General features: G+C 37.1%; 51 protein-coding genes and 2 tRNA genes (1 of these 53 running past the window's edge). 32 read left to right on the forward strand and 21 right to left on the reverse strand.

All coding sequences use genetic code 11. The features are described from left to right. Nucleotides 1-210: 210 nt before the first annotated feature. On the forward strand, nt 211-468 hold the full coding sequence (locus ACT9TX_RS13030) for a hypothetical protein (RefSeq protein ID WP_481338777.1): 258 nt from the start codon (nt 211-213) through the stop codon (nt 466-468). A 139-nt stretch (nt 469-607) separates the two neighbouring features. Here the strand turns inward: ACT9TX_RS13030 and ACT9TX_RS13035 are convergent, their stop codons facing one another. Beyond that, nucleotides 608-1180, reverse strand: a complete 573-nt coding sequence (locus ACT9TX_RS13035; RefSeq protein ID WP_481338779.1) for a zinc-dependent metalloprotease — start codon at nt 1178-1180, stop codon at nt 608-610. 342 nt (nt 1181-1522) lie between these two features. Between ACT9TX_RS13035 and ACT9TX_RS13040 the strand changes: the two genes are divergently transcribed. Together ACT9TX_RS13040 and ACT9TX_RS13045 are read left to right on the forward strand one after the other, a co-directional pair. Further along, nucleotides 1523-2032, forward strand: a complete 510-nt coding sequence (locus ACT9TX_RS13040) for a GbsR/MarR family transcriptional regulator (protein ID WP_481338781.1) — start codon at nt 1523-1525, stop codon at nt 2030-2032. 122 nt (nt 2033-2154) lie between these two features. After that, nucleotides 2155-2949, forward strand: a complete 795-nt coding sequence (locus ACT9TX_RS13045) for a DCC1-like thiol-disulfide oxidoreductase family protein (RefSeq protein WP_481338783.1) — start codon at nt 2155-2157, stop codon at nt 2947-2949. Here ACT9TX_RS13045 and ACT9TX_RS13050 read toward each other — a convergent pair whose 3' ends face one another. The 3 genes from ACT9TX_RS13050 to ACT9TX_RS13060 all read right to left on the reverse strand — a co-directional run bounded on the left by ACT9TX_RS13050 (nt 2950) and on the right by ACT9TX_RS13060 (nt 4801). Next, the gene (locus ACT9TX_RS13050; RefSeq protein ID WP_481338785.1) at nt 2950-3192 is read right to left on the reverse strand and encodes a 4a-hydroxytetrahydrobiopterin dehydratase; all 243 of its coding nucleotides are present in this window, start codon (nt 3190-3192) and stop codon (nt 2950-2952) included. A gap of 3 nt (nt 3193-3195) precedes the next feature. Further along, the gene (locus ACT9TX_RS13055; RefSeq protein WP_481338787.1) at nt 3196-3927 is read right to left on the reverse strand and encodes an esterase family protein; all 732 of its coding nucleotides are present in this window, start codon (nt 3925-3927) and stop codon (nt 3196-3198) included. A 130-nt stretch (nt 3928-4057) separates the two neighbouring features. Then, nucleotides 4058-4801: a ParA family protein gene (locus ACT9TX_RS13060; protein WP_481338789.1), complete on the reverse strand. Its 744-nt coding sequence runs from the start codon at nt 4799-4801 to the stop codon at nt 4058-4060. A 215-nt stretch (nt 4802-5016) separates the two neighbouring features. Between ACT9TX_RS13060 and ACT9TX_RS13065 the strand changes: the two genes are divergently transcribed. The 10 genes from ACT9TX_RS13065 (at nt 5017) to ACT9TX_RS13110 (ending at nt 21904) form a co-directional block, all read left to right on the forward strand. Further along, complete coding sequence (locus ACT9TX_RS13065) at nt 5017-12537, forward strand: PKD domain-containing protein (protein ID WP_481338791.1); 7521 nt, start codon at nt 5017-5019, stop codon at nt 12535-12537. 43 nt (nt 12538-12580) lie between these two features. Next, nucleotides 12581-13615 (forward strand): PorP/SprF family type IX secretion system membrane protein, encoded by a 1035-nt coding sequence (locus ACT9TX_RS13070; RefSeq protein ID WP_481338793.1) that lies wholly within the window; start codon nt 12581-12583, stop codon nt 13613-13615. Nucleotides 13616-13691: 76 nt separating this feature from the next. Continuing rightward, nucleotides 13692-14096, forward strand: coding sequence for a lipocalin-like domain-containing protein (locus ACT9TX_RS13075; RefSeq protein ID WP_481338795.1), 405 nt, complete (start codon nt 13692-13694; stop codon nt 14094-14096). A 487-nt stretch (nt 14097-14583) separates the two neighbouring features. Continuing rightward, entirely contained in the window at nt 14584-15990 is a 1407-nt protein-coding gene (locus ACT9TX_RS13080) for a bifunctional UDP-3-O-[3-hydroxymyristoyl] N-acetylglucosamine deacetylase/3-hydroxyacyl-ACP dehydratase (RefSeq protein WP_481338797.1), read from the forward strand. A 154-nt stretch (nt 15991-16144) separates the two neighbouring features. Further along, complete coding sequence (gene lpxA / locus ACT9TX_RS13085) at nt 16145-16984, forward strand: acyl-ACP--UDP-N-acetylglucosamine O-acyltransferase (RefSeq protein WP_481338799.1); 840 nt, start codon at nt 16145-16147, stop codon at nt 16982-16984. 243 nt (nt 16985-17227) lie between these two features. Continuing rightward, nucleotides 17228-18127 carry a gliding motility-associated ABC transporter ATP-binding subunit GldA gene (gene gldA, locus ACT9TX_RS13090; protein WP_481338801.1) on the forward strand — a complete coding sequence of 300 codons (900 nt, stop codon included), beginning with the start codon at nt 17228-17230 and terminating at the stop codon, nt 18125-18127. Between the two features lie 152 nt (nt 18128-18279). Next, a complete protein-coding gene (gene eno / locus ACT9TX_RS13095) occupies nt 18280-19569 on the forward strand; it encodes a phosphopyruvate hydratase (RefSeq protein WP_481338803.1) in 1290 nt (429 codons plus the stop codon). Nucleotides 19570-19724: 155 nt separating this feature from the next. Further along, nucleotides 19725-20030 carry an FtsB family cell division protein gene (locus tag ACT9TX_RS13100; protein ID WP_481338805.1) on the forward strand — a complete coding sequence of 102 codons (306 nt, stop codon included), beginning with the start codon at nt 19725-19727 and terminating at the stop codon, nt 20028-20030. 91 nt (nt 20031-20121) lie between these two features. Next, nucleotides 20122-20352, forward strand: coding sequence for a hypothetical protein (locus tag ACT9TX_RS13105; protein ID WP_481338807.1), 231 nt, complete (start codon nt 20122-20124; stop codon nt 20350-20352). A gap of 130 nt (nt 20353-20482) precedes the next feature. Then, a complete protein-coding gene (locus ACT9TX_RS13110) occupies nt 20483-21904 on the forward strand; it encodes a tetratricopeptide repeat protein (RefSeq protein WP_481338809.1) in 1422 nt (473 codons plus the stop codon). 177 nt (nt 21905-22081) lie between these two features. Here ACT9TX_RS13110 and ACT9TX_RS13115 read toward each other — a convergent pair whose 3' ends face one another. Further along, nucleotides 22082-23707 (reverse strand): NAD(P)/FAD-dependent oxidoreductase, encoded by a 1626-nt coding sequence (locus tag ACT9TX_RS13115; protein ID WP_481338810.1) that lies wholly within the window; start codon nt 23705-23707, stop codon nt 22082-22084. A gap of 100 nt (nt 23708-23807) precedes the next feature. After that, entirely contained in the window at nt 23808-24191 is a 384-nt protein-coding gene (locus tag ACT9TX_RS13120; RefSeq protein ID WP_481338811.1) for a DUF3127 domain-containing protein, read from the reverse strand. Nucleotides 24192-24302: 111 nt separating this feature from the next. Here ACT9TX_RS13120 and ACT9TX_RS13125 point away from each other — a divergent pair, with 111 nt between their 5' ends. The 5 genes from ACT9TX_RS13125 to ACT9TX_RS13145 all read left to right on the forward strand — a co-directional run bounded on the left by ACT9TX_RS13125 (nt 24303) and on the right by ACT9TX_RS13145 (nt 27989). Then, nucleotides 24303-25040: a 5'-nucleotidase C-terminal domain-containing protein gene (locus ACT9TX_RS13125; protein WP_481338813.1), complete on the forward strand. Its 738-nt coding sequence runs from the start codon at nt 24303-24305 to the stop codon at nt 25038-25040. Then, nucleotides 25030-25971 (forward strand): bifunctional metallophosphatase/5'-nucleotidase, encoded by a 942-nt coding sequence (locus ACT9TX_RS13130; RefSeq protein ID WP_481338815.1) that lies wholly within the window; start codon nt 25030-25032, stop codon nt 25969-25971. The genes ACT9TX_RS13125 and ACT9TX_RS13130 overlap by 11 nt, the downstream gene beginning before the upstream one ends. A 137-nt stretch (nt 25972-26108) precedes the next feature. Continuing rightward, the gene (dnaA, locus tag ACT9TX_RS13135; protein ID WP_481338817.1) at nt 26109-27548 is read left to right on the forward strand and encodes a chromosomal replication initiator protein DnaA; all 1440 of its coding nucleotides are present in this window, start codon (nt 26109-26111) and stop codon (nt 27546-27548) included. A gap of 255 nt (nt 27549-27803) precedes the next feature. Continuing rightward, a tRNA-Ser gene (locus tag ACT9TX_RS13140) sits at nt 27804-27892 on the forward strand. A gap of 23 nt (nt 27893-27915) precedes the next feature. Then, nucleotides 27916-27989, forward strand: a tRNA-Pro gene (locus tag ACT9TX_RS13145). Between the two features lie 528 nt (nt 27990-28517). Here the strand turns inward: ACT9TX_RS13145 and ACT9TX_RS13150 are convergent. Continuing rightward, nucleotides 28518-30173 carry a M20/M25/M40 family metallo-hydrolase gene (locus tag ACT9TX_RS13150; protein WP_481338819.1) on the reverse strand — a complete coding sequence of 552 codons (1656 nt, stop codon included), beginning with the start codon at nt 30171-30173 and terminating at the stop codon, nt 28518-28520. A gap of 398 nt (nt 30174-30571) precedes the next feature. Between ACT9TX_RS13150 and ACT9TX_RS13155 the strand changes: the two genes are divergently transcribed. From ACT9TX_RS13155 to ACT9TX_RS13170, 4 genes are all read left to right on the forward strand, one after another. Beyond that, complete coding sequence (locus tag ACT9TX_RS13155; RefSeq protein WP_481338821.1) at nt 30572-30766, forward strand: hypothetical protein; 195 nt, start codon at nt 30572-30574, stop codon at nt 30764-30766. A 139-nt stretch (nt 30767-30905) separates the two neighbouring features. Then, entirely contained in the window at nt 30906-31265 is a 360-nt protein-coding gene (locus tag ACT9TX_RS13160; protein WP_481338823.1) for a PadR family transcriptional regulator, read from the forward strand. 20 nt (nt 31266-31285) lie between these two features. Beyond that, nucleotides 31286-33520 carry a PspC domain-containing protein gene (locus ACT9TX_RS13165; protein WP_481338825.1) on the forward strand — a complete coding sequence of 745 codons (2235 nt, stop codon included), beginning with the start codon at nt 31286-31288 and terminating at the stop codon, nt 33518-33520. 263 nt (nt 33521-33783) lie between these two features. After that, nucleotides 33784-34344, forward strand: coding sequence for a hypothetical protein (locus ACT9TX_RS13170; RefSeq protein ID WP_481338827.1), 561 nt, complete (start codon nt 33784-33786; stop codon nt 34342-34344). A 220-nt stretch (nt 34345-34564) separates the two neighbouring features. Here the strand turns inward: ACT9TX_RS13170 and ACT9TX_RS13175 are convergent, their stop codons facing one another. Beyond that, nucleotides 34565-35053 (reverse strand): hypothetical protein, encoded by a 489-nt coding sequence (locus ACT9TX_RS13175; protein ID WP_481338829.1) that lies wholly within the window; start codon nt 35051-35053, stop codon nt 34565-34567. A 100-nt stretch (nt 35054-35153) separates the two neighbouring features. Then, nucleotides 35154-37205 carry a ComEC/Rec2 family competence protein gene (locus ACT9TX_RS13180; RefSeq protein ID WP_481338831.1) on the reverse strand — a complete coding sequence of 684 codons (2052 nt, stop codon included), beginning with the start codon at nt 37203-37205 and terminating at the stop codon, nt 35154-35156. Between the two features lie 538 nt (nt 37206-37743). Between ACT9TX_RS13180 and ACT9TX_RS13185 the strand changes: the two genes are divergently transcribed. The 4 genes from ACT9TX_RS13185 to ACT9TX_RS13200 all read left to right on the forward strand — a co-directional run bounded on the left by ACT9TX_RS13185 (nt 37744) and on the right by ACT9TX_RS13200 (nt 40433). Then, nucleotides 37744-38241 carry a hypothetical protein gene (locus ACT9TX_RS13185; RefSeq protein WP_481338833.1) on the forward strand — a complete coding sequence of 166 codons (498 nt, stop codon included), beginning with the start codon at nt 37744-37746 and terminating at the stop codon, nt 38239-38241. Nucleotides 38242-38321: 80 nt separating this feature from the next. Continuing rightward, nucleotides 38322-38969 carry a hypothetical protein gene (locus tag ACT9TX_RS13190; protein ID WP_481338835.1) on the forward strand — a complete coding sequence of 216 codons (648 nt, stop codon included), beginning with the start codon at nt 38322-38324 and terminating at the stop codon, nt 38967-38969. Beyond that, nucleotides 38942-39769, forward strand: coding sequence for a sensor histidine kinase (locus ACT9TX_RS13195; RefSeq protein WP_481338837.1), 828 nt, complete (start codon nt 38942-38944; stop codon nt 39767-39769). The genes ACT9TX_RS13190 and ACT9TX_RS13195 overlap by 28 nt, the downstream gene beginning before the upstream one ends. Before the next feature lies 1 nt (nt 39770). Then, nucleotides 39771-40433 (forward strand): response regulator, encoded by a 663-nt coding sequence (locus ACT9TX_RS13200; protein ID WP_481338839.1) that lies wholly within the window; start codon nt 39771-39773, stop codon nt 40431-40433. A 42-nt stretch (nt 40434-40475) separates the two neighbouring features. On the opposite strand, the gene ACT9TX_RS13205 is transcribed toward ACT9TX_RS13200, so the two are convergent. Together ACT9TX_RS13205 and ACT9TX_RS13210 are read right to left on the reverse strand one after the other, a co-directional pair. Then, nucleotides 40476-41819, reverse strand: a complete 1344-nt coding sequence (locus ACT9TX_RS13205) for an APC family permease (protein WP_481338841.1) — start codon at nt 41817-41819, stop codon at nt 40476-40478. Nucleotides 41820-42447: 628 nt separating this feature from the next. Continuing rightward, nucleotides 42448-43008, reverse strand: a complete 561-nt coding sequence (locus ACT9TX_RS13210) for a helix-turn-helix domain-containing protein (protein WP_481338843.1) — start codon at nt 43006-43008, stop codon at nt 42448-42450. A gap of 323 nt (nt 43009-43331) precedes the next feature. On the opposite strand from ACT9TX_RS13210, the gene ACT9TX_RS13215 reads away from it, so the two are divergent. The 4 genes from ACT9TX_RS13215 to ACT9TX_RS13230 all read left to right on the forward strand — a co-directional run bounded on the left by ACT9TX_RS13215 (nt 43332) and on the right by ACT9TX_RS13230 (nt 46310). Further along, complete coding sequence (locus ACT9TX_RS13215; protein ID WP_481338845.1) at nt 43332-44282, forward strand: hypothetical protein; 951 nt, start codon at nt 43332-43334, stop codon at nt 44280-44282. A 316-nt stretch (nt 44283-44598) separates the two neighbouring features. Continuing rightward, on the forward strand, nt 44599-44964 hold the full coding sequence (locus ACT9TX_RS13220; protein WP_481338847.1) for a hypothetical protein: 366 nt from the start codon (nt 44599-44601) through the stop codon (nt 44962-44964). Between the two features lie 204 nt (nt 44965-45168). Next, the gene (locus ACT9TX_RS13225) at nt 45169-45468 is read left to right on the forward strand and encodes a hypothetical protein (RefSeq protein ID WP_481338849.1); all 300 of its coding nucleotides are present in this window, start codon (nt 45169-45171) and stop codon (nt 45466-45468) included. Beyond that, nucleotides 45465-46310, forward strand: coding sequence for a hypothetical protein (locus tag ACT9TX_RS13230; RefSeq protein WP_481338851.1), 846 nt, complete (start codon nt 45465-45467; stop codon nt 46308-46310). Before ACT9TX_RS13225 ends, ACT9TX_RS13230 begins: the two co-directional genes overlap by 4 nt. 68 nt (nt 46311-46378) lie before the next feature. On the opposite strand, the gene ACT9TX_RS13235 is transcribed toward ACT9TX_RS13230, so the two are convergent. From ACT9TX_RS13235 to ACT9TX_RS13265, 7 genes are all read right to left on the reverse strand, one after another. Further along, nucleotides 46379-48295 (reverse strand): SPFH domain-containing protein, encoded by a 1917-nt coding sequence (locus ACT9TX_RS13235; protein ID WP_481338853.1) that lies wholly within the window; start codon nt 48293-48295, stop codon nt 46379-46381. 258 nt (nt 48296-48553) lie between these two features. After that, the gene (locus ACT9TX_RS13240; protein ID WP_481338855.1) at nt 48554-49684 is read right to left on the reverse strand and encodes a glutathionylspermidine synthase family protein; all 1131 of its coding nucleotides are present in this window, start codon (nt 49682-49684) and stop codon (nt 48554-48556) included. 85 nt (nt 49685-49769) lie between these two features. Further along, complete coding sequence (locus tag ACT9TX_RS13245) at nt 49770-50114, reverse strand: hypothetical protein (protein WP_481338857.1); 345 nt, start codon at nt 50112-50114, stop codon at nt 49770-49772. A 145-nt stretch (nt 50115-50259) separates the two neighbouring features. Continuing rightward, complete coding sequence (locus ACT9TX_RS13250; RefSeq protein ID WP_481338859.1) at nt 50260-50586, reverse strand: hypothetical protein; 327 nt, start codon at nt 50584-50586, stop codon at nt 50260-50262. A gap of 648 nt (nt 50587-51234) precedes the next feature. Next, nucleotides 51235-52341: a PA0069 family radical SAM protein gene (locus tag ACT9TX_RS13255; protein WP_481338861.1), complete on the reverse strand. Its 1107-nt coding sequence runs from the start codon at nt 52339-52341 to the stop codon at nt 51235-51237. 81 nt (nt 52342-52422) lie between these two features. Beyond that, the gene (locus ACT9TX_RS13260) at nt 52423-53067 is read right to left on the reverse strand and encodes a 2'-5' RNA ligase family protein (protein WP_481338863.1); all 645 of its coding nucleotides are present in this window, start codon (nt 53065-53067) and stop codon (nt 52423-52425) included. Nucleotides 53068-53090: 23 nt separating this feature from the next. Beyond that, nucleotides 53091-53447, reverse strand: a complete 357-nt coding sequence (locus tag ACT9TX_RS13265) for a hypothetical protein (protein ID WP_481338865.1) — start codon at nt 53445-53447, stop codon at nt 53091-53093. Nucleotides 53448-53507: 60 nt separating this feature from the next. Here ACT9TX_RS13265 and ACT9TX_RS13270 point away from each other — a divergent pair, with 60 nt between their 5' ends. Together ACT9TX_RS13270 and ACT9TX_RS13275 are read left to right on the forward strand one after the other, a co-directional pair. After that, complete coding sequence (locus tag ACT9TX_RS13270) at nt 53508-54002, forward strand: LexA family protein (RefSeq protein WP_481338867.1); 495 nt, start codon at nt 53508-53510, stop codon at nt 54000-54002. A 60-nt stretch (nt 54003-54062) separates the two neighbouring features. Beyond that, the gene (locus tag ACT9TX_RS13275) at nt 54063-55343 is read left to right on the forward strand and encodes a Y-family DNA polymerase (protein ID WP_481338869.1); all 1281 of its coding nucleotides are present in this window, start codon (nt 54063-54065) and stop codon (nt 55341-55343) included. Between the two features lie 7 nt (nt 55344-55350). On the opposite strand, the gene ACT9TX_RS13280 is transcribed toward ACT9TX_RS13275, so the two are convergent. The 3 genes from ACT9TX_RS13280 to ACT9TX_RS13290 form a co-directional block, all read right to left on the reverse strand. Next, entirely contained in the window at nt 55351-56259 is a 909-nt protein-coding gene (locus tag ACT9TX_RS13280) for a DUF72 domain-containing protein (RefSeq protein ID WP_481338871.1), read from the reverse strand. Nucleotides 56260-56390: 131 nt separating this feature from the next. Beyond that, nucleotides 56391-57269 carry a hypothetical protein gene (locus ACT9TX_RS13285; RefSeq protein ID WP_481338872.1) on the reverse strand — a complete coding sequence of 293 codons (879 nt, stop codon included), beginning with the start codon at nt 57267-57269 and terminating at the stop codon, nt 56391-56393. A 60-nt stretch (nt 57270-57329) separates the two neighbouring features. After that, nucleotides 57330-57671, reverse strand: the 3' end of a protein-coding gene (locus ACT9TX_RS13290; protein ID WP_481338874.1) for a hypothetical protein. Its footprint extends 345 nt past the window's final position; only the last 342 of its 687 coding nucleotides appear in the window; the start codon falls outside the window, past its right edge — the gene reads right to left on this strand; the stop codon is at nt 57330-57332.

Here is a 57671-nt window from a genome sequence, read left to right on the forward strand (position 1 = left end):
AGTTTGATGAGTGTGGTAACTTTTAAACTCTTTTCGATGCTCACTTATTTTATAACTAGCAACTTGCGTTAATTATTGAACATCGTTGCGTTGCACTTTACGTTCACTTTGCATCTGGGCGCTTTGTAGCACGATAATAGTAACAGTAATGTAATGGTGTAAATGCCTTGTGGTATTTTATTTAACCCACCTTTATTTAAAATTATAATTATGGCAAACTACGCAGATTTACAATTGAATAGCTTCTATCTAATTGTGGAAGAAGAAGGCGACTTAATTTCTTTGGTGCAGCCTTTAATGGAAACAGATAATTGTGTTTTACTACTGCAACACGATGATGAAGACATCACTTTTTGGAAAAGAAAAGACGATACATTCTTTGAAATTGTAGACGAACTTACAGAAGAGCAAGCCGCTGAATACGAAGACTTGTTTGAAGAAGAAGACGACACATTTGAAATAGAATAATAGTTACACTAACCACAATACAAAAAAATACCCTGTGATTATTTGTTATCACAGGGTATTGACCATATTTTTCTACAATTAATAAGCTTCCCAGTCGCAACCAATTGGTGCGCCTGGTGTAATTGCTTTTCCGATGGAATCATAATATCTTAAGGTTAGTAATGCGCTCTGCTATATAACCGTAGTAAGCCTTAAGATCATGGTTTGTTTTGGCTTTTGCAATGCAATCAGCTTTTATGCTTTGCAGTTTATTATGGCAAATAGATTTTACTAAATAGTTCGCATTGTCATTAATACTTAAAGCCAATAACCAAGTAACCACTTGCTGCTGCGTTTGTAATTGTACTTGTTTTTTTAAGCCTTGTAAACTATCAGTTTTAAAAGCCGCATCGGTAATGGTATTTACCACATCATCAAAACCAATGGTGTTAAATCTGCCTTTCATTTGCACCAAACGATTAGCCCTTTCGGTGTTAAATAAAAACGCTAGTTCATAATCTGCAAGCGCTTCGGCAGCAGACAATGCATCAAAACTTAAGCCTGTTCTTTTTGCAAATAATTCACCCACATTGTAATAGAGTGGTGGCCTTGGTGGCAATAGTTTTAAAATATTTTCTGGTAGCGTTAAAATGTCTGGTGACAGGCAAGCCACTGCATCTGCTAACGCTTTTTTCTGTAGTGAATTGGCTAATGGTTCTGGTTGTTGTTGCAATTTATCGCCACACACTATAGCTATAATTCATGCCGCCAATTAGCTTTGTCACAGCTTCTATTTGGTAGCGATGGTAATTGTACACAGGCACTAGGGCATAACATACACGCATATAAAATTAGTTTGGTGAAATTGTAAGTGATGCGGTAAGATATTTTTAAAAACTGAAAACCTGTGCTTAAAAATGGTAAATAACAGTAAAAATAAATTTCATTAATTATTGAAAATTCAGAAATAATGTTTTTATATTTGCTTCGTGAAATGAGCCATAGAAAAAGTTGCTTGTAAAGGCAAATGACGAAGGTGAATTACATGTGGCAAAAGAAAAAACAAAAGATACACATGAAACTAGATGAAGCCAAATTACAGTTTATTCAAAGTTGGGGCATTTTGGCTGGTCAGTGGGGTATTAATAGAACAATGGCGCAAGTACATGCACTATTGTTGGTAGCGGCAAAGCCTTTAAGTACCGACGATATTATGGCTAGCCTAAGCATTAGCAGAGGAAATGCCAATATGAATATTCGTGAGTTGATGGATTGGAAATTGATAGATAAAAGCATTGTTGCTGGCGACAGAAAGGAATATTTTGCTGCAGAAAAAGATATCTGGAAAGTGGTGACGCATATCATGTACCAACGCAAGAAACGTGAGCTGGACCCGATGGTAAAAGTGCTGAACCAAATTAGTGAGGTAGAAGGCGACCCTAAAGATGCTGATATTATCGCTTTTACAAGCATGGTAAAAGACATTCAAAAGTTTGCTGACCAAGCCGATAAAACTCTTGATACCATTATAAAAGCAGAAGAAAATTGGTTTTGGGGCAGTTTTATGAAATTGTTTAAAGGCTAATAGTCGTTTTTCTAAAAAGAAATCAAGCTGAGCAAAATCAGCTTTTATTTGACAATAATCTTTCAATATTTTCTGAAAATATCGTAACTAAGATAATTTAACTAACAACAAAAACTAAAAACATGACGAGTAATACTAAAGTAATGGTGTACGATGATAATTGTCCACTGTGCAACGCTTATACAAGTGCATTTGTAAAAATGGGTTTGCTCGAAGCCAATGGTAGAAAGGCTTTTAGCCAAGCAACCGATAGTATCATGTGTAAACTAGATGCTCATAAAAGTAAAAATGAAATTCCTTTATTAGACACAGCTACTAACCAAACTTGGTATGGTTTAGATGCTATGCTAGAAGTGATAAGTGTAAAATTTCCTTTGGTAAAACGGGTAGCTAATATCAAGCCTATAAAATGGTTTTTACTGCGCTTATACAAGTTAATTTCTTACAACAGAAAAGTAATTGTTGCAGTACCTAAAACCAATAGTAAATATGATTGCACACCAGATTTCAATGCTAAGTATCGCTTAGCGTTCTTAATATTTGTAACGTTTTTTATTATTGCTTGTATTAAGCCTTTGTATTACTTTTTTAATGTGCAAAGCATTGCCAATACTGCATTACAGCAAGCGTATTTTATTTTTGGTGGTTTGTTTTTGGTAGCATTTGCACTGCCAAAATTGTTACACAATACTATGGCCTATCATTATTGGGGGCAAATAGCTATGGTAAGTTTATTAAGCATGCTGTTAATTCTACCATTATTTTTTGTAGGCCAAATATTGGCTTTAACAACTTTTGTGAAAGGCTTTTATTTACTCGGTTTACTGGCTTTCATGATAAAAGAAATCAGACGAAGAATTACTTATTTACATTCTGTGATTGATTGGGGTAAAAGACCATTAGCACAGTTAAAATAATTACACCAAACCATCAATGGCCAATGCTAATTTATAATCCAATTCGGTAATAGTGTCACCTGCATCATGTGTATTTAACCAAATTTCAACTCTGTTGTACACGTTGGTCCACAGAGGATGATGGTTTAATTTTTCGGCTTCAATGGCTACCCTTGTCATAAAGGCAAAGGCTTCTGAAAAATTTTTAAACTCAAATTTTTTGTACAGGGTATTATTCGTTTTTTGCCAGTCAATGGTAGCCATGTTTTAGAATTTTTGGTCAATAATCATCGGCAACATTTTACGCCAAGTAGGCCAGTCGTGATGTATATCATTGCCCCATACCGATAAATCGTGCCAAATACCTTTATCCCACAATACTTGCGAAAATTTACGGTTAGATGCAGGGTCTTCGTGGCTACCTGAACCTGTATAAATATGGATGTGATTACTCGCTTTTATTTTGTTTAAATACCACTCATCGGTAAGCTTTGGTATATAATGGTATGGGCTATTGTAGTACACTTGATCATCCCAAAAGCCTTTCGTGTATTCAGTTAAATCGTATACACCACTCATGCTTATTACGCCATTAATAATATCAGGACGTTTTAAAAATAAGTTCATCGCATGCAATGCGCCAAACGATGCACCAGATGTATAAATCATGGTGTCTTGGCTTGTATGCGTTCTGATGTAAGGTATTACTTCATTAAAAACGTATTGGTTAAACTGATTGTGCCTGATGGCTTTGTGTTCTGGCAGCATTTCAGTATTCATCCAACTTTCTTTGTTAATGCTATCAATACTAAACACCTTTAGTTTACCAGCATTAATCATTGGTGCCAATGCATCTATTAGTTGAAAGCGTTCGTATTCTAAATAGTCAGCAGCGGCAGTAGGAATTAATAACAATGCAAAACCATAATGACCATAAGTGGCAATTGGCATGTTTTTATTTAAAGAAGGGCTATGCCAAGAAGAGATGATTTTTTGCATTTATTACACGAATTTTAAAACAATTACACGAATTATACTAATTGATGTGATTACACGAGTTATACGAAATGAGGTGATTTCTCAAAAAAAAAATTCGTGTAATTCGCCTTAATTAGTGTCATTATAGTTATTACTCAAAGCTTTGGTGCTTAATTTCTTTCCATAAATCTTTATAGCATTGTGCTGCAAAGCTATTAGCAGCATATGTTTCAAGTGGCGCTTCATTTACGCCCATCTTCTCTATATCGCTTAGGTAGGGTATATAATTTTTAAAGAAAACTTTGTCTTTGTAAAATTCATTCATCACTTCATGATGTAAGTTTTTACGATGGTCTACCATGCTAAAGAAGCACTTTAATTTTTCACTATCAAAGCCATGTTCTTCAAAATAAGTAGCCACTGTGGTAAATGAACGGATAGACAATGTGGTAGGAATATTTGGCATTAACACCCAATCTGCCGCATTAAAAATATTATCGTGTAGCAAGGAAATACCTGGTGGGCAATCTAGTATTACTATGTCAAATTCTTTTTTTAAAGGTGCAATCATAGAAGCGAGTTTTTTCTTCGATTGCTTAAACTCGTTTAGTAAAATATCGGCTTGTCTTGCAGACAAATCTGATGGTATAATACTTAGGTTATCGTAAGCTGTTTCCTGCACTGCATCTAACAATGTCAGTTCGTTAGTCAGCAATTTTTTTGCTTCATTTTTTACAGCGGCTTCTACACCTAAAAAAAATGAGGAGCTGCCTTGTGGGTCTAAATCCCAAATAAGGGTTTTATAACCTTCTTTGGCCGATAAGTAGGCTAAGTTAATAGAGGCAGTGGTTTTACCAACACCGCCCTTGAGATTGTATAGTGCTAATGTTACCATGCAATAAATGTATAAAAAAATGGTGGATTGGTGAAACAAAATCACTTTTATCAATCTATTTTAAATAAATCAATAAGTGTAAAAACTGGTAATCTTAGTTTTTGAAATAGAATAAGTATTTAATTCTGTGTCTTTTAAATGTGGATATGTGTAGAAATACAATTTGACGTCTAGTTTATGTTTAGTTCTTTTACAATCATTCCTGAAAGCAACCCATGAAACCTTCAATTTTAACAATAGTATTATTGTGTGCTATATCTATTGCCCGTGGGCAAAGTGCTATCGATACGATTAGCTATTCTGGTTCAATAAAATGTTTAACCTCTACTACATTATTAACTGTTAATAATTCATCTGCTTGGGCTACTATTCAGTGGCAGCTTGATGGCAATGATATTATAGGCGCTAACGGAACAACATATATTGTAAGCAAAACTGGTAACTATAGGGTTGTTGTAAGAGCGGTAAATTCTACTGTAGATGTTTTTTACCCTAGCGTATTTATAAGTTTTAGGCCTAATGCCTCGTTTACTTTTATACAAACTAACCAGTGTAGTACTGCGCCTGTTAATTTTACCAATACATCTGTTGGTGGCGGTTTAAGTTACGCTTGGAATTTTGGAGATCCTAACTCTGGACAAAAAAATACTTCTTCTAATGCTAATGAAACGCACACTTTTACTGGCACAAGTGGTAATGCTACCGAAAATTTCAATGTAATTCTAACCATTATAGATACTGTTGGTTGTGTTGCAACGGCTATTAATACTGTTACTACCAAGCAATCGCCAAGTGCTATTTTAGGTCCTAACGCTGTAGATAATGTTTTTAAAATATGCACGGTTGCTGGTTCTGGCGAGTTGAAATTTAATAATCTATCTACCACAAAGGCATCGAATGTTGCGTATAAAATTAATTGGGGTGATAATACGACACCTTATGATGATTTAACTTTCTCAACAATTGTACCTCATACCTACAGTGCTGGTACTTACTCTTTAGTATTTTCTGTTTTAAGTGCTAATAATTGTGTTTCTACTACTAATTATACAGTTTTTATGGGGAGTAATCCTGCTGTGGGGATAAGTAATCCAGGCAATACATCTATTTGTACGAACGATTCTTTAACCTTCCCAATAACTGGCACTGCAACAAATACTAATGGCACTAGATACATTATCTCATTTAACGATGGTAGTAAAGCTGATACGTTTTTCCATCCAAACGTGCCATCTAGTATAACACACGTTTTTAAATTGAATTCATGTGGTACAAATAGTGGTACTAGTACCAATTCTTTTCAAGCTTCTATTTCTGCCTCTAACCCCTGTTTAGCATCTTATGGAAGCGTAGTGCCTATTTATGTTTCTGGAAGACCTAAAGCAGATTTACAATTGGCAAAAGATACGATTTGTGTAAATACATCTCTTAATGTATCTAATACAAGCCCTTCTAGCAACTATATTGACAATGGTGTATGTATGCAAGGCAAGTTTGTTTGGGAGATATCTCCTGCAACTGGCTGGACGATTACTTCTGGCTCTTTGGGAAGTACACAAGGAAGCAACGACCCATTGTTTTGGCAAAGCGGTAGTGGAACGCTTACTTTAAGTTTTAGCAGCGTAGGTATTTATACCATTAAAATTAAAACTGGTAATTTGAACTGTGGCTCAGACTCTACATTAAAAACAATTTGTGTAAATCCTGCACCAATTGCTGGATTTAATGTAGATCAAACAACAGGTTGTGCGCCATTAATAATACAAACAATAAATACATCTAATAAGCCAAATTGTGGAAACAATAGTTACACATGGTTAGTAAGTTATTCCGCATTAGGAAATTGCACGCCATCAGCTTCAAGTTACTCCTATATTAACGGTACTACTGCAACGTCTGAAAATCCACAATTTAAGTTCGATAATCCAGGTATTTACACAATCAGTTTGGTTACAAAGAACGCTACAGGTATTTGTATTTCGATACCATTTACCAAACAAATAATAGTAAAAACAAAGCCAGTTGTTACCTTAAATACTGCAACCAATATTTGTCCAAATGGAACTATTACACCAAGTATTACTGTTGCGAATTGTAATTCATCTATAACGCCAACTTATTTGTGGACTTTCGTGGGTGGCTTGCCCGCCACATCCACAAGTTTAAATCCTGGTACTATTACTTACAATGCACCTGGTATATACACAGTGCAGGTAGATGTTACCAACGAGTGTGGAACTACTACTAAAACACAGCAAATAACAGTTGGCGCTGCACCAAATGTAGTGTTACCAGCTAATCAAACATTTTGTAATGGGGTATCTACTGGCATTTTTACTTTTTCTAGTAGTGTAAATGGAACAACGTATACGTGGACAAATAATAATCCATCAATTGGTTTGGCTGCAAGTGGCGGTGGTAATATTCAAAGTTTTGTTGCCAGAAACACAAGTGGGGCTGCTGTTACTGCTAGTATTACAGTTATACCTTTAAATGGATGTGCAGGTGTACCGCAAACATTTAGTATTACTGTTAATCCAGGTGCCACCATCGCTAATGCTGGTGTCGATCAAAAACTTTGTAACGCACCAACTACCACGCTAACAGGAAATGCTGCGCTTGTAGGTACCGGCCTTTGGACAAAAATTGCTGGAAATTCTGGTATTATCGATAATGCATCACAACCTAATAGCACCTTAAGCGGCCTTACAGCGCCTGATAGTATTGTACTAGTATGGACCATTCAAAACACCGCCAATACTTGTAAAGGAACGAACGATACAGTTGTAATTTTAAATAGACCAACGGTAACTATTGCTAATGCTGGTAATGATACAACCGTGTGCAACTTTACCACTGCAAATGCAGCAAATAGCTTTATAAATTTAGCTGGAAATAAAGATGTGAAACGAGGTTTTGAAAAAGACACTTGGTCTATCGTATCTCAACCAATAGGCGGCAATGTAACTTTTGCAGATATAAACAACCCTACTACGTCTTTAAGTTTCTCAAAATCTGGTACCTATGTTTTTAAATGGACCATTACTAACGACGGTGGATGTGTTTCAAGTGCTAAAACTATGACACTTAAAGTTGTAGATAAAGTGGCAAAAGGTACTATCAATCCATCAGTATCAAATATTTGTATCGGTAGCAATGTCACGCTTACACTTAATGGGTACATTGGAAGTATTTTAAAATGGCAATATAATGTTAATCCAATTTTCGATAATATTTGGATTGATACTTTAGTAAACACCAATAGTTTAAGTTTTACTAATTCACAAGATACGTTTGCAGTGAGAGCTATTGTTGTAAGTACTGATGCAACATGTCAATCAAGCGATACATCGGCAGTTGCACTGATTAATGTTACGCCTTTGCCCATAGGCGGTAATACTGGGCCAGACGCTACAGTTTGTGGTACTAATAACAACGGCATTATAAATTTAACAGGTTATGTAGGTAATGTTATACGTTGGGAAAAATCTACCGATAATGGCACTACATGGTCACCAATGATAAATACAACATCGTCGCAACCCTACAGCACTATTTTACAAACTACTAAATTCAGAGCAGTAATACAAAATGGTGCTTGTGCCACGGTAACGTCGTCTATAACCACCATTTCTGTGGCTGGCGCTACTGGCAATTCTAATGCAGGCGTTGACCAGTTTTTGTGCAATCAAAACAGTACACAACTAAATGCGGCTGTTGCGCCTGCTGGTAGTACAGGAACTTGGTTACAAGTAGCTGGACCACCAGCAAATATTGTAAATACCTCTTTGTATAATACATCTGTTACTGGTCTTACCCAAAATATTTACAAGTTTGTATGGGCAATTAGCAATGGTTTTTGCGCTGCTACAAATGATACGGTAGTTATCACAAACTATCCGGCTCTAATTAATACTATTTCTGTAATTAACACTACCATTTGTGCAGGACAAACAGTAAATATTGTAGGCCAAACGCCTAGTGGCGGTAATGGCTCGTATACATATCAATGGCAGCAAAGCACTGATAGTATTTCGTGGGTAAATATTGCTGGAGGTGTATTTAATAATTTAAATTTTAATCCCAACGCTACTACTTTTATAAGACGCTTGGTTACTTCCAATACTTGTAGTATAGCAAGTAATGCAGCAACAATAGTTGTACAATCAAGTATTAGTAGCAATAGTATTGGTGCCGATACTGCTATTTGTATAGGAAATCCTATAGGAGCGTTAATAGGTTCGCAACCAACTGGTGGTAATAATATTTACACATATCAATGGGAAAATAGTGTAGATGGAGGTATAACTTGGTTACCGATAGCTACTGCAATTTCTAAAGATTTCATTCCTACCAACTTAACTACTACCACTAAGTTTAGGCGAGTGGTTACGACGAGTGTTTGTTTTGGCTTGCAAGCAAGCATCAGTAATGTAGTTACCATTACCATCAATCAAAATGCAAAAGCACTATATACTTATTCAAAAGACATCGACTGTGCTACTTTTAATTTAGCAAGTACTATAACCAATATTACAAATCCAGCAAATGGCTCTTATTTGTGGTATGCAAATGGTAATTTAATAGGTAATGCCAATTCAATGCCCAATTATAGTATCACAAATGCTTTCGATTCTGTAATTATAAAGCTGAAGGTTACTAGTTTATTTGGCTGTAAAAATGATAGTCTAGAACATAAGTTTTACACTGTGCCTAGGCCAATACCAGCATTTACAATAAGCGATACTGTAGGTTGTGGGCCATTACAAATTGTTCTTTTAAATAAAACGCCTAATGCCAATTTGTTTAATTTTAAATGGGATTTTGGAAACGGTGTTACCTCTAACTTAATCAATCCTACTGGTATTGTACTACAGCCTAATCTTTCTCGTTTTGATACTGTTTACAATATTTCTCTTACTGCCTTTACACCTTGTGACACGGTTACGGTATCACAGAAGGTACGTGTGAAATCGAAACCGCAAGCATTGTTTACGCCAAATAAAAGTGTGGGTTGTTCACCGTTGCCGATTACTTTCAACAATACCTCTCGTGGTAACAACATGACCTTTGTTTGGAATTTTGGTGATGGTTCTGCACCTGTTACTACATCTAGTACTAATGCTGTACAACATACTTACAGCACAGGTAAAAAAGATACTTTCAATGTGAAGTTGATAGCTACGAATGAGTGTGGTAGTGATACGATTACCTACAACATCATTGTATCGCCAAATACCATTAAGCTTGACTTTGCAGTAAATGCAACAGATGTTACATCTTGCTTGCCAAGTACTGTGCGTTTTGTAAATAATACCATTGGTGCTACATCATTCAATTGGGATTTTGGTGATGGTAATGTATTAACCACCACTAAAAATATCGATACCGTTACCCACGTGTACACAACAGCTGGTACGTTTATTACCAAGCTAACTGCTACTAATGGCTGTAGCGATACTATCGATTATGAGCAGATAAAGGCATATGCAAAACCTATTGTGAAGTTTACAGCTAGCCCACTAACGGCTTGCTTAGGTGATAGTGTTCGTTTTGTAAACCAAACTGATACAGCAACTGGTTATACATGGCGCTATGGTAATGGTGTTACATCATCACTTACAAGCCCTACCTATGTATACGGTGCGGTAGGTACTTATAATGCCAAGTTAATTGCTGTAAGACAATATCCTGCTATTACTTGTAGCGATAGTACTTCTACAACTATTAATGTGGTGGCTAAACTAAATGGCTCGTTTAAAGTGAGCGATAGCATAAGCACTTGCGTACCATTTAAAGTGGTATTTACCAATCTTAGTGTACCATCTCTATTAACCACATGGGATTATGGTGATGGCGTAAAAGACACAGGCGATTTGGTGCAACATACTTACACCACTAGCGGCACATTTACAGCAAAAATGACGGCAGTAAATGCAGGCGGCTGTACCTACGAAACCACTAAGAGTATTGTGGTGAAAGGCCCTACTGGTACATGGATTTATGATAAGGGTTTAATCTGCGCTAAGAAGTCTGTACAGTTTCAAGTGAATGCATTGAATGCAGATTCATTGCGCTTTAACTTTGGTGATGGTACAAGCTTAACTACCACAAGCCCTATTGTTAATCATACCTACACACAATCTGGTAACTACTTGCCTTCTGTGCAGTTATTATCTGGTGCATCTTGCTATGTTACATTACAAGGTGTAGATACTATTAAGATTGATAAAATAACCGCTGGCTTTACTACTGTTCAGCAAAAAACTTGTGGCAGCACCACAGTTGGTTTTGCTGATACAACACGTTCTTTCTATGGTGTACAAACATGGCAATGGAACTATGGTGATGGTACGCCTGTAGCCACTACACAAAATACCCAACACACATACACAGCTAATAATCGTTACCTGATACAACTTATTGCAGTTAGTAAAAGTGGTTGTAGCGACACAGCTACTTTACAGTTGCCAATTGTTATCAATAGCAAGCCAAACGCTACTATACAAGCAAATGCCATTAGCTGTGCTAATCAAAAAGTAAACTACTCAGCTACTATTACTTCAATTGATAGTGTTGTGCTACAACTATGGAAATTCTCAAATGGTGCAAGTAGTAGTGGTAGTTCAGCTTCTTATATTTATCCATCGCAGGGTAATTATTTAACAACCTTTATTATAAGTACAGTTAATGGTTGTTTCGATACTGCTTATAATTCAGTATCTGTTAATCCTAGCCCCAATGTATCAGCATCGCGTGATGTAACAATTTGCAAAGGCCAATCAACTAGTTTATTGGCTACTAGTAGCGGAAGTATTACTTGGTTACCAGCTACTAATATAAGCTGTACAAACTGTGCCAACCCTTCAGTGTACCCACTTACTACTACTGCTTATGTAGCAAGTTCTACCAATGCTTTTGGCTGTACTTCTACCGATACCGTGGTGGTTACCGTTATTCAACCATTTACCATTACTGTTTCGCCAAGCGATAGTATTTGTGTAGGTCAGTCTACTAAGTTGGGTGCTTCTGGTGCGTTCTCTTATACATGGTTACCAGCTACTGGTTTAAGTAATGCTGCTATTCAAAACCCTGTGGCTAGCCCATTGGTTACTACAACGTATCAAGTTACTGGTAAAGACCAATACAATTGCTTCACTGCTACTGCATCTGTAGTAATTGGTGTGGGTAATTATCCTGTGGTAAATCTTGGTCAAGATCAAGTATTAGCCGCTGGTTCTACTTATACATTTACACCGTCTGTTACCAATAATGGTCCTATTGCAAGTTGGTTATGGACGCCTTCTGCAAATTTAGATTGTACTACTTGCCCATCCGTTACGGCTAATGCTAAAAACAATGTTTGCTATACAGTTAAAGCCACCAATATTTATCATTGTGCAAGTACCGATACGGTGTGCATTAAAGTGTTTTGCGAAAACTCTCAAGTGTTTATACCAAATGCCTTTATGCCAGGTACTGGTACAGGTAAAAATGAAATATTAATTGTACGAGGCACTGGTATTAAACTGGTAAAAAGCTTTAGAATTTATAACAGATGGGGGCAAGTAGTTTTTGAGCGTAGCAATTTTATACCTAACGATAAACAATATGGTTGGAATGGTTTAATACAAGGGCAACCTGCTAATACGGATGTATACGTTTATACCTGCGAGGTAGTTTGTGAAAACGATACTCCATTTGTATACAAAGGCAATGTGGCAGTTTTAAGATAGTAAAAGCTAAATAATCCTATGGAAGATTGAAAAATAAGAAAAGATGTTAAAACACTTTATTTACAATCTTGCATTCATGTGTATCATAAATGTTGTCTTTAGTCAAGACCTTACGTTTACACAAATTTATGAAAACCCTTTATTACGCAATCCTGCATTAGCAGGGGTGTTTGAAGGTGATATACGGTTAGTGGGCACATTTAGAAATCAATGGCAAGCCATTACTGTGCCCTATAAAACCAATGCTTTTAGTGGGGAAGTAAAATTTCCCTTCGGTAGACATAATGATTGGATAACTGCAGGTGTACAGGTAACACAAGATGCTGCTGGCGATATTCAATTGAAACGTACACAATTGCTACCTGTCGTCAATTTTCATAAATCGTTAAGTGGCGATAATGATAATTATTTGTCAGTTGCGTTTATGGCTGGCCCTGTACAATCGCAATTTGATCCTACACAGATAAAAGTAGATGAACAGTTTCAAGGTGGCGTTTTTAATCCTAATACCTCTGCAAATGCTGTTTTCGCAAGTTCTGGCTTTACCTACTGGGATTTTAGTGCTGGCATTTCATATAGCAGCAGTTTTGGTAATGGCAATAAATACTATTTAGGTGCTGGTATGTTTCATATTAATAAGCCGTTAGTGGGCTTCTATACAAATAACGCCACGAGTGCCCTTAATAGAAAAATAGCCTTAAATGCAGGATTGTCTGTGCCAACGAATGATTATGGTAAGGTGGTATTTTATGGGGATTATTTTTCGCAAGGTGGTAGTCAACAATTTTTGGGTGGGCTAATGTATGGTACCGATTTAGTGCAAGGCATCGGCTACGATTCATACGAGAATATTACTTTATACGGCGGTGCATTTTTTCGTTGGAATGATGCCTTAATACCTGTTGTAAAATTAGATATGTATCAGTTTAGTATTGGTGTTAGTTATGATGCCAATGTATCGAAGTTGAAAACGGCCTCACAATCACAAGGTGGTTTTGAGTTTACCGCCACCTATCGAGCCAAATTTAGAAACCGCAGTAATGCTGGCGATAAAATGCGCTGTGTAAGTGGATTTTAATTAAGAATAAAGCGATAGTTAATTTTTAATGATATAATTACGAATAAAATCGTAATATCATTTAAAAAATCCACACATGAAAAAAATTATATTCTCTACTATTGTATGTATAGCAATGCTTGGTTGCAAGAAAGGCAGCGATGATTGTACCCTTAACAATAGTTCTATTTTGGGTTCTTATATTATGACAGGCTACACCTATCAGGCATCTACTACAAGCCCAGTGATAGATGAGTTTGCTACTTATCCTGCTTGCGCAAAAGACAATGTTATTACATTCAAAGCCAATGCTATTTACACATTTGATGAAGGGGTACTTACTTGCCCAAGTAGTGTTACAGGTGCTGGTACTTGGCGCATTAGTGGCAATACTTTAACCCTCGATTATGAATCGTACACCACCACTTTTAATTGCAAAACCCTAGTAATTAAAACAACTGGCAATACAGATATTGAAACGGCAACCTTAACTAAGCAATAGGGTAATAATGAACATCGGTAGCTAGCTGCCCCCGCAACTAAGTGGTACTTACCAAAGCTACCAAGCAGATAGTGATTATTTTAAACATAGTTATAGAAGTATAAGTAGATATAAAGATAAGTCAAGGATCTGAGATTAGAAGTATTGGTCATGCATTATAAAATTAGTAATTAATAATTTGAAATTAACTCCTCACAATTCACTATTGACTACAACTATTAATTACTAATTATTAATTTTTAATCTGCAACAATCCCTCACTATTGACCCTTCTATAGTCTATCGACGGTGGACTACTTTCTGCCTCCTTACCTTTCTGCCTTTCCCTTCTCACTACTACCTTCTCACCGCTACCCCCTAGCAACTCCCACTCAAGCCCTGCGCAAAACTTTTCTACACACTTTTAGCGTATCGCTTATTTTTGCGGCATTATATTAAACGAACCAAGCCAACTAGCGCTGAATGCGTTTAACAAACAATACGTAGAATGGATATAAATTTTAACCCCGATAAGCAGCACACGCTAAGCAGTTCTATCAGCATTAGCGGTACAGGCTTGCACACAGGTATTTTGGTAGATATGACGCTAAAGCCAGCTAATCCTGGCTTTGGTATACAGTTTCAACGTATTGACTTGCCAATGCAACCAATTATTAAGGCAGATTGCGACCTTGTTACCGATACTAGCCGTGGCACTACCCTACAAGTAGGCGATGCCAAGGTGAGCACTGTAGAACACGTACTAGCAGCGCTTGTGGGTATGGGTGTAGATAATGTATTAATAGAACTAAACGGCCCTGAAATACCTATCATGGATGGCAGTTCACAGCCATTTATAGAGCTAATAGCTAAAGGAGGCGTACTGGAGCAAGAAGCTGCAAAAGCGTGGTACAGCCTAGACGAAAACATATACCATTACGATGAAGGTAAGCGTGTAGAAATGGTGGCTTTGCCATCGGTAGATTACCAAATCACCACATTGATAGACTTTAATAGCCCCGTACTAGGTACACAGCACGCCGGCCTTAAAACCATGAAGGATTTTACCACAGAAATAGCACCGTGCCGCACCTTCTGCTTTTTACACGAGCTAGAAGCCTTACTAGACAACGACTTAATAAAAGGTGGTGATATTAACAACGCTATTGTGGTGGTAGATAAGCAAATTTCTGATGAAGAGATGAGCCGCCTTGCAAAAGTGTTTAAGCGAGATAAGATAGAAGTAAAAACTGAGGGCTACTTAAATAACCTTGAGTTACGCTTTCCTAACGAGCCTGCAAGACACAAGCTACTAGACGTGGTAGGCGACCTAGCACTGATAGGCTACCCTATAAAGGCTAGAATAATAGCCAACCGCCCTGGGCATAGCACCAATGTAGAGTTTGCACGTAAGATAAAGCAGTACATACGTAAAAACAAGCAACTGAAAGATGTACCTGTTTATGACCCTACTTTGCCGCCTGTATTTAATTTAGAAAAGATAGAAAAAACCTTACCGCATAGGTATCCTTTTTTACTAGTAGATAAAATAACAGAACTTACAGACAAGCATATTATTGGTATTAAGAATGTTACATTTAACGAATGGTTTTTTCAAGGCCATTTTCCAAACAATCCGGTAATGCCGGGTGTACTACAAATAGAAGCGCTAGCACAAACTGGTGGTATATTGTGCATTAACTCTATGCCAGAAGGCACTTACGATACCTATTTTTTAAAAATAGATAATTGTAAGTTTAAGCAAAAGGTAGTACCGGGCGATACGATGATATTAAAAATGGAACTGGTAGCACCTATACGTAGAGGCATTTGCGAGATGCACGGCACCGTATATGTAAATGGCAAAGTAGCTACCGAGGCGCTGCTTGTGGCGCAGGTAGTAAAAAGAAACTAAATTTTGCGAAAGTTAATATTTACCTAAAACGATTGCTGTATCAGTTAGTTTTCAATTGAAAATAAACTGCTACCAAGTAAGTTAAGGCGGTAGATACAAATTTGATGCAGCTAAAAAACTAATTTTGGCATCTTTTTACTACTAAGCACCCAACATGGAAATAGTAGTAGACATACCAAAACCAAAAACAAAGCGGATGACACATCCCTACACGTATATAGACCCTAACGCTAGAGTAGCTTCTAACGTTAAAATAGATCCATTTACCGTCATTCATGGTGACGTAATTATTGGTGAAGGCACTTGGATAGGCAGCAACGTAACCATTATGGAAGGTACTCGTATTGGCAAAAACTGTCGTATATTTCCTGGTGCAGTAATTGGTGCTATACCACAAGATTTAAAGTTTAGCGGTGAAAAAACCACTGTAGAAATAGGCGATAACACCACTATTCGTGAATGTGTAACCATAAACCGTGGTACAGAAGATAGAGGTAAAACCAAAGTAGGTAGCAATTGCTTGATAATGGCTTATTGCCACGTAGCACACGATTGTATTATAGGTGATAACTGTATATTAAGCAATAGTGTACAGTGTGCGGGGCACGTAGTAATTGGTGATTGGACCATTATTGGTGGTGTGAGTGCGGTACATCAGTTTGTACATATTGGTCAGCATGTATTTGTGGCTGGCGGTAGCTTGGTAAGTAAAGATGTACCACCGTATATTAAAGCTGTACGCAATCCACTTAGCTATGGTGGTGTAAATAGTGTAGGTCTTAAACGTAGAGGTTTTGAGTTGTCTCAAATTAATCACATATTAGACATCTATCGTATTATATATAATAAGGGGCTTAATACTTCACAAGCCATTGATTTTATTGAGGAAGAGTTAACCGCTAGCGATGAACGTGATGAAATTGTTACTTTTATTCGTGAAAGCGGTAGAGGTATTATTCGTAGATTTGGTAAAAGTGGTGGGGAGGAGGAATAGAGAGCGGTTGACAGTCCACAGACGATAGACCATAGTAGTGGGACGAAGGCAAAGAGGTAGAAAGAATTAGTAATTGCCAATTAATAATTAGTAATAAAAAACAATTTGAAAAAGCCGTGTCATTTAATTGTGATGCGGCTTTTTGTTTGGCATAGTAACTTATACTAAAAATTTATACAATTGCTAACGTTTGTGTTTAAAAAACTAGCCCGATAAGTAATAGAAACTGTTTAGTTTTACCGCATGTCTATTCAGGTAAATCATCTTACAAAGATTTACGGTACACAAAAAGCTGTAAATGATATCTCCTTCTCGGTAAATAAAGGCGAAATAGTTGGGTTTTTAGGCCCTAATGGTGCTGGTAAAAGCACAACCATGAAAATGCTTACGGGCTACTTAGAACCTACAAATGGCAGCTTACAAATATGTGGCTTAGATGTATCGACCAACTTAATAGTTATTAAGAAAAAAATAGGCTATCTGCCTGAAGCGAATCCTTTGTACTTTGACATGTACGTGAAGGAATACTTGGCTTTTATAGGTGGTGTACATCAAGTTACTAATTTACAATTTGAAGTTAAAAGAGCCATAGAACTAACAGGATTAACACTAGAAAGTAAAAAGAAAATTGGTCAATTATCTAAAGGGTACAAACAACGTGTAGGCCTTGCTGCTGCTTTAATTCATAGCCCTGAAGTACTGATACTAGATGAACCTACAAGTGGCCTTGACCCCAACCAAATAATAGAAATACGCAACGTGATAAAGGCGCAAGGTGCTGACAAAACGGTATTGTTTTCGTCGCATATATTGCAAGAAGTAGAAGCTATTTGTGATAGAATCATTATCATTAACAAAGGTGAAATAGTAGCTGATGATGTATTAAGTAACCTAACAAATAGGCAAGCTAGCAATACCATCACACTAGAGTTACAAGAAACAGTAGCGCTAGATGTATTTGCCAATTTGCAACCAAAACAGTTAAGTGGTACAAAATGGGCATTTACAACTACTAATGCAGATGCAACAAGAAAACAATTGATGGAAATAGTATTACATCATCAACTAAATATGGTATCGCTGAATAATGATAGTTCTACCAACTTAGAGGATGTGTTTAGGAATTTAACGGCAAAAAAATAATGCTTACTTTTACGGCAACGATTGCACACGAGATATGATGCAAAGAGAACAGAACGTACAAGTGTGCGACGCAACGAAGCCTAATTGAAAAACAAATGCTGAGAACCAAATAAAAATAATTTAATACAACACAACAAAAAGCAACAAAAACTATGAGTTACATTATCGAAGTTCATGCACGTCAGATATTAGATAGCCGTGGTAACCCTACTGTAGAAGTAGATGTTACTACCGATGACGGTGCACTAGGCCGTGCAGCAGTACCAAGTGGTGCTAGTACTGGTATTCACGAAGCAGTAGAATTACGTGATAACGATAAAAGTGTGTACGTAGGTAAAGGCGTATTACAAGCAGTAAAAAATGTAAATGAAGTGATTGCAGAAGCTTTAACTGGCTTTGATGTAACACAACAAGCAGCTATTGATGCTGCCATGATAGAACTTGATGGCACTAGTAATAAAGGTAAATTAGGTGCAAATGCAATGCTTGCAGTAAGTATGGCTGTTGCTAAAGCTGCTGCTGAAGAAGCTGGTACACCTTTGTACCGCTACATTGGTGGTACTAATGCACGTACATTGCCTATTCCTATGATGAACATCTTAAACGGTGGTGCACATGCGGATAATAAAATTGACTTTCAAGAATTTATGGTAATGCCTGTAGGCGCCTCTTCTTTTAGCGAAGGTTTACGTTGGGGTGTTGAAATTTTCCACACATTAAAAGGTGTATTGAAGAAAAAAGGCTATAGCACTAACGTAGGTGATGAAGGTGGTTTTGCACCAAATATTCAAAGCAACGAAGAAGCGATAGAAACTGTACTAGAAGCTATTACTGCTGCTGGTTACAAACTAGGTAGCGAAGTAGCGATAGCTATGGATGCTGCTAATAGCGAGCTATGGAAAGCTGATAAAAACAAATACGTGTTTCACAAAAGCAGTGGTAAAGAGATGAGCAGCGATGAGCTAGTGAAATTCTGGGAAAGCTGGGTGAACCAATATCCTATCATTTCTATTGAAGATGGTATGGCTGAAGACGACTGGAACGGTTGGAAAGCTTTAACCCAAGCAGTTGGTAGCAAATGCCAATTAGTAGGTGACGATTTATTTGTAACCAATGTATTACGCTTACAAGAAGGTATAGATAAAGGTATTGCAAATGGCTTGCTAGTAAAAGTGAACCAAATTGGTACAGTTACTGAAACTATTAACGCTGTAACATTGGCACAACACAATGGCTACAACACTATTATGAGCCATAGAAGTGGTGAAACAGAAGATGTAACTATTGCAGACCTTGCTGTGGCATTGAACTGTGGTCAAATTAAAACTGGTTCGGCTAGCCGTACTGACCGTATAGCTAAATACAACCAATTAATTCGTATTGAGGAAGAACTAGGTAGTACTGGTATTTACCCAAGCGGAAAAATTAAGTTTGGTAAATAAACCGCTGAACAATAATAACCGCTGATTAATGATGATAGTGTGATATACCATGATATTCAATCATAACACATCATCGAATCATTTTTAATCAGCGGTTTCTTTTTCATAAATCATCATAGCTACATCATTCAATCATCGTTAATCAGCGGTTATTTATGAAGCAAATCATCCCAATAGTTACCAATAAATATTTACTAGCCATCGTATTTTTTGCGGTGTGGATGTGCTTTTTTGACCAACGCGATATATTCAATACCCTAGAGCAAAAACAAAAATTAAAGGCCTTAGAAGCTAAAAAGCACTATTACCAAACGGAAATAGAAAAAGCGAAACAAGACCTTGACAACCTACAAAACAGCCCTGCAGCCCTAGAAAAATTTGCTCGAGAGAAATACTTGATGAAGAAAGACGGTGAGGATATTTTCATTATAGAAGATACTGCCGCCACTAAAAAATCCTAACTATCACAATAAAACATTGTACTGCTCGTTTTTATAATATCCCGCCCCTACCGAAGCAGTTATTGTTTCACACAATCATGTTTATTTGACTATGCAAAAATTTTCACAGGAACAACTAATGCAGTACCTGTATGGGGAAGCCTCGCCAATACTTAAACTTGCCATAGATACTGCTATGAAAGAGGATGTTGATTTGCAAAAAGAAATCAAAACTTTGCAACGCACTATCAAGCAATTAGACAAGCTTGAACAACAATCGCCTAGCCAGAAATCTATTGACGCCATACTTAACTACGCCAAGCAAACTCAAAAAAAAAAGTAGTTTCGGCAATTTTGCCCATGTTTTAGTTTACTCGTATTAATGCATTTATCAACAAAGCGTTAATAAATGATGAATAGTGATGTTTGTATTGTATTATTATTCATCTTAGATTGAGTAAACTTTATTGCCCATGAGGGAAAATCCTTACCACGAAGACAGAGAAGAACTAGAAGCGCTTTTAAGGCAATACCAAAACCTTAAAACAGGACGTAGTCATGCCTTTATAGAGGAAGATGATTTTGACAGAATCATAGACCATTACGATGAGAAAGATGATTTTGCCGAAGCATTGATAGCTGCTGAATGTGGCCTAGAGCAATTTCCTTATTCATCGCACTTAATGATACGCAAGGCAGATGTGTTGCTAGCGCTACGCAAATACCACGAAGCACTTGAAACCCTTGAAAATGCTGAACTGTATGATAGTACAGACATCAACTTATTCATACTGAAAACCGATGTATACCTAGCTTTAGATCAGCAGGATAAAGCTGTAGAAATATTAGTAGCAGCCTTAGAACAATTTGAAGGTGAAGAGCGCTTAGAACTATTGTTTGAGCTTGCTGATGTGTACGATGACTACGAAGAATTTGACAAGGTATTTGACTGCCTAAAACTGATACTTGAAGAAGACCCAAACAATGAAGAAGCGCTTTATAAAATTTGCTTCTGGACCGACTTTACTGGCCGTAACGAAGAAGGCATACAGTTACACCAAAAAATAATAGACGAGTTTCCTTACAATGAAATTGCTTGGTTTAACCTAGCAGCCGCCTACCAAGGGCTTAAGCTGTACGAAAAAGCTGTAGATGCGTATCAATATGCCATAGTAATAGAAGAGAAATTTGACTACGCGTATCGTAATATGGGCGACGCTTATTTGCGCTTGCGCAAATACAAAGAAGCCATAGAAGCATTAGAGAAAGTACTTGAACTATCTCGCCCAGAAGATGTGATTTACGAAGCGATAGGCCACTGCTACCACCGCATGGGCAACTTTGCACAAGCACGTTTTAACTATAGAAAAGCCACACATTTAAACCCAGATGATAGCCGCCTGCAATACAAAGTAGCCGTTACTTACATGCTAGAAGAGCAATGGCAACAAGCTACTAAGCACTTAGAAAATGCCATGCGCATTCACCGTGCTGTGGCAGATTATAACCTAGCTATGGGCGAATGTATGATGCACTTAAACCGCATCAAAGAGGCCATACAGTACTTTGGTAATGTAGTGCGCAACAAACCTAAAAATCAAGCGGGTTGGGAAGCTTTAATACGCTGCCTTATAAAAGCCGACTACCTTGAAGAAGCCCTTGAACACTGCTTGCTAGCCATTACAGCAACTGTAAACAAGCCTATTTTTATTTTCTACTATAGTGCTACATTGTTTCAGCTAGGCAAAAGTAAAGAGGCATTGTTGCAGCTAGAAAAAGGCATGGAAATAGCACCTAAACACTTGAAAAAGTTTATAGAATTGAACCCATCTATTTTACAAAACAACCAAGTGGTAGAATTGGTAGCTAGGTATAAAAAAGGTAGGAAGCATTAGGGCATTTACTACAAATAGGAAGTATTTTTTGTAACCAGCAGTTGCAGTACTATGTAACATTTGTTGCGTCGCACACTGGAGCGCTTAGTACTTCATTGAGCTTTATTGAAGCGAAGGTTTTTTAACAGATAGCTTTTGTAGCTAGGCAACTAGAAACCATAGAAATGAAAAGGATTTTTATTTCCCCACTACTTCAGCAATCATAGCGGCTACTCTTTCGCCATCCATAGCAGCACTTACAATGCCGCCTGCATAGCCTGCACCTTCGCCACAAGGGTATAAATTGGCTATTTGTGGGTGCTGTAAGGTAGTGGCATCTCGTGGTATGCGTACCGGTGAAGAGGTTCTGCTTTCGGTAGCTACTACCACTGCCTCATTGGTATAATAGCCTTTCATTTTTTTGCTAAAAGCTTTAAAGCCTTCTTGCAATGTTTTATTAATAAATGGTGGCAATACATCAGCAATACTTACTGAACTAAGCCCGGGTAAATAACTATTATCTGGTAAAGAAGCTGAGACGGTATTGTTACAAAAGTCTACCATACGCTGTGCTGGTGCTACAAACTTGCCGCCACCAACAGTGTAGGCTTGTGCCTCTATTGCTTGTTGGAAATGCATTAACGTTAAAGGGGAAAAGTGAGATGTGAAATTGTTATGCGCTGATGATTTTTCACCTCTCACCTTTCTCGTTTCACTATCAAAATATTTTACTGCATCTTCTAATTCTACACTTACCACCATACCGCTATTGGCATACGGATTATTACGTTTACTGGGGCTCCAACCATTTACCACTAATTCATTAGGATTGGTAGCTGCTGGCGCAATAATACCACCTGGGCACATACAAAAACTAAACACCCCTCTACCATTTACTTGTTCTACCAAACTATAAGATGAAGGCGGCAATGCATCGCCTCTTGTAACGCAATGGTATTGTATGCTATCAATAATTTGTTGTGGATGTTCAATACGTACACCAAGTGCAAAAGGCTTGGCTTCTATAAGTATATTCTTTGTGTGTAGTAGCTCAAAAATATCTCTGGCTGAGTGACCTGTAGCTAGTATCACCGCATCTGAATGAAAGTTATTGCCAGCTTGCGTAGTAACGCCTTTAAGCACATTATTTTCAACAATAAAGTCGGTTACTTTTTGCTCAAATAAAAACTGCCCGCCGTGGCCTATAATGGCTTCACGCATAGCAGTGATAATTTGCGGCAGTTTATTGGTGCCAATATGTGGATGCGCCTCAAACAATATTTTTTCTTCGGCACCAAACTGTACAAATAGGTTTAAGATGCGGTTAATGTCGCCACGTTTATTGCTACGTGTGTACAATTTGCCATCGCTATAAGTACCTGCACCACCCTCGCCAAAACAGTAGTTGCTTTCTGGGTTTACAATACCTTCCTTATTAAGCGCAGCAAGGTCTCTACGTCTTGCACGTACATCTTTACCACGTTCGAGAATAATTGGCTGAATACCAAGTTCTATCAATTTAAGCGCAGCAAATAAACCCGCAGGGCCAGCACCAATTATGATTACTTTTTTATTGGCGTTAGCAACCTCTTTCAACTGAACAGTATTGATATTGCGCTGCGCAAATGGTTCATCAACGAAAGCATTAACGGTAACATTTATCCAAACTTGCTGCCTACTTCTTGCATCAATAGATTGCTTGAGTTTGTGAAAGCCAGTAACGCTATCACTTGGCTTACCTAGCGACTGAGCGATGTAATCTTTTATAACAGCATCATCTAAAGCTTCGGCAGGCTTTAGTTTTAGAGAGAGTTGTTGTATCACTGATTGAAATGATTGAAATGAACAAAATGATTAAAAAGAGACTGATTTAAAATTATTCGCAAATCATCATTGCATCATTCAAATCATTTAAATCAGTAGTTTAGAAGGGTAAATCATCAACACCATCATCGCCTGTAGGTGGTATATCGTTGTAATTAACTTCAGCAGCGGCACTTGCTTCTGGGCCACCTAGTTTTACAGCCTCAATACGCCATGCGTCTAAATTAGTAATGTAGTTATCTACACCACTTTTGTTCCATTTAGTGCCTTTAATGTTAAACTGCACTTTTATATCGTCACCAATATTGTATCTATCAAGCATGGCAGTTTTGTCTTGTACACTTTGAAATTTAACGTAGTTAGTAATTACTCTACCGCCAATATCTTCACTTTTCTCAATTACAAATTCTCGGGTTTTAAAGGTTTCGGTACGCTGCACGGTATCGTATTTCGCAATCAGTTTTCCCGTAATTTCATAACTCATGATGGATAAATTTTATGCAGCAAATGTAACGATTTGGCATTGAGGCTTGGCATCAAAAAAATAATTATCGGGTGTATAAAAATTGTATCTTCCATTTTCACAAGTTATTTTATGAAGTATCGGTTTGTTCATACATTTATTATCTCAATCGCTTGTACCTCAATCATTTGGTCGCAAAAATTAACGGTTAGTTATGGCAACTACCCTGTTAAAAGTAGCATTGTAGCAGATTCTTCAATTACCAAACTATTAGCCACTTACAAAGACAGCATTAATAAAACGATGAACACTGTGATTGGTTTTTCAACCGAAGGGCTTACCAAGAAGCAACCAGAAAGTGGCTTAGGTAACTTTATGACAGATGCCATGCGATTAATGGGCGAAAAACAATTTAAAAAACACGTGCATGCAGCCTTTATAAATTATGGTGGTGTGCGCTCTTATTTACCCAAAGGCGATATTACTGTGGGCAAAATGTTTGAGCTAATGCCATTTGAAAATGTAGTGGTGTTACAAGATGTTAAAGGCGATAGTTTACAAAGCTTTTTAAATGCTATTGCAGAAAGAAATGGCTGGCCAATAAGTGGCATCACTTTTGGCATAAAAGATAAAAAAGCAATCAATGTAATGGTAGAAGGTAAGCCTTTAGATACCACTGCTACTTATACCATTGCAAACTCTGATTATATAGCAAATGGTGGTGATGATATAAAAATGTTAAAACCTTTTCCACAAAAAAATATTGGCTACCTATTACGTGATGCCCTAATTGCTTATGCGCAATGGCTTACGGAAAAAGGACAATCAGTAGATGCAAAAACAGAAAAAAGAATTGTGTATGCCCGTTAATAGAAGACAATTTTTACAGCAATCTGCACTAGCAAGCGGTGCTATTATTGCATCGGTAAATGGTGTAACAGCAAATACACCAACTGCTGCCAAAGAAAGTGAAACCATTACCATTTTACACACCAATGATGTGCATAGCAGGCTTGAACCTTTTCCTATGGATGGCAGTAAAAACGCTGGTTTAGGTGGTGTGGCTACAAGGGCTGCTATTATTAACCAAATACGCTTAGAAACGGATAATGTACTACTGCTAGATGCAGGTGATATTTTTGAAGGCACGCCCTACTTTAATATTTATAAAGGCGAGCCAGAAATGAAAGCCATGAGCATGATGCAATACGATGCAGCCACTATGGGTAATCACGATTTTGCAGCAGGTATTGATAATTTTGCCAATCAACTACAACATGCCAATTTTCCTATACTGCTTTGCAACTACGATTTGAGCAACACAGCTATGGCTAGTAAACACTTGCCCTATACCATCATTGAGAAAAAAGGAATTAAAGTAGGTATAACAGGCGTAGGTATTGAGTTACAAGGTTTGGTACCAGAAAATTTATATGGCAATACCATTTACAAAGACCCTATAGAAAGTGTGAATACAACTACCAATATATTAAAGCAAGCAGGTTGCGATATGATTATTTGCCTATCGCATCTTGGCGATAAATATGACGATAATAAAGTGAGCGATGAATTACTTGCAAAAGGATGTTATGACCTTGATTTAATAATTGGCGGCCATACACATCGTTTTTTTAGCGAACCACGTAAGTACACGAATAGAAATGGGGGTGATACTTTGGTGAATCAGGTGGGTTGGGGCGGCTTAAGTTTGGGTAGATTGGACTATAAATTTGAGAGCCGAAAAAATAAAAAACTCTTGAAAGCCAATACTGTATTAATGGAGAGAAAAACAAGAGAATAAAAAATTTTTTTTTCAACATAAAGTATACATATTCGCAGCCCTGTATAACTTTTTTGCAGCGGAAAAGTTGCAAACACTTATGCACGATAACCTGAGAGAAAACCATCTTAACTAACTATATAAATTGATTAACTAACATGGCGAACATTGTTGCGAAAACCGCAGAAAGTGTATGGAGCAATTGCTTGAAGATTATCAAAGACATTGTGGAATGGCAGCACTTTAAAACGTGGTTTGAACCAATAACACCTGTAGAGATAAAAGGTAATGTATTGATGATTCAAGTACCAAGTCAGTTTTTTTATGAGTACCTTGAAGAGCATTATGTAAACCTTTTGGCTAAAACTTTAAAACGTGAATTAGGCAAGGATGCTCGCTTAGAATACCGCATTATGGTAGATAGTGGCAATGGCCGTAATGGTAGCATGGATATACCTGCAAGCAACCAAAAAACGTTTAGCCACAACGAAATGAATTTTCCATTGGTAATAGACAATCCAGTAAAAAATCCATTTGTAATACCTGGTTTAAAGAAAATGCAAATAGACCCGCAATTGAACCATAATTACACATTTGATAGTTATGTAGAAGGCGATAGCAACCGTGTGGCAAGACGTGCGGGCAAAACCGTAGCAGAGAAACCAGGTGCTAATTCATTTAACCCACTTGTAATTTATGGTGGTGTAGGTTTAGGTAAAACACACCTTGGTCAAGCAATAGGTAACGAGGTTAAAAGATTACATCCTAACAAGGTGGTATTGTACGTGAGCAGCGAGAAATTTATCAATCAATTTCAAGACCACAGCCGTAACAATGCTATCAACGATTTTATCCACTTTTATCAGTTGATAGATGTATTGATTATTGATGATGTACAATTTTTTGCTCGTGCTGAAAAAAGCCAAGATGCATTCTTTGCTATCTTCAATCACTTGCACCAAAGCGGCAAACAATTGGTACTAACAAGCGACAAGGCACCAAAAGATTTGGATGGCCTACAAGAGCGCTTATTAAGCCGTTTTCGCTGGGGTTTAAGTGCAGACATTCAATTGCCTGACTACGAAACAAGGATAGAGATATTAGAGCGCAAAATGAAGAATGATGGCCTTGACATGAGCAAGGAAGTGGTAAAATATGTTGCTTATAATATTAACACCAATGTACGTGAACTTGAAGGCGCTTTAATTTCACTATTAGCACAATCATCGCTTAATAGAAAAGAAATAGACCTTGAATTGGCGAAAAAAGTATTGCGCAATTTTGTTAAAACGAGCAGTAAAGAAATTACCATTGATGCCATCCAAAAGATGGTGTGCGAATACTTTGCAGTTAGCTATGATAAATTGCTACAAAAAACACGTAAACGTGAAATAGTACAAGCTCGTCAAATAACGATGTACTTGGCCAAAGCTTTTACCAAAAACTCACTTAAAACCATTGGTGAGCATTTTGGTGGTAGAGATCATACTACAGTCATTCACTCTTGTCAAACTGTAAAAGATTTGATGGATACTGATTCTATTTTCCGCGAAAATGTAATGGAACTAACACAAAAAGTACAACTTGCAGCAATGTAATATTTAAATAGTTGTTTAGAAAAGCTCAAAATCAGTCTAGGATTTTGAGCTTTTTTATTGCATTACCAAAAAACCATAGCCAGTCGACCATTCAGGCCGCAAATGTCAAAACAATCGCTTTAACGAGTTAGTTTGTGGTTTTTCTTAAGAAGATTGTGTATGGAAAATATATTTTCCAAAAACTCAAATTTTGTTTTGGCATTTAAAAATCAGCTCTCTATATTTGCAGCCCTTTCATACGAATGAGAGAAAGGAGGTGAGGTGGATGAGTGGCTGAAATCAGTAGTTTGCTAAACTGCCGTACGGGTTAAACTGTACCAAGGGTTCGAATCCCTTCCTCACCGCTGAGGTTTAGCAAAACCACAATCGGGAAGTAGCGCAGGCCGGTAGCGCACCTGGTTTGGGACCAGGGGGTCGCAGGTTCGAATCCTGTCTTCCCGACATCTAAAAGTCGTCTAATAATTAGACGACTTTTTTTATGGAGTAATTTAATAAAGAGGTGTGGGTGCTAAAATTGGCTGAAGTTTCCCCTACTACTTTTTATTAAAGTTGTGATTCACTTAAAATCTATAAATCATTTTTGCCTAGCATCTGAATCTTTTCTAAAAAGATGGCTTTGCTGTAAGAACTCAACAAGATGCGTTAAATACGCCTTACGAGTGTAAGAAACCCAAAGCACCCTACGGAAGCCATTGCTCGCCAACGAGCAATGGCTTCCGTAGGGCGAAAAGGAGCTTCCTTGTTGCGAACCATTGCTTCCATAGGGTGAAAAGAAGCTTCCATAGGGCGAGCAGTTGCAACCTCATGCCGCAATGCACTCACCATAGTTTGCGAGGTGGTAACCCTAGTGGTTATACTCGCTTTAAGCCCAATAAAGTTATAACCGATGCAGTGAGGTACTTCTCAAACTCAGTATAAATTCACAACAGGCGTTAAGTAGAAATACCGAACGCCTGTTACATCAATTATTTAAAACACAATGTCGTAGGTTTTTTCTTCGTCTTTACGTTTAATAGTAAGCTTGGTGGCATTGCCTTTTTTAAACTTACTAAGCGTTTGCATGTAGCTATTTACATCTACAAATTTGTAGTCGCCTAGTTGCAACAACACATCGCCTGCTTGCAGGCCAATGCGCTCGGCTAGCTTGCCTGGGCTTACGCCATCTATGCGAACACCTGTGCCACTGTAGCCATAATCTGGTATTACACCAAGGCTTACGCTAAAGCTTGCACGACCCATTTGTGGCTCGGTGGTTTTGGTAAATGTTAGCTTGCCTTTAGCATCGGTGGTTTGTATTAAGCGATATATGTATTGCACTATTTGACGCTCACCATCGTAGTTAATTTTGTCCCAATCATCGGTGGCTTTGTGATAGTCTGGATGGCTACCTGTGAAGAAGAATAACACAGGCATATTTGCACGGTAAAAACTTGCATGATCGCTAGGGCCGCTACCAGTGCTATCGAATTTAAGTACCAAAGTTTTATTGGTAGTGGTTTCAAAAACATTGCCCCATACAGGTGAAGTGCCATAACCACCAACGGTAAGCTTGTGAGCAGTATCGTAACGGCCTACCATATCCATATTAATCATATAGTTGGCAGTGATATTGGTGGTGGGATGTTCTAGCCAATACTTGCTGCCAAATAAGCCTAATTCTTCGCCACTAAAATGCAGAATTAAGTAGTTATTGTTTTTAGGTGATGATTGGTGCAATTGCTTAGCTAGCTCTATTAAAGCGGCTGTACCACTTGCATTATCATCTGCACCATTATGAATAACGTGACCAGTATCTAAGGCATTTTTATCTTCATTATAACCAAGATGGTCGTAATGCGCACCAAGAATAACGGTGGTAGTAGCATTGTTGTTTATAAAAGCAGCTACGTTGTGTGCAGTTCGTATTTTCTCGCTCATGCTTACGGTAGCAGCAATACTTTGAGTTGCTGAATGATCTGCAAAAGCTTTGGCCAAACCATCTTTGGTAATATAAATAACAGGAATTTTGGCAGCGGCAGATTTATCGTTTTTATTAAACTGAATATTATCTACAGCAGATGAACTGTTATAAATAAATAAGGCTGTAGCGCCTTTTGCAGCGGCTTTGTTGGCATCTTTTTTAATGGCTTCGTCTATATCGTAATGAGGATTGCCTGCATTGTCTTCTAGCCATTCTTTTACATCTCTAAACCAAGGATTACCGGCCTCGTTAAGTGATAAAGCAGCAGAACCTTTAATGCTAGTAATAGCGCTGTAGCTTAAAGGAAAGAAATCTTTTAGAACAGTGAGGCTTTTATTATTAACCACCAATTTGGTAGTAGCATCTATTTGCCTGCCTTCGTTAATGGTAAATTCTTGTATGTAGCCATTTGTGCCTTTTGGCTCTAAACCCGCCTGTTGATATTGATTGATAATGTATTGCATCGCTAATTTTTCGCCTTCCGTACCTGTTCTGCGGCCTTCTAGTTTATCGTCAGCTAAATATTGAACATGCGCTTGTAGGTTGCTAATTAAAGTTTCGTTGGCTTTTTGCTCAGCAGCAATAGCCATTTTTAATTGCTTCTTTTTGCTTTGTGCGCTAGCAAGCATTGGCAAAAGGCAGACAACAATAACAATGTGCTTCATATAGTTTGATTGTGCTGCAAAGTAATAATAGCAACATGATGTATGGCTTAATTATTTGGTAATTATTTATACTAATCGCTACAAAAGGGCTTTGTAGCGATATTTTTTTCTGTAAAATACCTTTTTTAGTGTCCATTTGAATTTAAAAATAGTTTACTATGAGTGACGTTTTGAAGATTTTAGAAAAAATCTCAAAATTTTTTTAAAATTTTTTTTCGAAGCTAAAGTGTTGATAATCAATAAATATAGTTCTATGCTAAAGCACATTACTAAAAAATAACTGGTACTTTGTTTTGCATAGTACCAAATAAGTCACATCTTTGTGTTGTCAATGTAAAGACGCATTGCAATGCGTCTCAACGAGAAACATTAATTAAAAGACTTTAAAAATAATAGTTATGAAAACGCAAACAAACTTCTTAACTCAGTTAAATGCAAACGAATTAAATAATTTAACTGCTGAAGTAAAAGAAACACTTGCTACTAATGTAGATAGCAACAAAAGCACTTTAAAAGCTATTGACTTTTGGAATTTGCATCGCATTCAAAAATCAAGAACTTGTGGTAGATTTCCTGGTATCTCTGTAAGATAATTGATGGCAACACAGATGACAGGGATTTGAATCGATAAAACGGATTCTTTTCGCTGTAACGGTAAATCACCATCATAATAATTAATCGGTAGAGACGCATCGCGATGCGTCTCTACCACAACCAATAAAACTCCAAAAAATGGATATCCAAAACACTCAAAGTCAAATGCGAAAAGGCGTTCTGGAGTTTTGCATTTTATCAGTGATTCGCCAGGGTGAGGTTTACCCAAGTGACATTGTAGATAAAATGAAAGCTGCCAACCTGAACATTTTCGAGGGTACACTTTACCCATTGCTTACAAGGCTTAAAAATGCTGAATACTTAACTTACCGCTGGGTAGAAAGTAATAGCGGCCCGCCACGTAAGTACTTTGTAATGACAGAAAAAGGATTGGCCTTTTATGCAGAACTAGAAAAAACTTGGAAGGAACTAGCAGATGCGGTGCAATTACTGACACAGCCTGCTACACCTGCTGAAGATAACAACCAACAACTTTAACCAACTAACCACGCACAATCATGAAAAAGGTAATCAATATAAATTTTCAAGGTAGGGTAGTTCCTATTGAAGAAACAGCTTACGATATTTTAAAACAATATGTAGAAGCTTTAAGACGCTTTTTTGCCAATGAAGAAGGTAAAGAAGAGATTATAAACGATATAGAAAGCAGAATTGCTGAATTATTTGCCGAAACGCTTAAAAAAGGTAGCACTTGCATTACAGATGTTGATGTAAACAACATTATTGCTAGCATGGGCCGCCCTGAAGATTTTGAAAGCGAGGAAGAAAACGTAAAAAGTCAGCTTGGTGGTGAGCAAAAGAAACAAGAACAAAGCTATCAGCAAACTACCAACCAACAAAGCTTTAACAACGGCGAACCACGCAAGTTGTACAGAGACGAAAACCATAAAGTATTTGGTGGTGTATGTAGCGGTATTGCCAATTATTTTGGTATAGATCGTATCATTATACGTATACTAGCTGTTATATTTTTTGGTGTATTGTTAATTCCCTACCTAGTAGTATGGATAGCTGTACCAAGTAGCGCTACACAAGTAATAGGTAGTACACGTAAGCGCTTGTTTAGAGATATGGACGATAAAATATTAGCTGGTGTGTGTAGTGGTTTGGGGCATTATTTTGGGGTAAAAGCTTGGATAGTAAGATTGATATTTTTATTGCCATTCTTATCTTTTGTAGCAAGATGGGGTCATTGGGGCTTCTTTGGTTTTCCTGACTTTGTACGCTTCACTTTTAGCCCTGGCGCAACTATCATTTACATAATACTTTGGTTAATATTACCTGAAGCTGTAACTGCTGCTGATAAGCTAGAAATGAAAGGGCAGCCAGTAGACTTAAACAGCATTAAACAAACCATACAAACAGATATGGAAGGCTTTGGTGGTCGTGCCAAAAAATTTGGTGAGGAAATTAAAGAAAGAGCTGAAGAAATAGGTAAAGAGTTTGGCCCAAAGGCGCAACAATTTGGCAACGAAGCGGCTTATGCAGCACGTAGAAGTAGTAGAGGCTTGGGTGGTTTTATAGCCCTAATCGCTAAAATATTTGCTTACTTCATTTTGGGTTGCGTATTGTTTAGCATTGTAGCAACCTTGTTTGGTATAGGTGTAGCTTGCTTTGGTTTATTGCCTTTAAAAAGCTTTATTATTCATGATGGCTGGCAAGATGTATTTGCTTGGGGTACTTTACTATTGTTCATTTGGGTACCTGTAATAGGTATTATTACTTGGATAATAAGAAAGCTGATAAAAGCAAAACGTAACAGTGCTTTACTACGTGGTACGTTCATCGCTTTAAACGTATTAGGTTGGGTTTGTTTTATCTCTTTATTAGCATCTATTAGTAGAGATTTTAAATACACAAGTACAGCTAATGAAGAAGTAGTAAAACTATTTAACGCCAAAGTAGATAAGCTAGAAGTGAGTTTGAGTGGTTATAGCAAATACTACAAAAACCGCAAACATTGGTTAGAAATTGAACCATTTAATGGCATAGTAGATGACACTGCTTATGTGCCAAACACTCGCATCAAATTAATTCGTTCAACTACTGATAGTTTTCAAGTAACAGTAACACGCTTAAGCCAAGGTAGAAGTAAAAGCCAAGCCAATGAATTGGCAGAAAAAATTACCTATAGCATAGAGCAGAAAGACAGCATACTATCATTATACAAAGGCATACCAATAAACAATACAGATAAGTTTAGAAACCAACGTGTATTAATTACTATTGCTGTACCTGTAGGTAAAAGAATATTAATTGATGATAAGATTGGTTGGATGCACGATGTTCATGTAGGCTTTAATAACGATGATAACTGGACCAGAGATTTTTACGGGGAAGAAGATTTTTACTGGGAAACAGGTGTAGAGTACATTATGACCGATAAGGGTTTAAAACGCTTAAGCAGTGGTAAATACACTTATAATAGTGATGAGGATGACGACGATGATAAAAGCCCAGAAGAGCTAAAACGTGAACTAGACGAGAAGCAACGTGAAATAGATGAGCAAAGAAGACAGCTAGATAAAGATGTGCAGGACAAATTGAAAAAGATAGAAGACGATAAACGTAAACTAGAAAAAACAATAGATAGCACTAAAGGTTATCGCTACCAAAAAACTGCATCATTAGCTAAACCAAATGCAATAGCTACTGAAGTTAATGAAGAAGCAATGATTAGCGATGATAACATGCGTCCATCTATGCTAAACAGCTTTAGAATTGCGGGTTAAAAAAAGTAAATGATGATTGGAATGATTTAAATGATTACGCTGAGAATACTGTTACAAGCAATCATTTCATTCATTAAAATCATTATTAATCATAGATATAAAGACGGTTAAAGTGGGGAAGTCTCATGGCCTTGGATGTAGTCTTACAACCGAGGCCTTCCCTTTTTAATACCCTACTAAATTGTATAGCTTACGTACATAATAAAATGATTGCACACATTTACTGGCATGATTTTTAAGAGTACTTGTGTAAACAGTGATTTATGAAACAGATTTTAGTAGGCGTAGTAACGCTATTTTTATTAGCAACTACCAACACCGCATTTGCACAAGCAAGATTAATAGTAGACAATGCTGAAAAGCCAGCAGTAGCCACACAAATTCAAGGCAATAAAGATGATATTAAAGATGCCCTAGACAATTATTTTGAGAAACTTGGCAGTAACTTAAAAAAATCGAGTGGTTTGTATGTAGCCAAAAATGTATCAATACCGCAATTGTCTACTGAAAAGCTAGATGTGTACATTAAGGTAGACCAACTTGGTAAAGACAAAAATAACCTTAGCGATGTAGTAATGGCTGTAAAACCTACAAGCGATGTATTTGCAGGCGATTCATCGCACAGAGAAATTTTTGTATTGCTACCAGCTTACTTACAAAGTTTTGATGCTATTGTAAAAGATTTTGTAAAACAGCGCACAATTGATGACTTGAACAAAGAAGCCGACAAAGCAACTAGAGAAAAAGAAAAACTAGAAAAGCGTGCCGCTAAAAAAGAGAAAGAAGCCAAGAAATTAACTAAGGAGGCAAAAGAGGTGAATTAAGCGCAAAACGAGTGAAAATCACCCTTTATCGAATGAAAATACATGGTTAATGACTAAAAAACAGTGGCACGTTCCTTTCATTATGCAACAACCACTAAAAAATAGGCATGAACGGCTAAAAAACATTGGATAACGGCTAAAAAGAGAAGAGAACCACTGATATCAGTGGTTCTCTTCTCTTTTGTATAAAGTAATACCAGTTTTTTTGAAAATTATCTAATTATTTGGCACTATCGGTATTGTTAGCTTTTTTGCCAAGTCTAATATAACGTTCCTTTAAATCGTCATAAATAGGTGTTGCAGCTGCCACGCCACTATTGTGGGCTTGCTGCACACTTTTGTAAAAATCATTAATAGCATCTAGTGCTTCGGCGCCTGCTTCTATTCTATAATCGGCTACTTGCGCCGCCACCTGTGCTAGTAATGTATCTAAAGGGCGCAGTACATTAAAGTAAGTAAAATCTTTATCTGCTTCTGCAATATTTACCCAAGTAGGTACAAAACCACCATTACTTTTAGCATATTCTAAGCCCTTTGTTACATAAGGTTCGCTCTTTTGCCCAAGCTTGGCAAGCCCCGCCACATCTTCACTAGTTAGTGTATTTACCATATAAGGCGCTATCAGTGTCTGCACTTCTTTAATTTTCGCAACCGCTTCGTCTATTACAGTTGCAGGAATTACTGTTGAAATTCTGTTTGGAATAGCCATGATTTTTTGTTTTTTGATTTTAATGTAATGCTAATTTACAATGCTAAAATAAAACACAGTTTTCAAATAAAAACCTGCGAAATTTCGCAGGTTTTACTCGTTACAAATCCATTTCAAAAGCCCCTCTCTCTGCTACCACATGATATTGTAAACCCAAGCTATCGGCATCTTTTTTCCAGTATTTTATTTTCCAAGCAGGGTTGCTGGCATCAAATACATATTGCTTGCAGTTAAATAGCTGCGCTAGTTTAGAGAAATACATTTTAGGATTGTGTGATAATATCACCACATCAGCGGTAATTTTTTGGGGCACGTACAAATGCTTAGGCAAGGGTTTATCTATAATGATAATTGTTTTGCCATTGGCAGTGATAATGTTGTTTATAGTACTAGTTGCACTTAAGCTATGGGCTTCTGAAATGCGGTGCAATGTTCTTGATGGTTGCAAATGAAAGTTGCGTAAAAAACCATCTTGCTGCAAGGCAGTATCGCCTATAAATTGATAATTACGCCCATCAATTACATCTATAGCGGTGTGCTGTGGTACGTTGTACACTACTAGTTTGTGTTGCTGAAGTTTACCCATAAAATCCCAATAGCGCCAACCAAAAAATACAGAAGTAAAACACAAGCAAGCTAATAAGGCTTTTGATGAATGCTGTAGTAGCCAAACCGCTGCTGCTATAATACTTGCATACAACAGGACTACTTGTGGCAAGTGTATTTGCAAGCCGTTCCACACGGAAAAAGGCAATGTATCTACACGCACAATAAAATCGTTCATCCACGCTAATAGATGTTCAGTAAGCCAAGCAATACATTTTGCCATAGGCGCAAACCAAGTAGTTAATAGCAATGCCAGTTCTGCATATAATATTAACCCAGAAACTGGCACAGCTACCAAATTAGTAATAAAAAATAGTGTAGGCAGTTGGTGAAAATGATACACAATAATTGGTATGGTAAGTATTTGTGCTGATAGTGTAACGGCATTTAAAGCCCAAAACCATTTCAATAATTTGTTTTTAAAATATAGCCATTGCAAAATGTATTTGTAAAATATAATAATGCTTAGTACAGCACTATAACTTAGTTGAAAACCAACATCCCAAAGGCTATAAGGATTAATGACTAAAATAACAAAAGCTGATAGCGCCAAAGTGTTGTAAATATTACTACGCTTACCCATAGCATCGCCAAGTACAATGCAGGTAAACATAATTGCGCTACGCAAAATAGAAGGTGCAGCACCAGCAATTAATGTAAATAGCCAAAGCACTAAAATAATGGCAATGGGTTTAATAATTCTTGTAGCGTGGTATTGCTTAAACCAACCAAAAAACAGATTGAGCATGCCGTAAATCATACCCAAATGCAAGCCACTAATGGCTATAATATGCACCACACCAGTATTGCTGTACGATTGTACCAAATCTCTATCCAAATCGTCTCTATAGCCTATTAATAAAGCCTCTGCAACCGCCAATTCATTAGCCGTATGAATATAGGTTTTAAGTGTTGCTAGCACACTATTTCTAATGCTAAAAAGCCATTGCGAAAGCCATTTTACATTGGTAGTTGCTAATACTTGGTATTGCCTATCGCTAATAAATGCTTGGTAATAAATATGCTGAAAATTGCAATAGGCTTGATAGTTAAAACCGCCAGGATTACCCAAATTATTGATAGGCGATAGTGCCTTGGTAATTACTATTTGGCTACCGTATTTTAAAGCAAGCGCAGTACTATCTTTTTTAAAATACAATAAGGCATTGCCACTTACAGGCTGCCAACTTTTATTGCGATACACGGCATTAATACTTACTAATGCCTTATACGATTTTGACTTATTTACCAGCGGTGCTTGAATAGTAACAATAATGGGCTGTTGCTGATAAAGCTTTACCACGTTATTAGTAGCCGTACTACCATCGTAGCAATAAGTGGTTAAAGCACCCACGCCTATAAATAAGGCATTAATAGCAACAGTTTTTAGCCATTGTAATGCATATTTAAAATGCATTGGCAGCATTGCAAAAACTACAAAAAGCAGAATAGCACTACCAATAATACTTAAAATGACTAATAAAGATGAGACTGTAAAATGCCTAAGAAAAACTCCAGCAATAAAAGGTAATAGCAGCTTAAGCATCGGTATCCTTTTTACTAAGGATGTACCATGTGTTATCATATTTGTTGCGATATAACGTTAAACAATAACGGCTGTGTACCTACGTTTAACAAACTTGTGTAGCTGCAAGTTACAACTATTACATTAAACAAAAACCCCTTTGGTTTTAGCCTAAAGGGGTTTTTCAAATAGAGTAAGCGATCTCGGGGATATTGGATTTTAAAAACGATGCTTACGAACGAGTACAAATATGTTCTATCCTCACAAGACTTCAAAAAAAAATGGTTTTTTTCTTTTACGGTATTTTTTGCGTGAAAATGTGCAGTTTTTGCTGCGGGTTTTACGCAGTTTTTGTACCGTATATCTACGGTATTTTTTGCGCGTTTATACGGTATTTTTTACCGTATAAATATCCTTGTATTTTGAAAATCATATCAAATATAAATAAATGTTATTGATTATCAACACTTTTTTCATTTGCGAAGCAAATGAATATGATAAAAATTGTAACAAGTTTACAGCATAATAAAAAATTATACACCAAAAAAATACAAAAACTATGTTAACAATTGAAAAAAAATCCCTAAAGGTTGGCAAATTCGTATCAACTGAACATGTAGACAATGTTATTAGAAATTATAAGCAAGAGAGATGGATCCAAAATAGTGAGCGCCTAGGCAAAGAAGATAGTTTAAGTGCGTGGTGGAGCATTGAGGAATTAGAAAATTTTTTAGAAACTGCTAAAACACATGGTGCTGATGGTGTGAAATTTTATTTTGGTGCTTACGCAAAAGATTACGCTGAAAAGCCAGAATATGCAGGGTTACAAACACTAGCTATGGTAGCAACTAAGCAAAAAGAAGGGGCTTACGGTACTACTGTAAATAAAGATGTGTATGTAAATGGTAAAAATGGTAAAAATGGTAGTAATATTCTTGGATATAATGCAGCACAACTATGCCCACCATACTGTGGCAAAAAAGGTTTGACTGATGATTCTGAAGAAATCGGTATCTCAATAATAGACAGAGGTGATGCAGGTATGTTAATAATCTAGTCTTACGAACGACTTGGATATAAGCCCCCTAAATTAAAGGGGGCTTTTTGTTTGTTGGATGCTTTTAACTTTGTATCATCATGGGTTTTCAGTTGCGTATATATTTGGTAGTTGTATCAATAAGCTTTTTGTTAAGCTTACTTTTATTTTTCAAAAAATCAACCCCTTTATATCTGAAAGGGTTTACTCCTTTTTTGTTTTTAAGCCTTGCGGTGGAAGGCTTAGCTGGATGGCTTATTAAGAATGACCTATCTACCACAATTACCTACAATATATCTACAACAATAGAGATTACCTTTTATTTATGGATTTTGCGTAGTATCGTAAAAGGGAATAGGTTTAAAAATTCACTGGTAATTTTAACAATAGCTTACCCAGTTTTATCATTTGCAGACATAATTTTTATTCAGGGAAAAGATGATTTTCATTCTATCGGTTACGCTTTAGGCTGTTTGTTAATTGTATTTTTTACAATTCTTTATTTTTATCAATTATTTTCAAGTACAAAAGCATTAACTCTTACAAAAGAGCCAGATTTTTGGCTATGTACAGCACTATTACTTTTTTACAGTGTAACATTTCCAATGTTTGTTTTTGTTAACTTAATGAAAGATTTCCCAGCAATTTTAGCAAATAATATTCAGTACATCCTTCTCATTCTAAATGTTTTTCTATATTTACTGTTCAGTATTGCGTTTTTATGCACGATAAAAATCAAGAAATCCTAATCATTATTATTATTGGCGGTATTATCGCCCTGTTATTCGTAGGTTTTATTATTACTACCTTGTTTTTATACCAGCGTAGGCAGCATAAACAAGAAAAAGAATTATCAAGGTTACGTGAAGAGTTTAACCAAGAATTACTAAGTAGCCAGATTGAAATTCAAGAAAATACAATGCGCTTAATAGGCGAAGAATTGCACGATAATGTGAAGCAGCAATTGGTATTTGTAAGCAGATCGTTAAGCACAATGGCTTACACAAGCTCGTCTGATGAGGATAAAGAAGTACTAAGCACAACGGGCAGTTTTATTGATAAAGCCATCAGTGATATACAGCATTTATCTAACACATTACATACCGACCGAATTGCAGAAGAAGGTTTAATACCCACTATTAAGGCAGAAGTTGCCAATATCAATCGCCTTGGTTTTTTAACTGTGAATTACGAAAGTGACTTATACTACAACTATTTTGATGGGCAAACAACCATTTTCTTGTACAGAATGTTGCAAGAGAGCTTGCAAAATATATTAAAACATGCGCAGGCCACTCATGTAAATATCAAAGTGTATTGTAGCGATGAACATACTTTTGAAATAGAAATACAAGATAACGGTAAAGGCTTTAACTTAGCAGAAGAAAAAGAGCGAAAAGGTAAAAGTGGTGGTGTAGGTGTAAAAAGTATGCTAAACCGAGCTAACCTGATTGGCGCTAAGATAAATATAGATAGCGCTATTGGAAAAGGCACTACCGTAAAAATTACCATTCCCATACCTAACGAAGACACACTTATAAACGATTAGCATGGCAGTATCTACCATCAATAAAAATAATATTAAAGTTGCCCTTGTTGACGATCATATACTGATACGAAGTTCTTTATCTAAACTAGTTGCCTCTTATCCTAATTGTAGTGTATTATTTGAAGCCGATAATGGTCGTCATTGCATTGATTTTTTAGAAAAACATTTATTGCCCGATGTACTATTGCTTGATATAAGTATGCCCGTAATGGATGGCTTTGAAACCGCTGTATATGTATCTAAACATTTTCCTTTGGTGCGAATACTTACTTTAACCATGCTTACAGATGAGCGAAGCATTGTAAAAATGTTTAAAAATGGCGCAAGAGGTTATTTATCTAAAAATGTATCGCCACAAGAACTGCATATTGCCATTAATACCATGGCTGAGAAAAATATGTACATGCCCGAAGACATTTCTAGCAAATTAGTTACAGGTCTACAACACGATTTATCTGAAATTGTACCAGTATCGGCATTAACCGATAAAGAAAAAGAATTTTTAGCCTTAATTCCTACCGATTTTAACTACGTAGAAATAGCTAAAAAAATGAGCTTAAGCCCACGTACAGTAGATGATTACAGAGAAAAACTGTTTAAAAAGCTACAAGTAAATAGCCGCATGGGCTTAGCTATTTATGCTATTCGCAACGATTTGTTTTAAAGCATTCACTTCAATAACACTTTTATAATTATTTACCAAAGGCTAAAGCACCGCTTTAGCCTTTGGTTTGTTCATAAATAAAAAGTAGATAACAATAAAACCACTTAGTACGGCTATGCCCGTAGCAGCAGTTTGCCAGTCTTTTATAGCTATGCTTACGCCTACAAACAAATAAGTACCCATGAAAATAAGCGGTAGCAATGGATATAATTTCATTTTATAAATACCTGCACCGTCTAAGTGTTTTGTATCTTTTCGTAGCTTAAAAATGGTAGCACTAGATGCTATCATACCAAAACAATCTAGAAAAATAGTAAAATTGAGTATCTTCTCAAATGTTTGGGCATAGAAAAGTATGATGATGCACATAGCAGCAAATACGGTTAAAGAAGCAGTTAATACTTCGTTTTTACCACTTTGTTTAGAGAATATTTTGGGCAACACACCTTCAGTACTCATGGCATACATCACCCTTGGGTTACTCATTAGCAAGGCATTTACATAGGCCAATACACCAAAGAACAAGAAGAATGAGAAGATATCAGCACCACGTGCGCCAAACACTTTATTAATAACCACGTAGGCTATTTCACGCTCGTTTTTCATGTTGTTAAAACCTATGATGGTGTAATAACTAAAATTAACTAGTAAATACAACGCTATGATAATACCGATACCTATAAAAATACCTTTAGGAATATTGGATGCAGGTTTATCTACTTCGTTACCAAAGTTGATGGTTTGTTGATAGCCACCATAAGTAAATGACACGGCAATAAGGCTTATACCAAGGCTTTGTATCCAACTCATATTGGTAGTAGTGACTGTGGTTGCGACTTGTGTTATTGCCTCAGTTTGTATTGCATAGTGTTGCGGTAAGAATAAGGCGCTGATAAGCACCACTATCATGCCCATTTTTATCAGCATAAGTATGTTTTGCGCCTTACTACTCATTCGTAAACCCATTAAGTTGATGCCATAAAATACAAAGATGGCAGCGCAACTAATGAGGGCTTTGTGTATATCTGTCCATTGAATTTGAGGAAATAGTTTGGTGATATAGCCGCTACCAATTAATGCTACACCGCTTAAGCTTGCAGCGTTAGATATTAGTATGATACAATTGATACCAAAGGCAATACTTGGATGGTAAGCATAAGAAAACACCTTGTAATAACCACCGGTAACAGGGTATCGGCTGCCTATTTCTGCATAGGTAAGAGCGCCACAAAGGGCAACAAGGCCACCAATAATCCAAGCTGCAAAGTATACAGAAGGTGCAATTGCATATTCGGCAGAGGTAGCTGCGGTACGAAATATGCCCATGCCTATTACCACACCTACTACTATCATTGTAAAAGAAAACAAGTTGAGTTTTTGCTTCATAATGCAGTTGCCTACGCCTGGCTGTTTGATGAACTTTGAAAGTAGGGATTTTAATGAGAGAATGTACGATAATTGGTAAAAAAGATGTTTAACGGTACTGCTTGATACGGCCTTGAGTGGGAGTTAGGTGGGGGGTTGCTACCTAGAATGAGGTGAATTGTACGCAAAGATTATTGAATAGAATGAGTACTGTAATGATGTAATTGAGAATGCAAAAAATGCAGTATACAAAACTCAAAACTGCAATGAATACATGAGCGAGACTACTATTTTGCAAGCTGCATATACAAACAGGCAAATGCTTATTGTACTGATTTCTTATAACCTGTAGCCAAAGCAACAATCACAAATAAAGCAGTAGTAAAAAGAATGATAAAGTTGGTCATGATGTTAGCTTTTGGTATCTAACAAATATCTAACAATATGCTGGGGCACATATTACACGCTAAGCCCAAATTGTTACAAGTATCACATGTTACAATACAAAGCACTATTATAACCTGTAATAAATTACTAAGAGCCTGTTTATAATTAGAATTATAAACTACCATTGTTTTCTTCTTGCCACAAATGGAACTAATCTGCACGAATTATTTGTACTTTAGGGTAAATGTAAGTATGGCTAAGGCTAAAAACTTTCAAGTGTACTTTTTCTTTTTTGTTTAAGTTTTTTAAAATAAGTGGGTGATAGGCCTGTTACTTTTTTAAATTGATTAGATAGGTGTGCCACGCTGCTGTAGTTAAGCTTGTACGATATTTCTGTAAGGTTCAGTTCATCATACAGTAATAGTTCTTTTACCCGTTCTATTTTATGAATAATGATGAACTGCTGAATAGTGATACCTTTTACTTCAGAAAAAATATTAGATAAATAGGTATAGTCGTGGTTAAGTTTTTGGCTGATATAGTCTGAGTAATTGGTTGTTGGTAACTCGTCTGAGTAATGAATCATCTCGATGATGACATTTTTAATTTTGTCTATTAGTATTGCACGTTTATCGTTCAGTAATTCTAAGCCCGATTTTAGTAGATTAATACCAAGCTGTACACGTTGTTCCTCTGTAATATCTTGCAGCATTTCTACTGTACCTAGCTCAATAACAACATATGGTAGGCCCAATTTTAGCAATTCTTCTTTCACCATCATTTTACAGCGAAGACTAACCATGTATTTAATGTATAGCTTCATATTACACCATTGGTTAGTGCAATGTAGTTGGTTATTAATTGGTAATGGTATTTAGTTTTTTAGTGAGTGTTTGAATGAGTTAGAGCGTCATTTAAAAACAAAAGAACTACCGACTTTGCTAAACGGTTTTCTATTAAATCGTACACCTTATTCGCTTTACCAGAATTTAGCATTTTAGTATATCGCATTTTCAGTTCATGGCATTGTTCCGCATTTGGCATTAAAAAAATTTCAAAAAAACACCTCTCACTTTTTTGCCATATCCAATACTTGCCTTACTTTCATATCACAAACCAATTGCATAATCAAAAAAAATTTTTACCATGGACGACAAGCAAACCAACCAATTAGGACAGGCTGAAAAAGTGGCTACCTTTTTAACGAGCCACGCTGCCGACCTTGCCGCTACACCTGAACTTGGCACTACCCTTTTGCCACAATTACAAGCACAAATTGCTACCACGCTTGACAATGATGCCCTTGCAACGCAAGACAATACCGGCCACACCGATGACAAAAGTGAGGACCGTGTAAACCTTGAAGATGCAGCATTTCATGTGGCTACTGGCTTAGTAAGCTATGCCGATGATACCGATGATTTTGTGCTGCAAAACATGATTGAATTTCCTATCTCTACCATTCAAGGGTTTAGAGATATGCGCCTTGCACAGTATGCCGAAACCATACTAGACAAAGTAGCCGTACCTGCGGTGGCTACTGCATTGGCTGCTAAACACAATGTATCAGCAGCAGATATTACAGAACTACAAACATTGTCAACAAGCTTTAAAGCCAAGATAGCCACGCCATTAGAAAAGCGTGCCGAAGCCGCTGCCTATGGTAAGCTAGTAGATAGAAATATTGCCGCCATAAAACAAACACTTGAGAAGATTCGCCGTAAAATGAATACCTACCGCAAAACCAATCGCCTACTGTTTGATATGTTTGAAGCGGTAGATGTGCTAGACACTTATGGCCAAGGTGGTAGCAGTAGCAATACCGTAAGCGGTGCTGTAGCTGCCGGTGAAACCAAGCAGGCCATACCAATAGCCCCTTATACAGCTACCCAAGCCATCACATTACATAACAAAGGCACAGTTGCATTAGTATTTACAGCCCACCTACAAGGCGTAGCCGTGGGTACACTGCTTACAGTAGCCGCAGGCACTAGTACCAAAACCACATTGGGTACATTGGCTACTAATGCCGACGCCATTTTTGTACAAAACACAAGCACCACTGTGGCAGGTAGCTTTAGTGTAAGTTTAAGTTAATAGTAGTTGCCCCCTTGTTTTTATAGTGTAGCCCTCGCAAGAGGGCTTTTTTGTTAAGTATTGCCCATTTAGTAATGAGATTGCAAGTCAATGTCATGGCGAAGCGGAATAAATCTTGTAAAGTATTAAATGAATACTCAAAACTATTATTTTAATAAGTAAGAGTATAATTTTAATAATATAAAGTATGAATTGTATAAGTTTGAGTATTATTTTACTATTAAAACTTATAATTTTACTAAGCAAAGGTATTATTTTTATACTTTTTAGCTTAAAAATAAAAATAAACAAGCCACTACCGTAAACAAATAAGCATATGAGCCAAATATTAAACGAAAAGAGCTTGCTACCCAAGCTTGCAGCACTGAATTTACCACTACAAGTACAATTGCAATTAGAGAAAAATGGCAGCAATAAGCAACAGCTATCTAAAAACTTGGGTAAAAGCAGTAATTACTTGCATTACCAACTGCCTAAACCCAACCAAAGCATTGCCACCTTGCTAGCCCTAAGCATACACTTGCAATACAATTTTATAGACGCCTACCTCACCCTTTTGCCCGAAAACATCCGCCCCACTAGCGCCGAAAAAGCCCTACAACAACAAATTGCTGACTTGCAACAAGAACTAGAAGAGGTGAAAAAAGAAAGAGACTTATTGAAGGAAATAGTGATGAAGTAGGCAGCCCAAACCCAACAGGTCTCAAAGACCTGTCGGGTTTTTTTATCGGTTGGTGAAGACACCAACCGAAATAAGGGTGCTAAAAAAGTGACTGGTAAATCGGCGGGTGTCCTCACCCGCCGATAAGGAAATCAATATGTTTTATTAGATACATTATATTTGTCTTAGAACCTTTCAAAATATTAACCCATCTCTTTCCTTTTTATGGCTGAATCTAGAAGTAAAAAGACTAATCAAAGTTTAATTGATTTGCTCAAACAGTCATGGCAATCAATACTACAAATTATTGGTGCAATTAGTGCTCTAATAATTTTCGGTTATAAAGTTGGTGTGTATTTTGAGAATGAAAAATTTGAAAGAGAAAAAATCAAACTAGCACAAGACTGCAATGAGTTAGTTCACAAAGCTGAAACAGCATTACAGGAAGAAAAAACGAAACGAACGGAAGAAAAGATGGAAAATTTTATGCAAACAGTAAAGCAAATTGTAGAAGCTAAAAAATGAAAAATCCTACTAAATATATTGTACTGTTTATTCTTTTACTCTTAGCAAGTGGCTGGTTTGTTGTCATATACTTTTTTAACGCGAACGAAGAGCTGAAGCAACAAATTAGCCAACGTGATTTGATTTTAAAAGAAAAACATAATCAGGATTCAACTTTGAATAAAGAGACTAAAAGGTACTCTGATACAATAACAAAATATATCTCTGGGTCAAATTTCACATTAGGAAATCGGAAAGTTAGTATTGAGGAAATTGTAGAGATGCTTAATAGACAGTTAGAAGAGAATTTTAAGTTAAAGGATAGTTTGCGTAGAACTAAGGGTTATTCTGAATTCTATACGTCAGAGTACAAAAAGTACAGTGACTCGTTTCATATTTACAAAAGGATGGCGGAACTCGCTGCCAACAACTATAATATCAAGTATAACGTTGACAAAACGAATAATGGGTTTGTTTTAAAGCCAGATAAGACTTCAGGAGATTCAATCTTTATAAATCAGCACATAGTAAGTTTAATAAAAAAGAATTACGGATTAACTTATAACGTTACAAAGAAAGAAGATGGGTCTTTTGTATTCGTCGTAAATTCTAGTTATCTAGATTCGATTTTTATGTACAAGACTGTTTATGAGTTAATAAAAGAAAGGTACAACATAAATTATTCTACTACTTACAATAAAGATGGTGTAAAGTCCATTTACATAAAGGAAAATACCTTAGACTCTGCTTTAGTATTGTTTCCTTACTTCAGACATTTATTGTCTGTTGACAAGGATAAAAATCAATGGATAATTGACTTAGCTGGTAAAGAACTTAGGAAATCTAGAAGTATTAAAAAATAAAAGATAGCCCACTAAAACGTCCGAGGTTTCAAAAACCCCGGACGTTTTGGTAGGCTATAACATTGTGTTTACTCAGCCGCCTTTTCTTCCTTCTTCTTCACATCCATTAGTTCCATCAATTTCATGCCTAATAAGCCGTTAATGCCGCCTTCGCTGCCATTACCGCCGCCTATTAAAATGTCTGGCATTACTTTAATATTGCCTTTACCTATTTCTTCGGTTACTTTAAAGCGTGTAAAGTTATCGCCACCCATCGCTTTTACTTGTAGCTCGTATGCCTCAGCGGTACTTTTACCTATCGCCATAATTTTTTCTGCTTCTGCCAAACCAGTTTTACTAATGCGCTCAGCATCGGCACTAGCGTTTAGCTTAGTCGCTTCTGCTTGTGCACCAGCCCTTGCTTTGGTCGCCTCTGCTTCTGCATTAGCACGCATTTTAGTAGCAGTCGCTTCTGCATCTACTTGTAGTTTTAAACTATTCGCATCACCTTCTGCTTTTTTAACAGTAGCATCAGCAGTACGTTGTGCAATTTCTACACTTTGCTGTGCTTTTACTATCTCTTTTTGCATATCAGCAATAGCAGTTTCTTTTTCCATACCCTGCCTTTGCTCTTGCGCCATCTTTTGTGTTTGATAGGTTTTTTGCTCTTCTTCTGCAATCTTTCTATCGGTTAATGTTTTCATCAAGGCTTCAGGCGGTACAATGTCACCTATCAAAGTATCTACAGCATTTACGTTGTACTCATCTAGCACCACTTTAATGTGGTTTTTAGCAGATTGTTGGCGCTCTTTACGGGTACTTAAAAACGAAATCACATCGCTTTCCTGTGCCGAGTTACGGAAGTAGTTACCAATGGTAGGTTCAAGTACTTGGCTTACTAGATTATTCATACTACCAAATCGGGCTATTACTTTAGGCGCTTCATTAGCTGGTATGTGTATAATCTGGCTCACGTCTAGGTTAAAAGGAAAACCGTCTCTAGAACGTACCGTAATGGTACTTAAATTCTTATCTAGTTGGTGGCTTTCGCTACGTGCATTAGCCCAGTTAAGCACCAAGTTGGTAGTTGGTACTAGCTCTACCTTCAACGTGTATTTGTTAATAGGGTATTTACCAGGGCCATAGGGTTCTATCCATACACCACGTTGCCCTTTGCTTACAATGTTGCCATGCTTAAAGCTATCACCAGTAAGGTCTTTACCATCTTCACCTATATAGCTAATCACTACACCTACATAACCAATAGGTACATCTGTCATTGGTATTTCTTCTATCTGTATAGCCCAAGGATTGATGTTGTAGCTACCTGCTAGTATAATGCTTGGTTGCAAACCTCTGTTACCATCGTTCTTTAAAAAGGTATCAAAGTCTTGAAAGTTGTTGTGCCCTTCTATGTGCTTACCAGCAATTTGCCCACCATCTATCGGGTGGCCATCTAGCGTAGTTACAATGCCCACCATATTCTCATGAATAATCACCATATCGGCTATGGTTATGGTAAAGGCATACGTGTTTATACGGTAAGTACCTGCGGTTATGTAGGCTGTTTGTCTACCTTTTTGCCCACCATTATTCAAGAACTTTTCAGCATCCTGAAAGTTGTCGCTATCTACCTTTCTAGCCAATATAGCACCTGTAGGTATTTCAGCACCATCGTTGGCTAATATCAAGCCTATCTTGCCTTCTGGTATTACCGTAAAGGCCTGCATATCTACACCATACTGCCAAGGAAACATACCCCAATACAAGCCCGGTGCTAGTGTTTTTGCTTGAAAACCTGCCTCGCCTTTGGTAGCAATAATTCTACCATCTGGCAGGCTTTTATCGGCACCAAAAAGCACGAACTTTTTAGTTACCAAGCCTATTTTATTTTCTGGTACGATGACCATACCAAAGAATACGCGTAAAATAAATTTGTAAAAAATAATGCTGAGCAACAATACCAGTAACCACCAGTAGTGTGCTAATAAATCTCTTGCTTCCATTGTGTTTGAGTTTTAGGTTTTTTGTTTTTAAGTTTTGTGTTTGTTGATTTTTTTATAACCAACTGTTGTTTTTCAATTTAGCGCCTGTTGTAGCTTGTCCGCAGTGGCGGATCACTCACTGCATCGTCTAGAACAATGTTGAGCTTTGCTTAAAGCGTATTTGTCTAAACCATGATTTTTTAGGATTGCTTAGATTTATAAGATTCACGTTCAATCCTAGAAATCTTTATAATCATTCAAAATCCCCGTTCAGACAAGTTAGTCTATCAGATGTGGCACAAAGCGACTGGTATTGTTAGTTACCAAACCATTGGCCTCTCTAATGCCCATACCTGCTGGCTCTTGGCCTATTACCCAACTGCCAATTACTGGATAGTTGCCATCAAATTCTGGCAGCGTAAACAGCTCTTGATAGATATAGCCTTCTTTTCCATATTGTCCTTCTGTTTTTTGTAGTGTGGTATTGTTTTGCACTATTTCTATATTAGCGCCCTCTCTTGATAAGATAGGTTTCTTTACATAGTTAAGTAGCTTACCACTTTCAAAATAACTAGGTAGTATATAAGGGCAGTCAGGATATAATTCCCACAGTATTGGTAGTATCGCTTTGTTTGATAGTATCATTTTCCAGCTTGGTTCTACCCATAATGTGCGGTTGGTATCTTCTAAAATATGCTTGCCAAATTCATCGTTCAATAGCCATTCCCAAGGGTATAGCTTAAAGATGTTTTTGATGGGCTTATCTTCTAAATCTCTAAATATTTGAAGGTCGCTATCCCAACCAATATCATCTATAAACACCAACTTGGTATCAAGTTCTGCCTGCATCGCACAGTCACGCATGTATTCAGTATTGGTAAGGTCTTCCAGCGTTTCTTTCAAGCAAGTAAAGTGTAATGTACCTGGTTGCAAATACGTACCTAAGTATTTCCAGTAAGCAATTAGCTTTTCGTGAATGCTATTAAACTGGTCTTTGCTTTTGTCAAAGTCTTGTAGCCAAAACCATTGCACAATACCTGCTTCGTACAAGCTTGTAGGCGTATCGGCATTAAACTCAAGCAATTTTAGCTGCCCGTTTTTATAGCAAAAATCAAAGCGCCCATAAGTTGAAGGATGATCTTCTGTCCAGCTTTTTTCAATGTATTTTACGTAGTTATCTGGTATGCCAAATTGGCTGTACAAATTATTATCCATTACATGCTGTACTGCACCAAGGCAAAGGTCCCACAGTTCTGCCGTAGCCTTTTCTATTTGCAATACCTCATCCATGCTAAAGCTATAATACACCGATTCGTCCCAGTAAGGCACATTGGTAGTATGAAAGCCAAAGCCTAGTTTTTCTACTTCTGCTTGCCAGTTATTGCGTGGTGTTGTTGTTATTCGTTTCATGCCCTAAATCCCTAAAGGGACTTTATTTATTTTCTTTAAAATTTATTTTTTCTTCCTTACTCCCCTTTAGGGGTTGGGGGTGTCTTTAGCTACTCACACTATAGCCGCCTCTACCAAAACCACTACGTACCACACTGCTTTTAAAACCATTGCTACCTATATTAGAGCTTTGGTGAATAGCACTAGAGTAGTAGCCTGCACGCTGATAGCTACCATTGTTGTAGTTACCGTACGGCCTAAAAGCATAATACCATAGCAAGGCATTACCAACACCGCTGTGATGATGATATACTCTTGTATAAGGTGCAGTACTATCAGCACGAATATGAGTTTTGTTACCGCTTTCCCATTCGTCTTTTGGTTTAGGTTGGTTACAGCTAGCCAAAGCCGCTGTAATCAATATCAGTTGTATGTGTTTTGTTTTTTTCATAGTTGCCCCTAACCCCTAAAGGGGAATTTTTAGTGTTTGATATTTATTATTTCGCTACAATAATTTGTCGTCTATGGACGGATGACCGTGAACCTCTTTTTTCGCTTCGAAAACTATCGTCTATTGACGGTCGACTGTGGACTATTTATTTCACCGTTATAAAAATTTCATAGTCCTTTTTTACCTTCACATTTTTAGTGTCACCATCAGCATTTTCAGCTTCTGTGGTTGTTTCGCCAAGTGCAGGTATGGTATCTCGGTATTCAATGGTTTTGTATTCATTAAAGTTGCGCCACACTTTATGTGTAGTCACTATTACATCGTAAGCACTATCTAGGTGATTAACGGTAACAGCTGTTTCTACCGAACCAGCTTTGTTTATATCAGTGGTTACATCTTCTTTCGCTTCATTGTTACAAGCACTTACTAGCAATAGCATGGTTGCAGTAGCAACAGTTAGTTTTAAATTCATGGTGTATAGTTTTGATGGATTAAATATATAGATATATGCCCAAATTTGTTTGCTAAACAAATCGGTATAGAAATATTTGCCGAAAGCATTGCTACGACAACTCTTTACGTTGATTGGCTACAAGAATAAGAGAGGAAAGTAGTAGTTGGTTGCTGTTAAAAGCGTGGTTCATTTTACATTGTAGCGAGGCTACATTTACATTGACCATGTAAAGATATAAACAGGGCGAAACGCTTACGAAATGAATTCGTGAACAGTGGGACTTGCGGTTTCACAAGTGGTAAAGTATGTGTGATGAGTGGTAGATATTGTTTTTGAAGGTAATGTATTTGCTACAATGTTGCAATATTCGCTAGCAGTGACATAAATAAAAGAGGCCGTCTCATAAATACGATGAGATGACTTTTTAATATTTAGAGCCTGTTTAAGATTATTTGATGGAATAATTCACAGGTGATTTTTGAGCGAAGCGGGGCAAGTTTTGTAGCCATAGTTAAACGCCTAAGGCGAAAAATTTAACGAAGTTGTAGCCTAAAAGCAAGATGAATTAACCATTGAAATGATTTTAAACAGGCTCTTAGTCTTTGTTTTATAGTTTCAAGTGTTAGTATAGATGTCATTATTTTCCTAAAATTAATCTTCTTTCCCTCAAAACAACCTTCCTTGCTCACCGGGTCTTCTAAATTGTGTGGTATCAAGCCCCCAACGTTCTGCGTTTAGGTTATAGAGTTTATTGTATTTAATAAACTGCTGCCGCACTAGCTCTGCTATCGGGCCTTCACCACGCATGCGCTTACCGTAGTGGCTATCGTTTACCTGCCCACCGTGGCCACTTTCTATCAAGTGCCACACTTTATCTGCCCTATCAGGAAAATTCTTATACAACCAATCGTGAAACATCAATTTTATAGCACCGTTGAGGCGTATAAATGTGTAGGCACTAAACGTTGCACCGTTTTCACTTGCTGCTTGCATAATGCGTTGCATCTCATGTTCGTTTAGGCCAGGTATCATTGGTCCCAGCATTACACCCATGCGTACACCCATATCGCTCAGTTCTTTTATCAGCTTTAGGCGCTGAGTGGCTGTGGTGGTTCGTGGTTCCATCACTCGACGCAAATTTTCGTTAAAGCTCGTTATGCTTACCAGTATGCTTATGAGATTTTTGCTAGCCATCTTTTGCAGTAAATCTTTATCTCTTAACATACCAGCATTTTTGGTAATCATACCTACAGGCTGGTTAAACTCATTACATACTTCTAGTAATTGTCTTGTAATGCGAAACTTTTGTTCCGCAGGTTGGTAGCAATCTGTATTGCCGCTAAGGCTTATAGGTAAGCATTCCCATTTTGGATGCATTAAGAATTTGCGTAGTAATTCGGGTGCATTTTTCTTTACAATAATCTTACGCTCAAAATCTAGCCCAGCACTGTAGCCCCAGTATTCATGGGTGTTTCGGGCATAGCAATAGATACAACCATGCTCACAACCTTGGTAAGGATTCATGCTGTAAAACATACCTACATCGGGGCTATCTACTTTGTTTACAATGCTTTTTGCATGATCTTCTAAATATACCGTGGCTTCGTTGGTTTCTGTCCAGTCATCAATGGCTTCTATATGTGCTTTTATGGTTTGATTTGCTAAAAAGCGGTTCTTCGTATTTATCTGTGCACCTCTACCTTTTAGGTATATCTCATTACCTTCAACCGAAGGTTTTGGTTTAGCATTGGGATTATCATTGATGTTCTTCATTTGCTGACTTCTGTTCGTGTTTAGGACACTTTTCTTACCAATTCAAACAATCTGAAAACCCGATAGCTATCGGGTCAAGGTTCAGATAAATAACGACGCTTGCATTACCTTTTCTTTCTCTTTGCCCAACAATGGAAAACTAGCCGCCACAGCATAGCTTTTATTACCCACTTTACGTTTTAATAGTATAGCATTGGTAGCCATAAAACTTGCGGTAAAAGGTGTGTTGCTGTATTCAAGCCAGCTTTTTTCGTATTGCCAAGGCTGCAATCTTCTTGCAATGGTAATGTGCGGCTCGGTTATAAAATGTGGTTTATGTTCTTGGTCAAATTTTAGTAAAGGTTGTATTGGTCGCAACTCTTTTACCAAGCGCACAATCGGCTTCTTCGTTTTTACATTTATAAAAATGGTGTGCGATGGAAAACCGCCAAAACCTTCTAAGTCTATTTTGCAAGGCGTATTGGTAGCCATCACTTGCTCAAACTTTTGGATGATTCTAGCTTCATGCATTTCAAACTGCATAAACTTTACTAGCGTAAGGTGCGGCTTTAAAAATGCAGCCATTGGGCAGTCGTAATTATCTGCAAATGCCCGTTTAAGGTCAAGTATTTTATTGTACAAATCCTCATGTGGTTGCAGTATCAACAAGTATTCACTCACGACCAATTGTTTACTGCTAAATAGCGGCTGCTTGTTGTAAGCATTACTTAAAAGTAGATGTGACATGGTAACAATGTTGCTAATAGTTGTTATAGAAATATTCGGTTAATCAGTTGTTCGCTTTCGCCTGCTTTGGTGCGGTATAAACACAAGGCTTGTAGTTTATTATCACATACATCAAACGCTACATTGCGCAGCATTTGTGCCGATGGAATGTTTAAGGCTGTTTGCCATTCGGCTAAGGTGCTACACAATAAGCCATGTGTTTTAGTGAGGCTACCATCGCTTAATAAGCACATGTTTTGCAAGTATCTAAACAGTGTTGCTTCTGTTTGTTCTGCTGCGCAAAAGCCCGCCAATGCTAGCTTGGCACCATGGTTATTACACTCAGCTACTATTTTGTACTCAATTTGTTGAGGCTTAGAAGATATTAGTGCTGCATTCATAAAAACTAAATTTTGTGGTATAAAAATACTAACTATTTTAGCATTTCAAAATTAATTTTTATGGATCAAGAAATATTTAGTAATACAGCTTATAAAGGCACTAAGCAATTTACCCAACACGATGTACAAACAGCTAATGCTACTGGCTTTGGCGCTGCCGCTGATGATTATGCCGAAAGAGGCATTGATTTAAACGAGCAGTTGATTATGAACAAACCAGCAACTTTCTTTTTTAGAATGAACAGCGATGCGATGGATGGTGCAGGTATTAACGCAGGTGATATTTTAATTGTAGATAGAAGCATAAAAGCCATGAACGGTAAAATAATTGTAGCTGCTGTTGATGGCGATTTAATGGTAAGGCGTTACCTACAATCGCTTAACAAAGCCACTTTAAGCCCAGAAAACAAGAAGTATAAAGAAGTAGAAATTAATGAATTTAGCGCCTTTCAAAGTTGGGGTGTTGTTACTTGTGTAATACATATTCTTGATGCTAATTTAATGGCATTTAATAAGAATGCCACACAACAAAGCACCATCAAGCGTAAAAGATGAAACGATTAAAAGCATTAATTAAACTTGTTAAAATTCCCCTTTAGGGGCTAGGGGCATAGTATGAAAGCCATTATTGATTGTAACAGTTTTTATTGTTCTTGTGAAAGATTATTTCGGCCTGACTTAGAAGAGAAAGCCGTGGTAGTACTTAGTAATAACGATGGTTGTATCATTTCACGTAGCGATGAAGCTAAGGCTTTTGGTGTAGAAATGGCAGGCCCATATTTTAAAGCCAAGCCATTAATAGAAGCGCATGGTGTGGCTACATTTTCATCTAATTATAACTTGTATGGCAACCTTAGTTGGCGTGTGATGGAAACTTTACGCATGTTGATTGGTGCAGCTAATGTAGAAGTGTATAGTGTAGATGAAGCCTTCTTAAACTTAGATAAAGTACCGAAGCAACAACTACATGAAACGGTACGCAATATTAAAGACACAGTAGAAATGTGGACGGGCATAAAAGTATCTATAGGTGTAGCGCCTACCAAGGTTTTAAGTAAGGTAGCCAATAGACTAGCTAAGAAAAATAAGCAAGCCACTAATTGTATTTTAATACTCGATACACCTCGAAAAATAGAGCAAGCATTGCAACGCACAGAGGTTGAAGATATATGGGGTGTTGGTAGGCAATATGCGCAAAAGCTAAGGCATATGCAAATAGAAACTGCCTGGCAGCTGAGCCTTAAAAATATAGAATGGGCACACAAACATTTAGGTGGTGTAGTAGGTGTAAGACTATTACGTGAGCTTAAGGGCTTTGAGAGTATTGTGATGGAAGAAGAATTGGTAAATAAAAAAATGATTGCTACTACAAGGATGTTTGGTAGCCCTGTAAAAGATATTGCTAGCATTAAAGAAGCAGTAGCTACTTACACCTCTAGAGCCGCTGAAAAACTACGTAGGCAACATAGTGCAGCTAATATTATTAGTGTGTTTGTTGTGCCCAAAGAGCCATCAACTACTGGGCGTTTTAGGCATGGGCCAAGCATTAGTGCTTATACTACTTTAGATAATGCCACTTCTATTACTAACCAATTAATAAAGCCAGCTGTACAATTGGTAGATAGTTTATTTGAAGAAGGTAGATTGTATAAAAAAGCAGGTGTAACACTTAGTGGTATTGTACCAGACAGTTCTATTCAGGGCAACTTATTTGTACCTGAAGCTACCAATAAAAGTCGTATGCTGATGGATATGATGGATAATATGAACTTCGCCATGCGTGATGATATTATCAAGTTTGCCGCTAGCGGTACTACACGTAATTGGAAGATGCAGAAGAACTTTCACAGCCCAAGATATACCACTCGATGGGATGAGTTGTATGAGATAGGTTGATACCTTTTTAAAACAACGAACCATTGGTAGTAATAAACTTTGGCTTCTCTAATTGTAAGCCACAAGCTTTGTTTAGTTTATCTACAAGGTCTACAGTAAGTTCTGGTGATGTTGCTTCATCGTGCATGTGCATGAAAAAATAGACTTCTTGTATGTTGTGAGATAGCCAATATTTAATGCGATTTACCCAATCATCTACACGTGTAAAATCTGTTTCGTGTAAGCTATTACCTACATAGCGAATGAATACCTTTGGTACGGTTAAATGCATGTGACAGCACTCTCTTCTACCAGCAGTATCGGTAATTACTGCACCAATATTTAGGGCTGTTAAGGTGGCAAATAATTCGTCTCGTATGGCAGCTTTATTAAACCAATCTGGATGGCGCACTTCTAGGAAAAACTGCATATCGGTTGGTAGCGATTTTAGAAACGCAAACAGTTCTTCTTTTCTGTTAGGGGTAAACGTATCGCTTACTTGTACAAAGGTTGGCCCCAAGTGTTTACCAAATGCCAGAATGCCTTTTAAGAACTCTGTAGTAATAAATTCTTTGTTTAATAAACTGCCACGATGGGTAACACCTTGGTACATTTTGGGGCAAAACAAGAAGTCTTTACCCGCAGTCTTTTCAGCCCATTTTGCTATGCCTTCTGTGCCATATACTTTGTAGTGTGTGGCATTTAATTCTATGCTATTATAGTGTTGCACATAGTGCTGTAGAAAGTCTTTTTCTTTTGTTTTTTCTGGGTAAATTTTCCCCACCCATTCTGTTCTTCCCCATTTGGCACAGCCTAAAAACACTTTTGGTGTAACGACTGGTAAGTCTTGTAATATTGCCTTATTAAATAAAGGTTCATCTGGTAACGTAAAGTTGATATTGTTTAATTCGCTTTCGTGTACACGACCAAATTCCATGGGGTGAATATATTTAGAACGTAAAGTTACGCTTTGATAAAAGCTGAACAAACATTCTACTATTGCAGTGTGCGACGCAACAGGCGGTGATAAGGATTACCACTGCTGGTAACCTAAAAAAACAACTGTAATTACAATCTGAAACCAACACCAAATGTGGCATAAAACATATTGCTACCTCGCTCTGATTGCGATGGATTATTAGCAACCACTACAAGGTTTTGTGGCATAACATAACTTGGTGTAACGGATGCATTGAACTTGCCGCAAACAAATACAATAGGCATCGAAACTTCATAAGATAGGATGTTGAAATTAGTAATCGTTTCGGTGGTTTGTTGTATGTAAGGTACACCTAATAAAGTTCGCTTTTGCTGTTGATAAGTGTTGCTGAAATTTTGTGTACCCGCATACATATATACTGATGGATTAAAGGCAAAAGCCATGTTCTTTAAACCTTTTTTGTAGATGAACAAATGGTCTAAGCCAAAGGTGGCTCCATAGTCTGTTTTGTCGCTGAATTTTAAATCTCCGCCAATGTTAATGTTTACTATTTTATTGGTAAAAGCAGTATTAATGCCAGCTTGAGATTTTAATGCAGATTGTACTAGCAAACGCTTGTCATCGTATATAAATTGGGTATAGAAAATATTACCATTAAAGTGCTTGCTAGCAGGTATTTGATAGCCAACTTCAAGGGTAGTACCTACATATTTGGTAGGTGTAACAGCATTATTAACAAAAATAAAATTACCTGTAGCGTACAAACCAATCTTACTCTCTAAACTGATAGAAGGCAATAGCCCATTGCTTTGTATGCTATCTGTGCGGCCAAAATAATGTAACCTTGTTTGATAACTAACGGAGGCAGACAAATGATTTTTCTTATCTTTTTTTGTGCTGTCTTGCGTAGCTGTATTGGTAGTGTCTGTGGACGTTGCAGACGTACTTTGCTGTGCAAATGATATGGCAGGTAATAGTAAGCCTGCAATTAGTATTAGCTTGTTCATATCAGGTAGTTTTAAAGTAGTAAAAACAGGGGCACTTTGTGCCCCTATATATTGGTATGCTTAATTTTTAGTAGCAGAAACTTTGCCTTGTACAGACGTTTCTGTGGTAGCAGATACTTTGGTATCTTTTATTGATTTTGCTTTTTCAACTTTTGCCTTTGCAGATACTTTGGCTTCTGCTTCTGTAGTCTTGGCAGCTTCTATTTTTGTTTTCGCACTTGCTTCTGCATTGTCAACCTTAGTTTTTGCTGATGCTTTAGCTGCTTCTACTTTTTCCTTTGCCACGGTTTTAGCTTCTGTAGCTTTAGCTTTTGCGTCGTCTTTTATCTCTTTGGTAGGTACTTTTACATTCGCAGATGCATCTACACTAGCATCAGTTGTATTGCTAGCAGTAGTGGCATC

The sequence above is a fragment of the Parasediminibacterium sp. HNIBRBA5674 genome, assembly GCF_056745525.1.

Bases quoted from the DNA above. Each gene is read 5' to 3' on its own strand.
- ACT9TX_RS13205 (WP_481338841.1), bottom strand. From the start codon at position 41,819: ATGAAGCAAAAACTCAACTTGTTTTCTTTTACAATGATAGTAGTAGGT.
- ACT9TX_RS13265 (WP_481338865.1), bottom strand. From the start codon at position 53,447: ATGAATGCAGCACTAATATCTTCTAAGCCTCAACAAATTGAGTACAAA.
- ACT9TX_RS13245 (WP_481338857.1), bottom strand. From the start codon at position 50,114: ATGAAAAAAACAAAACACATACAACTGATATTGATTACAGCGGCTTTG.
- ACT9TX_RS13235 (WP_481338853.1), bottom strand. From the start codon at position 48,295: ATGGAAGCAAGAGATTTATTAGCACACTACTGGTGGTTACTGGTATTG.
- ACT9TX_RS13275 (WP_481338869.1), top strand. From the start codon at position 54,063: ATGAAAGCCATTATTGATTGTAACAGTTTTTATTGTTCTTGTGAAAGA.
- ACT9TX_RS13055 (WP_481338787.1), bottom strand. From the start codon at position 3,927: ATGCAAAAAATCATCTCTTCTTGGCATAGCCCTTCTTTAAATAAAAAC.
- eno (WP_481338803.1), top strand. From the start codon at position 18,280: ATGAGTTACATTATCGAAGTTCATGCACGTCAGATATTAGATAGCCGT.
- ACT9TX_RS13190 (WP_481338835.1), top strand. From the start codon at position 38,322: ATGGGTTTTCAGTTGCGTATATATTTGGTAGTTGTATCAATAAGCTTT.
- ACT9TX_RS13285 (WP_481338872.1), bottom strand. From the start codon at position 57,269: ATGAACAAGCTAATACTAATTGCAGGCTTACTATTACCTGCCATATCA.
- ACT9TX_RS13280 (WP_481338871.1), bottom strand. From the start codon at position 56,259: ATGGAATTTGGTCGTGTACACGAAAGCGAATTAAACAATATCAACTTT.
- lpxA (WP_481338799.1), top strand. From the start codon at position 16,145: ATGGAAATAGTAGTAGACATACCAAAACCAAAAACAAAGCGGATGACA.
- ACT9TX_RS13075 (WP_481338795.1), top strand. From the start codon at position 13,692: ATGAAAAAAATTATATTCTCTACTATTGTATGTATAGCAATGCTTGGT.
- ACT9TX_RS13210 (WP_481338843.1), bottom strand. From the start codon at position 43,008: ATGAAGCTATACATTAAATACATGGTTAGTCTTCGCTGTAAAATGATG.
- ACT9TX_RS13030 (WP_481338777.1), top strand. From the start codon at position 211: ATGGCAAACTACGCAGATTTACAATTGAATAGCTTCTATCTAATTGTG.
- ACT9TX_RS13230 (WP_481338851.1), top strand. From the start codon at position 45,465: ATGAAAAATCCTACTAAATATATTGTACTGTTTATTCTTTTACTCTTA.
- ACT9TX_RS13125 (WP_481338813.1), top strand. From the start codon at position 24,303: ATGAAGTATCGGTTTGTTCATACATTTATTATCTCAATCGCTTGTACC.
- ACT9TX_RS13165 (WP_481338825.1), top strand. From the start codon at position 31,286: ATGAAAAAGGTAATCAATATAAATTTTCAAGGTAGGGTAGTTCCTATT.
- ACT9TX_RS13200 (WP_481338839.1), top strand. From the start codon at position 39,771: ATGGCAGTATCTACCATCAATAAAAATAATATTAAAGTTGCCCTTGTT.
- ACT9TX_RS13110 (WP_481338809.1), top strand. From the start codon at position 20,483: ATGAGGGAAAATCCTTACCACGAAGACAGAGAAGAACTAGAAGCGCTT.
- ACT9TX_RS13080 (WP_481338797.1), top strand. From the start codon at position 14,584: ATGGATATAAATTTTAACCCCGATAAGCAGCACACGCTAAGCAGTTCT.
- ACT9TX_RS13225 (WP_481338849.1), top strand. From the start codon at position 45,169: ATGGCTGAATCTAGAAGTAAAAAGACTAATCAAAGTTTAATTGATTTG.
- ACT9TX_RS13100 (WP_481338805.1), top strand. From the start codon at position 19,725: ATGAAGCAAATCATCCCAATAGTTACCAATAAATATTTACTAGCCATC.
- ACT9TX_RS13215 (WP_481338845.1), top strand. From the start codon at position 43,332: ATGGACGACAAGCAAACCAACCAATTAGGACAGGCTGAAAAAGTGGCT.
- ACT9TX_RS13255 (WP_481338861.1), bottom strand. From the start codon at position 52,341: ATGAAGAACATCAATGATAATCCCAATGCTAAACCAAAACCTTCGGTT.
- dnaA (WP_481338817.1), top strand. From the start codon at position 26,109: ATGGCGAACATTGTTGCGAAAACCGCAGAAAGTGTATGGAGCAATTGC.
- ACT9TX_RS13195 (WP_481338837.1), top strand. From the start codon at position 38,942: ATGCACGATAAAAATCAAGAAATCCTAATCATTATTATTATTGGCGGT.
- ACT9TX_RS13120 (WP_481338811.1), bottom strand. From the start codon at position 24,191: ATGAGTTATGAAATTACGGGAAAACTGATTGCGAAATACGATACCGTG.
- ACT9TX_RS13270 (WP_481338867.1), top strand. From the start codon at position 53,508: ATGGATCAAGAAATATTTAGTAATACAGCTTATAAAGGCACTAAGCAA.
- ACT9TX_RS13185 (WP_481338833.1), top strand. From the start codon at position 37,744: ATGTTAACAATTGAAAAAAAATCCCTAAAGGTTGGCAAATTCGTATCA.
- ACT9TX_RS13045 (WP_481338783.1), top strand. From the start codon at position 2,155: ATGACGAGTAATACTAAAGTAATGGTGTACGATGATAATTGTCCACTG.
- ACT9TX_RS13250 (WP_481338859.1), bottom strand. From the start codon at position 50,586: ATGAATTTAAAACTAACTGTTGCTACTGCAACCATGCTATTGCTAGTA.
- gldA (WP_481338801.1), top strand. From the start codon at position 17,228: ATGTCTATTCAGGTAAATCATCTTACAAAGATTTACGGTACACAAAAA.
- ACT9TX_RS13160 (WP_481338823.1), top strand. From the start codon at position 30,906: ATGGATATCCAAAACACTCAAAGTCAAATGCGAAAAGGCGTTCTGGAG.
- ACT9TX_RS13065 (WP_481338791.1), top strand. From the start codon at position 5,017: ATGAAACCTTCAATTTTAACAATAGTATTATTGTGTGCTATATCTATT.
- ACT9TX_RS13040 (WP_481338781.1), top strand. From the start codon at position 1,523: ATGAAACTAGATGAAGCCAAATTACAGTTTATTCAAAGTTGGGGCATT.
- ACT9TX_RS13070 (WP_481338793.1), top strand. From the start codon at position 12,581: ATGTTAAAACACTTTATTTACAATCTTGCATTCATGTGTATCATAAAT.
- ACT9TX_RS13260 (WP_481338863.1), bottom strand. From the start codon at position 53,067: ATGTCACATCTACTTTTAAGTAATGCTTACAACAAGCAGCCGCTATTT.
- ACT9TX_RS13050 (WP_481338785.1), bottom strand. From the start codon at position 3,192: ATGGCTACCATTGACTGGCAAAAAACGAATAATACCCTGTACAAAAAA.
- ACT9TX_RS13105 (WP_481338807.1), top strand. From the start codon at position 20,122: ATGCAAAAATTTTCACAGGAACAACTAATGCAGTACCTGTATGGGGAA.
- ACT9TX_RS13130 (WP_481338815.1), top strand. From the start codon at position 25,030: ATGCCCGTTAATAGAAGACAATTTTTACAGCAATCTGCACTAGCAAGC.
- ACT9TX_RS13175 (WP_481338829.1), bottom strand. From the start codon at position 35,053: ATGGCTATTCCAAACAGAATTTCAACAGTAATTCCTGCAACTGTAATA.
- ACT9TX_RS13180 (WP_481338831.1), bottom strand. From the start codon at position 37,205: ATGCTTAAGCTGCTATTACCTTTTATTGCTGGAGTTTTTCTTAGGCAT.
- ACT9TX_RS13220 (WP_481338847.1), top strand. From the start codon at position 44,599: ATGAGCCAAATATTAAACGAAAAGAGCTTGCTACCCAAGCTTGCAGCA.
- ACT9TX_RS13240 (WP_481338855.1), bottom strand. From the start codon at position 49,684: ATGAAACGAATAACAACAACACCACGCAATAACTGGCAAGCAGAAGTA.
- ACT9TX_RS13060 (WP_481338789.1), bottom strand. From the start codon at position 4,801: ATGGTAACATTAGCACTATACAATCTCAAGGGCGGTGTTGGTAAAACC.
- ACT9TX_RS13155 (WP_481338821.1), top strand. From the start codon at position 30,572: ATGAAAACGCAAACAAACTTCTTAACTCAGTTAAATGCAAACGAATTA.
- ACT9TX_RS13150 (WP_481338819.1), bottom strand. From the start codon at position 30,173: ATGAAGCACATTGTTATTGTTGTCTGCCTTTTGCCAATGCTTGCTAGC.
- ACT9TX_RS13170 (WP_481338827.1), top strand. From the start codon at position 33,784: ATGAAACAGATTTTAGTAGGCGTAGTAACGCTATTTTTATTAGCAACT.